Annotated in this window: 34 protein-coding genes; 21 read left to right on the top strand and 13 right to left on the bottom strand. The window is 61.0% G+C overall.

Features of this window, described 5'->3' with window-relative positions; translation table 11 throughout:
- Nucleotides 1-82: 82 nt before the first annotated feature.
- The 3 genes from POM99_RS20150 to POM99_RS20140 are packed head-to-tail and all read right to left on the bottom strand — an operon-like array spanning nt 83 to nt 2,170.
- Nucleotides 83-1,171 carry an exonuclease domain-containing protein gene (locus POM99_RS20150; protein WP_277280486.1) on the bottom strand — a complete coding sequence of 363 codons (1,089 nt, stop codon included), beginning with the start codon at nt 1,169-1,171 and terminating at the stop codon, nt 83-85.
- Between the two features lie 22 nt (nt 1,172-1,193).
- On the bottom strand, nt 1,194-1,736 hold the full coding sequence (locus POM99_RS20145) for an ImmA/IrrE family metallo-endopeptidase (RefSeq protein ID WP_277280485.1): 543 nt from the start codon (nt 1,734-1,736) through the stop codon (nt 1,194-1,196).
- Nucleotides 1,733-2,170, bottom strand: a complete 438-nt coding sequence (locus POM99_RS20140; RefSeq protein WP_277280484.1) for a helix-turn-helix transcriptional regulator — start codon at nt 2,168-2,170, stop codon at nt 1,733-1,735. The genes POM99_RS20145 and POM99_RS20140 overlap by 4 nt, the downstream gene beginning before the upstream one ends.
- 133 nt (nt 2,171-2,303) lie before the next feature.
- On the opposite strand from POM99_RS20140, the gene POM99_RS20135 reads away from it, so the two are divergent.
- Complete coding sequence (locus tag POM99_RS20135; protein ID WP_277280483.1) at nt 2,304-3,254, top strand: hypothetical protein; 951 nt, start codon at nt 2,304-2,306, stop codon at nt 3,252-3,254.
- A gap of 251 nt (nt 3,255-3,505) precedes the next feature.
- Complete coding sequence (locus POM99_RS20130; RefSeq protein WP_277280482.1) at nt 3,506-3,991, top strand: toll/interleukin-1 receptor domain-containing protein; 486 nt, start codon at nt 3,506-3,508, stop codon at nt 3,989-3,991.
- Nucleotides 3,992-4,218: 227 nt separating this feature from the next.
- Here the strand turns inward: POM99_RS20130 and POM99_RS20125 are convergent, their stop codons facing one another.
- Nucleotides 4,219-5,136 (bottom strand): alpha/beta hydrolase, encoded by a 918-nt coding sequence (locus POM99_RS20125; RefSeq protein WP_277280481.1) that lies wholly within the window; start codon nt 5,134-5,136, stop codon nt 4,219-4,221.
- A 103-nt stretch (nt 5,137-5,239) separates the two neighbouring features.
- Nucleotides 5,240-7,429: a TonB-dependent receptor gene (locus POM99_RS20120; protein ID WP_277280480.1), complete on the bottom strand. Its 2,190-nt coding sequence runs from the start codon at nt 7,427-7,429 to the stop codon at nt 5,240-5,242.
- 175 nt (nt 7,430-7,604) lie between these two features.
- Here POM99_RS20120 and POM99_RS20115 point away from each other — a divergent pair, with 175 nt between their 5' ends.
- From POM99_RS20115 to istB, 3 genes are all read left to right on the top strand, one after another.
- The gene (locus tag POM99_RS20115; RefSeq protein WP_277280479.1) at nt 7,605-7,964 is read left to right on the top strand and encodes a TetR/AcrR family transcriptional regulator; all 360 of its coding nucleotides are present in this window, start codon (nt 7,605-7,607) and stop codon (nt 7,962-7,964) included.
- Between the two features lie 87 nt (nt 7,965-8,051).
- Nucleotides 8,052-9,572, top strand: coding sequence for an IS21 family transposase (gene istA / locus POM99_RS20110; RefSeq protein ID WP_277280488.1), 1,521 nt, complete (start codon nt 8,052-8,054; stop codon nt 9,570-9,572).
- A complete protein-coding gene (istB, locus tag POM99_RS20105) occupies nt 9,562-10,329 on the top strand; it encodes an IS21-like element helper ATPase IstB (RefSeq protein WP_277280478.1) in 768 nt (255 codons plus the stop codon). The genes istA and istB overlap by 11 nt, the downstream gene beginning before the upstream one ends.
- A gap of 96 nt (nt 10,330-10,425) precedes the next feature.
- Here the strand turns inward: istB and POM99_RS20100 are convergent, their stop codons facing one another.
- The 8 genes from POM99_RS20100 to POM99_RS20065 are packed head-to-tail and all read right to left on the bottom strand — an operon-like array spanning nt 10,426 to nt 23,558.
- On the bottom strand, nt 10,426-11,010 hold the full coding sequence (locus tag POM99_RS20100; RefSeq protein WP_277280477.1) for a hypothetical protein: 585 nt from the start codon (nt 11,008-11,010) through the stop codon (nt 10,426-10,428).
- Nucleotides 11,007-11,318 carry a UvrD-helicase domain-containing protein gene (locus POM99_RS20095; RefSeq protein WP_277280476.1) on the bottom strand — a complete coding sequence of 104 codons (312 nt, stop codon included), beginning with the start codon at nt 11,316-11,318 and terminating at the stop codon, nt 11,007-11,009. Before POM99_RS20095 ends, POM99_RS20100 begins: the two co-directional genes overlap by 4 nt.
- Entirely contained in the window at nt 11,315-13,162 is a 1,848-nt protein-coding gene (locus POM99_RS20090) for an ATP-dependent nuclease (protein WP_277280475.1), read from the bottom strand. Before POM99_RS20090 ends, POM99_RS20095 begins: the two co-directional genes overlap by 4 nt.
- Before the next feature lie 26 nt (nt 13,163-13,188).
- Nucleotides 13,189-16,227, bottom strand: a complete 3,039-nt coding sequence (locus POM99_RS20085; RefSeq protein WP_277280474.1) for a type III restriction-modification system endonuclease — start codon at nt 16,225-16,227, stop codon at nt 13,189-13,191.
- A 10-nt stretch (nt 16,228-16,237) separates the two neighbouring features.
- On the bottom strand, nt 16,238-18,340 hold the full coding sequence (locus tag POM99_RS20080; protein WP_277280473.1) for a site-specific DNA-methyltransferase: 2,103 nt from the start codon (nt 18,338-18,340) through the stop codon (nt 16,238-16,240).
- Between the two features lie 10 nt (nt 18,341-18,350).
- Complete coding sequence (locus POM99_RS20075; RefSeq protein WP_277280472.1) at nt 18,351-19,058, bottom strand: DUF4391 domain-containing protein; 708 nt, start codon at nt 19,056-19,058, stop codon at nt 18,351-18,353.
- A complete protein-coding gene (locus tag POM99_RS20070) occupies nt 19,055-22,327 on the bottom strand; it encodes a helicase-related protein (protein WP_277280471.1) in 3,273 nt (1,090 codons plus the stop codon). Before POM99_RS20070 ends, POM99_RS20075 begins: the two co-directional genes overlap by 4 nt.
- A 10-nt stretch (nt 22,328-22,337) precedes the next feature.
- Nucleotides 22,338-23,558: an ATP-binding protein gene (locus POM99_RS20065; RefSeq protein WP_277280470.1), complete on the bottom strand. Its 1,221-nt coding sequence runs from the start codon at nt 23,556-23,558 to the stop codon at nt 22,338-22,340.
- A 257-nt stretch (nt 23,559-23,815) separates the two neighbouring features.
- Between POM99_RS20065 and POM99_RS20060 the strand changes: the two genes are divergently transcribed.
- From POM99_RS20060 to POM99_RS19985, 16 genes are all read left to right on the top strand, one after another.
- Nucleotides 23,816-25,009, top strand: coding sequence for a DUF932 domain-containing protein (locus POM99_RS20060; RefSeq protein WP_277280469.1), 1,194 nt, complete (start codon nt 23,816-23,818; stop codon nt 25,007-25,009).
- A gap of 235 nt (nt 25,010-25,244) precedes the next feature.
- Entirely contained in the window at nt 25,245-27,389 is a 2,145-nt protein-coding gene (locus tag POM99_RS20055) for a ParB/RepB/Spo0J family partition protein (protein WP_277280468.1), read from the top strand.
- Nucleotides 27,390-27,493: 104 nt separating this feature from the next.
- Nucleotides 27,494-27,910 (top strand): hypothetical protein, encoded by a 417-nt coding sequence (locus POM99_RS20050; protein ID WP_277280467.1) that lies wholly within the window; start codon nt 27,494-27,496, stop codon nt 27,908-27,910.
- The gene (locus tag POM99_RS20045; protein WP_277280466.1) at nt 27,903-28,547 is read left to right on the top strand and encodes a DUF8835 domain-containing pootine; all 645 of its coding nucleotides are present in this window, start codon (nt 27,903-27,905) and stop codon (nt 28,545-28,547) included. Before POM99_RS20050 ends, POM99_RS20045 begins: the two co-directional genes overlap by 8 nt.
- Before the next feature lie 151 nt (nt 28,548-28,698).
- Nucleotides 28,699-33,015 carry a strawberry notch family protein gene (locus POM99_RS20040; RefSeq protein WP_277280465.1) on the top strand — a complete coding sequence of 1,439 codons (4,317 nt, stop codon included), beginning with the start codon at nt 28,699-28,701 and terminating at the stop codon, nt 33,013-33,015.
- Complete coding sequence (locus tag POM99_RS20035; protein WP_277280464.1) at nt 33,015-34,052, top strand: DUF7146 domain-containing protein; 1,038 nt, start codon at nt 33,015-33,017, stop codon at nt 34,050-34,052. Before POM99_RS20040 ends, POM99_RS20035 begins: the two co-directional genes overlap by 1 nt.
- 320 nt (nt 34,053-34,372) lie before the next feature.
- Nucleotides 34,373-35,299, top strand: coding sequence for a DUF2493 domain-containing protein (locus tag POM99_RS20030; RefSeq protein WP_277280463.1), 927 nt, complete (start codon nt 34,373-34,375; stop codon nt 35,297-35,299).
- Nucleotides 35,300-35,513: 214 nt separating this feature from the next.
- Nucleotides 35,514-35,876, top strand: coding sequence for an ArsR/SmtB family transcription factor (locus POM99_RS20025; protein ID WP_277280462.1), 363 nt, complete (start codon nt 35,514-35,516; stop codon nt 35,874-35,876).
- Between the two features lie 33 nt (nt 35,877-35,909).
- Nucleotides 35,910-36,794: a hypothetical protein gene (locus POM99_RS20020; protein ID WP_277280461.1), complete on the top strand. Its 885-nt coding sequence runs from the start codon at nt 35,910-35,912 to the stop codon at nt 36,792-36,794.
- Between the two features lie 384 nt (nt 36,795-37,178).
- Nucleotides 37,179-37,346 (top strand): hypothetical protein, encoded by a 168-nt coding sequence (locus POM99_RS20015; protein WP_277280460.1) that lies wholly within the window; start codon nt 37,179-37,181, stop codon nt 37,344-37,346.
- Between the two features lie 88 nt (nt 37,347-37,434).
- Nucleotides 37,435-37,929 carry a hypothetical protein gene (locus tag POM99_RS20010; RefSeq protein WP_438823037.1) on the top strand — a complete coding sequence of 165 codons (495 nt, stop codon included), beginning with the start codon at nt 37,435-37,437 and terminating at the stop codon, nt 37,927-37,929.
- Between the two features lie 574 nt (nt 37,930-38,503).
- A complete protein-coding gene (locus POM99_RS20005; RefSeq protein ID WP_277280459.1) occupies nt 38,504-38,830 on the top strand; it encodes a DUF736 domain-containing protein in 327 nt (108 codons plus the stop codon).
- 194 nt (nt 38,831-39,024) lie between these two features.
- A complete protein-coding gene (locus tag POM99_RS20000) occupies nt 39,025-39,279 on the top strand; it encodes a helix-turn-helix domain-containing protein (protein ID WP_277280458.1) in 255 nt (84 codons plus the stop codon).
- Nucleotides 39,280-39,306: 27 nt separating this feature from the next.
- The gene (locus tag POM99_RS19995) at nt 39,307-39,672 is read left to right on the top strand and encodes a DNA -binding domain-containing protein (protein WP_438823038.1); all 366 of its coding nucleotides are present in this window, start codon (nt 39,307-39,309) and stop codon (nt 39,670-39,672) included.
- A 102-nt stretch (nt 39,673-39,774) separates the two neighbouring features.
- Nucleotides 39,775-40,023: a transcriptional regulator domain-containing protein gene (locus tag POM99_RS19990; protein ID WP_277280456.1), complete on the top strand. Its 249-nt coding sequence runs from the start codon at nt 39,775-39,777 to the stop codon at nt 40,021-40,023.
- A gap of 88 nt (nt 40,024-40,111) precedes the next feature.
- On the top strand, nt 40,112-40,447 hold the full coding sequence (locus POM99_RS19985; protein ID WP_277280455.1) for a DUF2285 domain-containing protein: 336 nt from the start codon (nt 40,112-40,114) through the stop codon (nt 40,445-40,447).
- The last annotated feature ends 69 nt before the right edge of the window (nt 40,448-40,516 follow it).

Raw genomic sequence — 40,516 nt, 5'->3', positions numbered from 1 at the left:
CAACATCCCCGCCCTCGCCGTTCGTATGCACAAACGGACAGCCTCAAACATGCCCAAGGGTGGGGTCAATTTTAGACGCCGATTACCCCTCAAACGGGGTCAATTTTGCACGCCGGTCTACACCTCCATAGATTCGTTCCTCAACATGATCAGATTCAGGATACTCCTCTTTGCTAGCTTCGTAAGCCGAGATTAGGCGTGCGATAAACTCGGCGTCGGCTAGAACAAGTTGGGCTCGCGCTTCAATGTCGTCGACGGAGAGACCGCCAAGGCACCAAGCGGGGGCGTCATAGATGTCACGAATTGAGGGTGCCGCGTTGATCTTTGTTTTGCGTAGTGGCTTGGGGCCGTTCTTGATGCACTGAATCAGTGCAGCATGATCGAGCGTCCTGAAATCGCTCGGGTCATGGGAGAGGTCGAAGCATAGGTGCTTGTTTGGCTGCTCCATGTCGGAACCGATGCAAATGACCGGAAAATGTTTCTGACCGCCGAACGAATAATATTCGCTAAGCAGAATGGGATCACCCGCACCAAGGAAATCCGCGCAGGTGGCCTTCTGCGAGAACCGTATGAAATTCGACCATTCCTGCGGCGCTTCCTCGGCTACGATCTTGCACAGATGAATCAGCGCCTCGACATCGGCCATGGCGTCATGAGCGTTCTGGTGATCGAAACCATTGGCCGGAGCCAGAGCGTCCAATTTGAAGTTCGGCCTGCCATTCGATTTGGCGGGGATCACCAGGCAACCGGGCTCAAACTGGGCAACGCCTTTGACCAACAGCATAGCATCCGCGCGCGTGTTGCCCTGCTTGTTGGTTAGGTAGGGATCGTGAAGGGTCTGGTAGAACGCCTGCCGAAGCAATTCCTCGTCGAATGCCATGCTGTTGTAACCAACAAAGATTGCTGGCGACCACTGGGTCAGCTTTTGTCGGATCGCGCGGACCATCTCATAATGCGAAGGATAGTCGGGATGGCTGGCCTGTTCGATCGTAACGCCGGTGACGAGCATCGCACCGGGCGACATGATGATGTGTGGCTGAAGTCGGCAACGTATCTCAAAGCGTTCCAAGACGTTGAGATTTTCGTCAGTATGGACAGCGCCAAACTGAAGAATCTGGTCAAAGGCCGTGCTGATTCCCGTAGTTTCGGTATCGTAGAAAACGAAACTCACATCCACGCCCCTTTTGGTCAGCCTAATTGAATGCCATTAGCCTGTATTGCATTGCTTGAGGGCTTACCTTGAAGCGCTTGGCAAGCGCATTCAACTGATCAACATCTTCCAGCCCGAATGATGACAAGTCTATTAGTTTCTCAATGAGGAAGCTGGGCATCAGCAATTCAGAGGCGAAGGCGTTAGCTTGAATTTCCATAATGTCCGTGCCTTCGGCGGATTTCTCATCGCGCAGCATCGCCCGCTGGCCGCCGATGAATACCGCAAAGCCTTTATCGACATGCACGGTCCCTATCAGATGCTCGCGGTGCAGAATATGATGTCCTAATTCATGAGCCATCGTGAAACGCTGCCGATTGGGGTGATGGAGTGCATTTACCCCAATCACTGCAACGTCGTCCTTGATGACGGCCATGCCAGAGAGCGCCTCATCAAGCGGCGAGAATTGAAGGCGTATACACTTCTTCTTGATGATCCTCTCAACGGGAACGGGGGCCGCTTCCACACCGAACTCAGTGAGAATCTCGCGCGCAGCTTGTCGCGCAGTGTCTTGCCCATAGCTCATTTGGATTGCGATTCAGGTAGTACGGCTTGAAGGAACTGGGCGACGCTTGCCATTTCGTCGTCGGAAAGGTCGCTACGAGAAAGCGCAATCTGAGGTTCACTTTTGCTCGCCGTCTCCGGCAATGGAGCCGATGGGACCAAATCCGTAATGCTCTTCAGGCCAAGGGCTCGCACCAATGCGTAGACCTGATGTAGCAAAACCTTCTGTCGACCGCTCTCGATGTTCGCGACGGATGCTCGGGAGAGGCCGATCTTATCCGCCAAGGTCTGTTGGGTAAGATTAATCTCATCTCGGCGCGCGGCGACAGCCCGCCCCAATAACCCATAAACTGCGGCATTTTCCATGCTGTCGCCTTGCCAGAGTGCACCGGTGATGTCAACGACACAAACATATGTTTGCAATAAGCACGTTGCAATGTTTGTGGTAATTGACATATCCCGCACTCCTCGCCATACGGGTTATGCGCTCAGGCAGTCCTGCCTGAGTCGAAACTGAAGCGGCAAAGATCGATCCGGCCACATCATTGGCCGTCGAGATGCGCCGCCCGTTCGAGCGGGGAATGGCGCTGTGAATCACTCAGTTCAGGAGGCACTGGCGAGCATCGGCAGGCAACTGGACGCCAATGCCTTCCCTCACGTGTTCGACAACGGCGTGGTTATGCCCAGCACGTCCGATGTCGCACCATCAGCACTGGGCAAGGAAACTGACGATGAACAGCAAAGACCGAGAGGACCCGCAGCCGGGTCACGGAAAGGGGCCGCCCAACGGAAAGGGACGCCCCGTCGAACACGGCAGGCCGGTGCCTCCGCACGGATCAGCGGCGGCCTGCTTCGGACCGCCTACGAAGCGCAGGTAGCGAGCCTTGAAAAGGCATATCCTGCGTCCCGCGTGTTCCTTGATGATGACGGAATGTGGCTCCAGACCCAAAGCTCAGTTTTGTCGGGCCTGGACTATGGAGCCACATTTCTTGTCGCCCTGCCGTTTGTGCCCGGAGCCGGACCACGTGCTTGGGGCTTCTGGAATGGCCCCGGCGGCCCGCTTTGGATAGGGCCTCGGCACACAAATTTTTTCGATGGATCGATATGTGCGTTTTCGCCCGGCGATAATGCTTGGGTCGAGGGTGGCGATCTGACGTCGCTGATCGACCTTTATACGGTGTGGGCGCTTCGCCATCTTCACTTGAAGCTCCTGGGTCGATGGCCGGGGAGGCAATATTCTCTGCCCCCGCCCAACGAGATGCTGAATCCCTATTATCGTCTGGTCCAATGCAAAGATGACGAACTCTGCGGCTGCGGATCCCTGTCGGCGCGATATGCGGAATGCTGCAAGCCGAAGGACCTACGATTTGATTTTGGGCGACTGGCGCAAGAATTTGTGCGGCGCATGGGCGGCAGGTTCGGGGACCGCAAGCCGCCGCTGGCGATTGCCGACTTCGCCGCGGGCGAGGGTGCTGCACCAAAGATCAGAGATGTACACAACCTGATGGCCCCGACGGCTCGGACTTCCAAGCAAGCCTAGTAAGGAGAAGAAAATACATGGCTAGATGCACGGCACCAGTAAGAGGCCATACACGTGGCGGTGGAGCAGACTGCCCTGTGTGCGGCCCCCGCTATCGTGGCTTCAGGTCTTACTCATCGTATTCCCCGACCTCTTACTCTTCGTCCTACCCCCCTTCTAGCTCCTCGTCAGGAAGCAGTCGCGGCGGCCAGAGTAGCGTTGGCGGGTCTCGCCGCACCGCGAAGCCTCGCTGGTCGGGAGCAGGTTCGGCAGTGTGGTACACGCCTGAGCAAGTGCAAGCGTTCACGCCAATTCGACAAAACGTCGAAGATCTGGCGGAGTCGCAGCCCGACCTTCGGGACGTGTTTCTCTGTCACGCGTGGGATGACAGGCAGGGCTCTGCCAAGCAACTGCATGATTTGCTCGAAGCGCGCGGTGTCCGCGTGTGGTTCAGCGAAAAAGACCTCGGTCTCGGCGTACCGATGATGCGGGCAATTGACAAAGGCCTGATCAATTCGCGCGTCGGCATCGTTTTGGTGACCCCGGCAATGTTGCGGCGTCTCCCGGCCGAAGGCGTTGCAGACAAAGAGCTTTCGGCGCTCCTCCGGCGTGAACGACTCGTCCCGGTTGTTCATGGAACGACCTATGAAGAGCTTGAGCAGGTCAGCCTCCTGCTAGCTTCCCGAGCCGGGCTGAACACTGCCGAAGAGTCGATGGCGGAAGTCGCGACCAAAATCGCCGAATTGGTCGCTACCTAGGCGCGCTCAGCGAATGTCGCTTTACATGGTCCAGGCGCAGAAAAGCCGACTGACCGAGATTTGGTCGGTCGATCCGTCCTGAGAGTTTGTTGAACGAATGGAAGGTTTCGAGAAGCCGATTTGAACGGCTGAACGGCGGCTTTGTCAGCGGTTTTAGCTGGGCCGCTCAACGGGCATGCGACTCTCGATTTCCCGGTGGCCTTGTCGCGCTCGCGCATTTGTAATGGTCACTTGCCCGAAGTTCCCAATCTCTTTGCAATCCACTGACCTGCCTCAGCGATTGCGGCCTTGCCTTTAGTGGGAAGCTCATTCTGGAAGAGCGGCCAGGCGTGGATCATTTCGGGCCAGACGCGCAATGTTATGTCACATCCCGCCAATGCAGCGCGGTGGGCAAGGCGTGTGGCATCGCCGAGCAGGACTTCGTCAGTTCCAACCTGGATCAGTAGCTGCGGTAGCCCAACCAGATCGCCATTGAGCGGTGAAATCAGCGGATCCTCAGGTGCGTGGCCAGCGCAGTAGATATCTGCCATCGCCTGAAGCGCCTCATGCGACACCATTGGATCGCGGGGCGCGCAGATGTCGAAGGCTTCGCCGCTTTGCGTCAAGTCGAGCCACGGGCTGAGGAGGTAGATCGCACCCGGCAGAGCACAGCCTAGCTCACGAAGCTTCAGAACCAGCGCCAGGGTCAAGTTGCCGCCGGCGGATTCACCGCCAACCACGATGTCGTCCGGTTCGAAACCCTCGCCAAGGACATATTGCCAGGCGTTGACCGCATCATTCAATCCCGCTGGGAAAGGGTTCTCTGGCGCCAGTGAATAGTCCATGTTGTAGGCGACCACTCCAGCCGCGCTTGCCAGCCGCGAGACCAGGTGACGATGGCTGAGCGACGAGCCAAAGGCATGCCCTCCGCCGTGATGATAGAGCAGGGCCTTGCTGGTGTCGGCACCAGTCGGCACGATCCGCTCCCCTCGCACCGTACCGTTGTTGATCGGCTCGATCGTGCAATTATCGGCCGGCGGGACCGCGCCATGCTCGGCATCGAAAGCAGCGCGTTGCTGATCGATAGTTGGTGCTGGACCGCGCGCCAGTGCCGCAGTCCGTTCACTCCAGCGGCGCTTGAAAGAGGCGATCTCGCTTTCGGTCATGTCTGCTTCTCCGTGGGATCAGGCGAGTGCGCTTAAGGCGTCATCAACAAAAAAGAAGGCGCGCCGCGCCCTGGGTTAGGCACGGCGCGCCAGGGGAGAGATCCTAAAAGTTCACTTTCGCTTCGATGCCATACTGGCGGGGTGCTCCCCAAGTGACGAACCGGGCGCCGAAACTGTCAGACGCATCCATCTGCGCGATATACGCCTTGTTCGTCAGGTTCCTGCCATAGACCCGGACGTGTAGACGATCGTTCGGGCTGTCCCAGACAAGCCCCATGTCCAGCAGCGCGTAGCTGCCTTGTGCATCAAGTGGTCCGTTGAATTCGCGGAAGAACACCGTGCTTCGCTGGCTGACATCAGCCCTGATGGTGAACGTGCCGAATGCGCCGGGTGTGGTGCGGTAGCCTAGCCCGATGTTGCTCGAAAATTGAGGAGCCTGGCTGAGACGCTTGCCATCGAGCACCTGCACGCCGAGTGCCGGATTCATCCCATCGACGTTCGAAAAGCTGGCATACTTCGCGTCGAGCAGCGAGACGTTCGCATCGAACATCCAGTGGCGGTCGGGACGCCATGCCGTCTCGATCTCGAGTCCCTTTACTTTCGCGGCGGCCGCATTCGTGATGAAGCGGGCAAGGCCGATCACCTGGCTGATCTGGAGATTGTCGTAATCGTATTTGAAAGCCGAGAGGTTGAGCGTCAGGGTGCGATCAAGAAGGCGCAATTTGACGCCGCCTTCGTACGCCGTCAGCTTTTCCGGATTGAACTGATTATCGCAGGCATAAAGATTGAAGCCACCTGCCTTGAACCCCTTCGAGAACGTTGCGTAGACGTTCGCATCGCTTGAAACTTCGTAACGCGCACCGAACCGCGGGGTGGTCGAGGTAAACTCCACATCGTTGGTTCGCAGCGGACAGGTATAGATTGGCGCCCCCGGCCCCCAGGTGATGTTGTTCTGCTGGGTCTGGGATTGCTTTTCCTTCGAATAACGGACCCCGGCGATGAGGCTCAGGCGGTCCGTCGGGTGCAATGTCACATCGGCAAAGGCCGCCTTAACTTCCGACCTGTAGTCCGGTATCCGGAACAAGAGTTGGCTACCCGGCGGAAGGCCGTTGTCTGGCAGCAAGGTGACGGCGAACCCTTCCTTCAAGTTGTGGTCTAGGGTGTGATCGAGCTTGTCGTTCAGATAGAACACACCGGCGACAGCATCGACCATCTTGTCGCTGTAGGCAGCGTTGAATTCCTGGGTAAAGGTCTTGGAAAAATACGCGCGTCGGACCGGGAACATCGAGACGTTGATGCCGTCATCGTCCGACAGTGAATCGTCGGTCAACTTGTTGTAGCCACTGATCGACTTCAGTGTGACCTTGCCCAGGTCAAGCGTCGTTACCGCAGACAGGCCGAGATACCGCCGCCTGGTGTTGACTGGATCATTGGCCGAGGTTCTCCACGGCTCGAACGAGTAGGTAGCAGTTGCCAACACGGGATTGAGATAGATCGCGAAGGGTGCGGGATAGTTGTGCAGCGTAAAGTACTGCGATGGTCCATCACTGTTGAGGAATTCGCCCTTCAGCTCGATTTTGAGATTGCTGGTCGGCAGCAGATCGACCCGTAGGCGCCCGGACATCGTTTCCGCCTTGTCCAAGTCCTGCCCGCCGGGAATGATGTTCTTGATGAAGCCATCCCCGCGCTTGGTCCAGTCCAGCAGCAGCCGAGCGCGAACGCCTTCAGACACGGGTATGTTGACGACGCCCTGAAGGCGCGCCTCGTCGTAGTTGCCGTAGCTCGCCAGCGCGTAGCCTTCAAACTTGTCGGTCGGCGCCTTGGTGATGAAATTCACCACGCCGCCATTGGCATTGCGGCCATAGAGAGTGCCCTGTGGCCCGCGCAGCACTTCAACGCGCTCGAGGTCGACTTGCAGCAGGTCGCCCATCGATGGGCGCGCCTGGTACACGCCGTCGACGTGGATTGCCACGCCCGGCGCTCCCTGATTCAAGCCGACCCCCCGGATCGTGACGGCTGTCTGGCCGAGCAGATTGCCAATCTGCGTACTCGGCACGATGAACTGCAGACTGTTCGCCGTGCTGGCGCCGCGTTGCGCAAGTGCGTCAGCCGTCAGCGCGGTGATCGCCGCGGGAATGTTCTGTACACTCTCCTGGCGCTTCTGCGCAGTCACAATGATTTCGCCAGCGCCGACGGCGGCATCGCCGCTGGTCGCTGCTTCTTGCGCAGCTGCGGGTGGGGCGAATGCCAGGGCGGCAACCGACATGAACAACGCGGACCGAATCTTCAGCATCGAAATCTCCCTCTCCGAACCCTGTCATCAGCGCTGCAATGCCGCAGCCGCATCATGGTTTTTTACATTTCGGGGCAAAGATAAATCTGAACGTCACATCGCTGTCAAGCGTATTTTACATATGGGTGCAAAGTGACCAGTTGACGTAAAGTGCCGCCTTGTGGTGAAAGGGCCTGTGACCGAACAGAAACTGAAATCGCGCTCGGCGCGGGGTTCCAAGCGGACTCGTGTGCTTGTGGTGGCAGCGCGCATTCTCAACCGGATCGGGGTCTCATCGGTCTCCCTACCGGCGATCGCCGAAGAACTGGGTGTCTCGCGCGCCGCGCTCTATTACTATTTCGCAGACCAGGAAGACCTGGTGTTCCAGAGTTATCGCCGCTCGTGCGAGATTCTGGCGCAGCATCTCGGCGATGCGATCGATGCCGGTGGCGATGCGTTGTCGATCATCGATTCGTTCATTGACCGGGTGCTCGCGCCGGACAGCGCGGAAATCGCATCGATCAGCGATATGGTGTTGAGTAGCGCCGAGAATTGACCCAGGAGAGGCAGAAATTATCACTGAGAATTGACCCATGCTTTCCTCGCCCCCGGCTGACAGTCGGGAGGCATCGGAGTGATCGACATGGACCTACTCAGTGTGATCCGCCGCTGGCACTTTCGCCAAGGCATACCCATTCGCGAGATCAAACGGCGCACCGGCTTATCTCGCAACACAATCCGCAAATATCTTCGTGCCGACGCGGTGGAACCGGTGTTCAAGGTTCCCGACCGGCCGAGCAAATTGGACCCATTTGCCGAGAAACTGACGGGTTGGCTTAGGGCGGAATCGGGCAAGTCGCGCAAACAGAAGCGCACTGCCAAGCAGCTTTATGCCGATCTCGTCGCACTCGGGTATGACGGCTCGTATACTCGCGTGGCGGCCTTTGCCCGCGGTTGGAAGCGCGATCGCCAGTATGAGCAGCAGACCAGCGGGCGCGGAACTTTCGTTCCGCTGGCCTTCCAGCCTGGCGAAGCCTTCCAGTTCGACTGGAGCGAGGATTATGCGGTTTTGGGCGGCAAGCAGGTCAAGCTGCAGGTGGCCCATACCAAGCTGGCGCATAGTCGCGCGTTCATCGTGCGGGCTTATCTGCTGCAGACACATGAGATGTTGTTTGATGCCCTGACGCAGGCATTCCGGGTGCTGGGCGGCGTGCCGCAGCGCGGGATTTTTGATAATATGAAAACGGCGGTCGACAAAATCGGCCGCGGCAAGGCGCGCCAAGTCAATGCGCGGTTTGCGGCTATGGCCAGCCACTATCTGTTCGAGACCGACTTCTGCAATCCAGCTTCAGGCTGGGAGAAGGGACAAGTCGAGAAAAACGTTCAGGATGCACGCCACCGCCTGTGGCAACCTATGCCCAGCTTCCCGGATCTTGCGGCTCTCAACGACTGGTTTGAGGAACGATGCATCGCGCAATGGGCAGACATCCAGCACGGCGCACTCCCCGGCACCATTGCCGATGTGCACGCCGACGAGGTGGCCAATCTGATGCCCATGGGGCGGCCCTTCGACGGCTTCGTCGAGCAGACCAAACGCGTATCGCCCACCTGCCTGATTGCCTTCGAGCGCAACCGCTACAGCGTGCCAGCCTCCTTCGCCAATCGGCCGATCAGTCTGCACGTTTATCCTGAGCGTCTTGTCATCGTCGCGGAAGGGCAAATCCTGTGCGAACATCCCCGGATTATTGATCGATCCCACCAGAAGCCGGGGCGCACGATCTATGATTGGCGGCATTATCTCGCCGTCATTCAGCGCAAACCCGGCGCCTTGCGCAATGGCGCCCCCTTTCTGGAGATGCCCGAAACCTTCCGGCAATTGCAATCCCAACTGCTCAAGCGACTTGGTGGTGACAAGGAGATGGTCGAGATCCTCTCGCTTGTTTTGCACCATGACGAACAGGCCGTCCTGCGCGCTGTCGAACTGGCGCTTGAGGATGGGGTGGCAACCAAAACCCATGTGCTCAACGTGCTGCACCGCCTGATCGACGGAAAGGCACCACCAGCTCCTCCCATCGATGCACCGCAGGCTCTGCGCCTCGGCAAGGAGCCCAAAGCCGATGTTGGTCGCTACGATACGCTGAGGGAGATGCGTCATGCGTCATGATCCCGCCAGCGCCGCCGTCGTCGTCATGCTGCGCGGCCTCAAAATGTACGGCATGGCTCAGGCCGTCGGTGACCTGATCGAGCAGGGCGCGCCTGCCTTCGAAGCCTCCGTCCCCATGCTGTCCCAGTTGCTCAAGGCAGAGATGGCTGAACGTGAGGTTCGCTCGATCGCCTATCAGATCAAGGCTGCTCGCTTCCCGGCCTATAAGGATCTGGCCGGCTTTGACTTTGCCGCCAGCGAGATCAACGAAGCCTTGGTGCGTCAGCTCCACCGTGGCGACTTCATCGACAGTGCCGACAATGTGGTGCTGATCGGCGGGCCCGGTACCGGCAAAAGTCACATTGCCACCGCCCTTGGCGTCCAGGCTGTCGAGCACCACCGAAGGAAGGTGCGCTTCTTCGCCACCGTCGATCTGGTCAATGCGCTGGAACAGGAAAAGGCGGCCAACAAGGCTGGCCAACTGGCCGAGCGGCTGCTTAAGCTCGACCTCATCATCCTGGATGAACTGGGCTATCTGCCCTTCAGCCCGTCAGGTGGGGCGCTGCTGTTCCACCTGCTCAGCAAGCTGTATGAGCGTACCAGCGTCGTGATCACCACCAACCTCAGCTTCAGCGAGTGGGCCAGCATCTTCGGCGATGCCAAGATGACGACCGCCCTGCTGGATCGCCTTACCCATCACTGCCACATCCTAGAAACCGGCAATGACAGCTTCCGATTCAGGGCCAGTTCCGCCACTCCCAAAGCCAGAAAGGGATAAACCCAAACCTTGACCTTGCTCGCCTTGGGCAGCACATATCCCACATCCACCCGGGTCAATTCTCAGTGATAATCCTGGGTCAATTCTCGGCGCTACTCAACAGGCATTGGTTTGCTCTTCGGCATTTTTCAACCTGTAGAAGCCTGCAATCACGCGAAGTGTCCGCGTTAGGCTCTCTTCGGCTGGTCCCGTCGGCCACTCCAGGATCGATGCGACGACGACTGCCGCCGCAGCCGATAGTTCCGCATCCCACACGACATCATGCTCAATAACGGAGAGCGGCTGATTATTGTAGGTATGAGGCTCCGAAAGGATAACTGAAAGGTCCGCGATGAGCGAGTTGCTCCGCGACAGCACCGCGACACTAGGCTTCTCGACACCTTTTTTTCGCAAAGCGCTGAAAGTCCAGATCACCGCCGCGTGAACCGTCGCGGGGAACGCGTTCACCCAATAGCTCACCTGCTTGACGTCAGGTGTTGCCGGCAGCGGACTTTGATTGCGCAATACCGCATCGGCAAACTGAAGGATGCCGGCATTTGGACTCCTGTGGTTGTCACCGCCGAGATCGAATTCGGCAATCGCGACAGCCTCGCGTAGAATGTCCAGACGGCGAGGATCGATGTCGTCCCGATAATCGAATATCCGCTGTTCCGGATCCGCCAGACAGAACACGTCGGTCACTTGGGCGAGCGCCCGCACAATCCGCCACTGATTGTCGTCTCCATACAGAACGCGTGGTAGGTCTGGACCACGACGGCCCTGCGTTGGCTCGGCGTCAGGATTTCTTTGCAGCGTAGGAGGACCTGCCGGATCGCCGCACGAGAGAAGCTCAGGAACAGAACTTCCTGACCGGGCTTAAGCGTCGCGAAGCGGGCTTGTGCCTTGAATAGCGCAATCGTCGTCTTGCCTGAGCCGGGTCCACCGAGCACCAGCAGGTGCCCGGCCTGCCCGATGATCGCCTTTCGCTTCTCGCACAGCTCCAACTTCATTCCAGCAAGTCCCCGAAATCGCCAGGCACAGGTGCGGCAATGTCATCGGGTACAGCACTAAGACACTTATGAATTGCCTCCAGGATCTCGCGGATCGTCGCGGGCAGTTCCGCCGCGGTCTGGCACTGCGCGATCAACATCGCCGCATATCCATAGGCCTCGCCCTTGCGGGCTTTAAGCACTTTGATAGCCAATGCCGCTGCGTCCGCATCACTGGCCGCCGGATCATAGGTCCCGACAGGGGGATAATCGGACCGATCTTTCACTTCGTCGAGAAAGCGCCGCACGACCGGGATCGGCATCTGCTTGACAAGGACGTTCTCGATACCCTTCTCGGGCGACTCCCAGACCTGAGTGTAGCTTTTCAGCTTTTCGAGAGAATCTTGACCAAATGCGGCGTTCGGCTTGTCGTAAAACCCGAAGGCTAGCTTGCCGAGCGCAGAGAAAATCGGGCCATGACGCGGCACTGCATTGTCCGCGCCGGCGTCAAAGACGCTGACGCCGGCAAGATCGAAATGCATGTAAGTGTCCGCAGGCAGCGAGGCCTCCATTATAGACGATGCAACCGGAAACAGCGACGCCTCGGTCGAGCCCTCAACGACCAGCACCGCCCGGCTCAGGATCGCCTCGGCGAACTGGCGACGCTCCGTCCGGTAGGTCTTTGGCTTAACCGCCTGAGCGTCGATCGGCTGGCCCGTCAGCGCCCCACCCTCGTCGCGGCTAAGGATGACGATCTGCGATGGATCGAATTGCTCAATCACATAGGGCGAATGCGAAGTGACGATGGATTGCCCCATCTCGGCCAGCACGAAGCGTGTGACGCGGCGCTGCGTATGCGGTGGCAGCGCAATCTCGGGCTCCTCCATCGCGAAGATCACCGACTGCTTGTCCTTCAGCTCAGCGATGAATGTCAGCAGCGCAAAGACCAATAAATTAATCGAGCCGGTGCCAAGTCGGCCGAACGGTACGAGATGTTGCCCTGGCTGTGCAGCGATGAACAGACGCACGACCTCGCGCAGATGCTCGCGCGTCAGGTCCGACGCGAAGAACGCTGTAGAGTTATCGCCTGGCGCGAGATTCACGAAACGGCCCATACGCGACCTGACTTCGGCGCGAATTTGCTTCAACTGCTCGATCTCGCCGATTCCAGGGTCGAGGCCTTGCAGTCGGCCGAGCGTATCCTGCCACATCTCAACCGCGCCAGCCCCGCCGAGCTTTAGGACCGAATCGAGCAAAGACCCCCGCTGAAGGCTTAGCGCTCGTGACCCGGTCCGCAGGGTCCGTAAAAACACAAAGCCGCAAAGCCGCTTGTGCGCGCGCGTGAACGGAACGCGCCCTTGTCCAAGCTTTATCTCGGACTCCTCATCGAGAGCATCGACTTCCTTGGTTGGATGGTCGAAAAAGGTATTCCCGACGAAATCGTCCTCCTCCCGATCGTAGCGGCCGATAAATAGCAGCGGTAGGGCCCAGACCGCTCCAAGCGCGTCGGCCTCGGCGAGCCCGTTATCCCCTTCGTCGATGAAGGTGCCGGCCTTATCGTCCCACCGGCGTAAATGACCGCCGAACCGGCGTGTTGCCTCTTCGGAGAGATCGACAAGGATTGCCTCAATACGGATTTCGATGGGAATTCCGTCCGCCGCCAAATATCGTCCGCAGTGAAAGTCGTGCTCGTCAACAACGGGTCTTCGAAAAAGCCTTTCCGGTCCCAGGACGAGATCAAGCGCCTCGCACACGGTCGACTTTCCAATATTGTTGCCACCCACAAGAAGCGTATGGCCGGAAAAATCGACGCTGCCCTGAGAGACACCCCGGAAGTTTGTGATCTTGAGGCGTCGAACTCGCATAGCTTCTCCCTCAAAACTTATCGGCGTTAGGCTGTCGCGCGTCCCACGATATCCATCAGTTTCTCGTAACTCGTCACCACGTCATACTTGACCCGATCCTCCGACACACGCTGACCGATCTCATCGAAGAACTTTCGGGCGCAAGCAATCTTGGTGTTCTCGATCTCGCGGAGCTTCATCGTGGACATGGTGCCCTTGGTCTCTGCGACGAAGTAGATGTGCTTTACGCTTCCTTCCTTGAAGGAAATTGCCCAGTCGGGGTTATAGTCGCCCACTGGTGTCGGGATCAGGAAGCCGCGCGGTAGCTTGGCATAAACGACCACCTCGCTGGCAACGTCGAGCCGGTCTGCGAATTTGCGCTCAATTTCGGAGTCGGTGACCACGTAGTCGTAGATGTGCCGCTTGAGCTTGGCCGACGCCTTGGAAAAGTCCTGGCCGGTCTGGTTCGCGGTGAAGATGTCGACGTCGTAGCGTTCGGCCAGCCCGTCATAGGCCAGCCGCTCGATGACCATCGTTGCCTTCTGCTCGGCGATGATCCGCGATGCCTCGGCGATGAAGTGCTCGGGGTTCTCCTTGAACTGTCCGAAAACGCTGGCCTGAATGCCCGTCAGGATCTCGGCTGCAGTTTTGCGCGTGAGTTCCGTGTTTTCGGCGATCTTCCCGAGGAGGTCGTATTTCACGAGCGAATGGACTGATCCTCCGCGCTCGGTCGTTGAGCCTGTAAGGGCAAAACCATCACCCGCCTTGAGCTGCTCATCGGTCAACCCGTCGCCCTGGATGCCGGTCTGGACCGTGTACTGGAGCGGCGTCACGCGAAGGTGGCTATCGAGAGCGCTCACGCATTTGCGAACCAACTCGTCGGAGTCGAATTCGACCCGATAGACGGCCTTCTGGTTGATGCGCCGCCAAAGCTCCTGGAACTCCTTCTTCTCGAAATTCTCATTAAGCGGATTGGTCTTCGGCTTGCGGCCGTCCTCCACCTTCGGCAGCTGCGCGTCGCTGAATACGCTGTCGATGATCTGGAAAATCTGATCGGCGTGCGCCTTCAACTCGTCCGGCAAAGCCGCCAAAGTTCCGGCTTCCTTCGCCTGATGGTAGGCGCTGGTGATCTGGTCCGTGTCGTCGGAATAGTCGTTCTTCACGAGGTAGCGGTATATCTGCTTCGCCATGGCCGGCGTGATCTCGATCGAGCCTGTATCTGTGGTGATCGTTTTCCCGGTGAAATACGCCTCGCTTGCCTTGCGCGGCCGAGAGGTCAGCGTGTCGGCGATTTCCTTCTGGAGGCCGGCGACGAAGTTCTTGTAGCTCTCGCTCGCGACGACGGTCAGCACGTTGATATCGTGGACCACCGCCGGGTTGTCCATGCGATCGCCGTTCTGGTCGACCGACAGGCGCAGCCCCCGGCCCACTTCCTGGCGCCGCGAAACGGTATTGTCACTGTGCTTGAGCATGCACATGACGAAGACGTTGGGATTGTCCCACCCTTCACGCAGCGCTGAGTGTGAGAAGATGAACCTCGTCGGCTCTGCGAAGGACAGCAGCCGTTCCTTGTCCTTCAGAATCAGGTCGTAGGCGTCCACGTCGTCTGAATCGACCGACCGAGCCCCGACGGCGGGATCCTTCAGCCGGTTGGTCTTCTTGTCGATCGCGAAATAGCCGTTGTGCGTCTTGGCCGCATCGATGCCCGACAGGTGCTTGCGGTAGGCGTCGTTATCGATCGCCAACTCAGCCAGATACTCCGCCTTGAGAAGCTCGTACTCCTCCTCGAACACGCGGGCATACTCGCCCTTCTCATCGGGCTGGGCGTAGTCACGGTACTTCACCACCTCGTCGATGAAGAACAGCGACAGCACCTTGATACCCTGGACGAAGAGCTGCTTCTCCTTGTCGAGATGTGCCTTGATCGTCTCGCGGATCTGGATGCGCCGGATGTCGCGCTCGGACACGTCGCCCGTTGCCTCTCCGGCGCGCAGCACCACGCCATTGGTGAACTCGACCGTGTCGTTGCGCGCATCGATCTGGGAAATGGTGAAGCCGTCGCGGTACTGGTCCAGTTCTTCGGACTTTGCGAACAGGTCGTCCCGGAACTCCAATCGCTTAAGCTGACGCTTGATCTCGCCGCTCGCGAGTTTCACCTCGATCTCGATCCGCGCCACCGGCGCCTTCTTCGAGATCTCGATTCCCTCCAGATAGAGGTAGGCGTTTGTGCCAGCGAGCCCGCGCGTCTGGATGCCCCGAACCGCGATCTTTTTCACCAGCTTCTGGTTGTAGGCGTCGAGCGCATCGAGCCGGTGAACGCGGTTATGCTGCGTCTTGTGGGTAGCCGAATAGCGCAGGATCATGAGCGGCTTGAACTTGGGCAGCGCCTCCATCGTGGCCGCGCCCTCCATCTTCTGCGGCTCATCGAGGATCAGGATCGGCCGATTGCTGGCGATCACGTCAATGGGCTTGCGCGACTGGAAGTCGTCCAGCTCCTCATAGATGCGGCGGTTGTCGGCGCCGCGCGCCGCGAACGCCTGGATGTTGATGACCATCACGTTGATGCCGGCGTCCGACGAAAAGCTCTCCAGCTCGTGCAGGCGCTTGGAATTGTAGATGAAGAAGCGCGCCTTCTTGCCGTAGCTTTCGGTGAAGTGGTCGGCGGTGATCTGCAGCGATTTGTAGACGCCCTCACGGATGGCGATCGACGGCACCATGATGATGAACTTCGACCAGCCGTAGCGCTTGTTCATCTCGAAGATCGTCTTGATGTAGCAATAGGTCTTGCCGGTCCCCGTCTCCATCTCGATGTCGAGGTTGATCCGGCAGCCAGCGTTGGCGACCAGCTTGTCGGAAACCGGCAGGTTCTGGCGGCTCTGGACATCCTTGATGTTGGCCAGCACCTGAAGCTCGGTCAGCGCCAGATCGGCGTTCTTGAACCCTTCCTCGAAGGCGCTCGTTTGCGCCTTCCGGCCGGGATCGATCCGGTAGGTGATGCCGTTCGACATCGGCTGCCCGGCGAAGCAGTCGACGACTGCGGTCACCGCCTGCGTCTGGTAGGGCTGGACCTTGAATTTCAGCTTCACGGTCGCCCCCTCAGATCGACTTGACGTCGGTGCCGGGAGAAACCTGGCGGAAGACCTGTTCGACGTTAATCTTCACCGCGTCGGAGACGAAGCCATTGTCGCGGAACACGACGCGCAGCGGCTCGCGGCCGGCAAGCTCCTTCACGAGTTCCTCCGTCACGCCCGTCTCAAAGCAGGCAACCAGCGCATTTCCGTCCACGAAGAACACGGTCTTACCCTGTATGGTCTCGCGTCGGATCGGCAGCGTCAGATCCACGCCCCAATCGACGAGCACCTGGAACAGCAGATCCTCAGGGCCACGGTCGGGCTTGATGTTGTCGATGGCTGTGAGCAGATCCTTCTGATCGACCTGGTCCGGGCGATAATAGACGTCCTGCATGTTGGACGTATCGACCTTCAGGACCCGGAAGCCGACATCGCGATTCCAACCCGGATCGCAAGTTTCCGACAACACCGCTGCCCCTGCCTGTCTCACGCGTTCTTTCGACACTTCAGACAAGACGAGCGATCGACCATTCTTCCTCATGAGCTTGATCGCGGCCTGCACCGTCTTTTTTGCGGTTCCCGTAGTCGAGGCTTCTGCCTCCTGCAAATCCTCGGGGAGCTGCACCATAATGAAACGATGATTAGTTCCATAGGTGGCATTGGCCCTGAAGACAGCTTCGGCGGTACTGGCCGATCCAGCAAAGAAGTCCATCACAAGAGCTGAACGATCATTCGGCGTCATATATTCGATCAGCTTTGCCAACTCATCGTGATCTTTCGGGTTCGTGAAAACCTTCGCACCCATGAGCTTGCGCAGGTATTTTACAGAGACTTGAGATTGTTTGTAGAAATATGAACCGCGAACCTGCGTGGCGAAGTCCGTTTCCTCTTCGCTGTCGTCATCAATATCGTTCGAGTCGACTTGGCTTCCATCCGCCTCTTCGGGGATAGGTCGAATATGCGCCTTCCTGAAAGGCGGTTGCGTGTGGTCGTCGCGGAACTCGACAAGTCCGACCTTGATTTGCCTCTGCATCTCCTGGGACGTCGAATATCTCCAGCCCGCTTCGGGGACTTCGCAAGGAACCCCTGTCACTGGATGAATCACATCATACCTCGGTCCATCACCACCGGGCCAAGAGATATCGCGATCTCGCCACGGACCGTTTTCGTCGACGCGCTTATACCGCGCCCACTTCTTTGCTGGATGGCCCTTCGGCAGGTCGGAGTACCATTGAGAAAGGTCAGCCTCGATGGCCTTGAAGTTATCACCATGAACTCCGCGCAACCTGACGAATTCGGCCCAGATATCGCGCGCACCGGGCTTCTCTTCCCGCCAGATTTCTTGCTTCTCGCGTAACCGAGTCACGTTCTTCGCGAAAACCATCATGTATTCGTGACCAACGGAAAAGAACTTTGCATCGTTCTTTCGGCCCTTCTCCCAGATCAGTTGGGCCACGAAATTGGCCTCGCCAAAGACCTGATCCATTACCTTTCGGAGCGCGGCCTGTTCGTAGTCGTCGATGCTGACGAGGATGATCCCATCATCCTTCAACAGCCGCTTGGCGACCGTCAGTCGAGCGTAGATCATCGACATCCAGTCCGAGTGATATCGACCGCGCGTATCCGGGTTCGACACCAGACGCCCGCCTTCGGCAGTTTTCTCCCCCGCGTCGATTTCGAACTGCTCCTTGTCTGCGGTGAAGTTATCCCTGTAGATGAAGTCCTTCCCAGTATTATAGGGAGGGTCGATGTAGATCAGTTTGACCTGACCGAGATAGGTTTCCTGTAGCAGTTTCAGGGTCTCAAGGTTGTCGCCCTCGATGAAGAGGTTCTTCGTCGTGTCGAAGTCGACACTTTCGTCCTGTGCAGGTCGCAAGGTTTTTGAGACGGGGGAGTTCGCAGTGATCAGCGCCTCGCGTTTTCCGGGCCAATCCAACCGGTACCGCTCTTGTGGCCCTTCGACGATGTCGTCGCTCAGCTCCTGGCGCAGCTGATCGAAGTCTACAGCCAGACGCAGGTGTCCCGTAGCCTCGTCGCGCGCCTCGGTCACGCAGCCGGGGAACAGGTCGCGGATTTTCGCGATGTTCTCCTGGCTCAGGTCAGGGCTGTGCATCTTCAACTTGTCCATCGTCATTCCCTTACTCATTCGTCGTGGCAGCGACGGGAGCGGCGCCCGATAGGCGCTCCAGTTCCTGCCGTGCGGCGCGCAGCTCGGCATTGATCGCCACGCGCTTGTTGAACTGCTTCTCGCGGGTCAGGCGGCCTTTGATCCGCTCCACCTCCCGCGTCTTGGTCCGGATCGCCTCCATCCGCGCCACGCGCGTCTGGATGTCCTCGCTGATGTGATCCGCCTCAGCGGCGACCTCTGGCATCAGTGCCGTGATGAGGGCGTCGTAGAGGCCGCCAAGATTGAGCGCGACCGGCAGCGGCCGACGCGGCGCATCGTCTGGCGCCCAATCGGTGGCGAAATACGCACTGACAACCCACTTGGTGACATCCGCCTCGCTCGGCCGCTTGAAGGCGGCCACCGCCTTGCGCTTCCCGGACCAGCTGAGTTCGAAGATCAAAGGGAACGGAATTGCGCGGTCGATGGCCCGCAACACGTCGTCGTCGAGCTTGCCGGTGCGCAGGCTGATGCCGAACACCTGGATTTCGCTGACGGCCTTCGTCGCCGCGAGGTTCGTCGTTTCCGGCGCGAGCTTGTATTTCCAGACGATCTGATCGACCTGGGTGACGAACAGGTCCCGAAGCGCTGTGCCCGCGCCGGCGTGCTCATAGATCCGGCTTTTGGGGACGACACGGCCGAACGCTGCGGCCTTGGGATAGTCGAAGAAGGCTGTCGTCATGGGGCCGCCTCCTCGATCACGAGGAAAGCGATCAGCTCGAAATCGTCGATGCCCGCAATGGTGTGGACCAGCGCCGTGGTCCGGCCACCACTGAACAGGCTATCGATGTCCTTCTCTTCCTTGACCTCGATCATCGAGCGGATCGCGGCGCTCAGCAGTGCGGAGCATTGCTCCATCTTGCGACCGTCCTGCGTCCGCGCGTTGAACAGCTGGCAAACCGTGCGGATCGGTTCCGCCTGACCCTTGCAGCTCGTGCGGATCAGATCGAGCAGGCGTTTCACCTCGGTATGGTCGATGATGACCCCGCCGTCGTGGCCGACATAGACGAGATAATAGGGGTGCAGCCGGTTCTGCTGATTGATGTTCACGCTGTCGTGGATGTTCTTGAGCGCGAAGATCACGCCTGGCTTCAGTCCCAGCGCCGACTGCGCTGGCACCACCGCATGCATGCCGTTGGGCAAATGCTCAAGGTCGCCGTGCTCCTTGATGTGGTTCAAGAGGTCCATGCGAAAATCGTTGAGGCCGAGGTCGGTGATGGAGACCCCGGTTCGGACATCCTCCAGCTCGATCACCTCCTCCTGGAGGCGCTTGAGCTGTTCTTTCCGGTAAGCAATGTCGCTGCTCTTCGCCGTCAGAACGTTGTCGTCGCCGGTCGCCGTGACGTCGGCGATCATCATGCGGTTTTCGACGCGTTCCTTGAGATTGATGTACTCGTCCAGCGAGATTTCCGGCCAGTAATTGACGAGCTGGATTTGCGCATTGGGCGACCCGATACGGTCGATGCGGCCAAACCGCTGGATGATGCGCACCGGGTTCCAGTGGATGTCGTAGTTGATCAGGTAGTCGCAATCCTGAAGGTTCTGCCCTTCGGAAATGCAGTCCGTCCCGATCAGGATGTCGATCTCGCCCGCCTCGTGCGGCAGGATCAGCCGCTTGTCCTTTGACCTTGGCGAGAAGAGCGTCAGCAGAGACTGAAAATCGTAGCTCTTTTTCAACGTGCTCCTCGGCGCGTCGGAACCGGTCACCATGCCGCTGTGCAGGCCATGCGACTGGAGAAACGCCGCAGCGAGGTTGGCATACAGGTACTTGGCAGTGTCCGCGAAGGCCGTGAAGATGATGACCTTGCGGTTGCCCTGATTGAGCGGGCCATCGACCTTGCGGGTGATGAGAGTCTTCAAGTGCTGAAGCTTCGCGTCATCTTCTGGCCCCACCTTGTCCATCGAGACGATCAGGTCGCGGATCAACGCGAGGTCTGCGCCAAGGTCGTGCTTCCACGACGGCAAGTCCATGTCCGCAAGGCTGATCTGAATCTTCTTGCCGACCGTGAACTCGTCAAGGCCGCCGAGATCCTCGTCATCGGGATCGAAGCCCGGATCTCCGAGATGGTCGGTGACGCTCGCGGCGGCGCCCGTGCGCTCGTAGGTCTCAATCGCCTGAAGCGTCTGCGCGATGTTGCCGCTCAGCGCGCGCAAGGTGAGCCGAAAGGCTTCGACCGAGCTTTCCAGCCGCTTTAGCAGGTTCGTCGTCATCAGAGCCTGAAGGCTCCGCTCGCGGTCAGCCTGACGCAGCTTGCCGCGGCCGCCCTCAACCTGGGTGTCGTAGATTTCTTCGTACTTCCGGAGCCGACTTGGCAGGATGTAGCTGATCGGCGCGTAGACTGCGAGCTTGAGCACCGAGAGGTTGGCGAAAATGTCGTTGAGGCCGAGCACGTCGGAGCGGTGGGTGATCGGGCACTGGTACGACAGTGGCTTTCGGCGCTGCGGGAATTTGCCGATATCCTTGGTGTCGTAGAAGGTTTCGATGTGCTTGCGCGACCGGGCGATGGTCACCGCATCGAGCATTTCGAAGAAATCGAAATCAAGGGCCTTCAGGATCGCGGCCGCTGTTCTTTCCTGTGGCGGCAATTCCGACCAGGCGTTGAACGCTTTCTGGGCTCGCCGGAAAATCTCCTCGATCCCGGTCTTGGTTTTCAGCTTGCGGCTGAGGTTCTCGGAATCCCCCTCATAGGCCAGCGCGAGCTGATTGCGCAGGTCGTTGAACCGGTTGTTGACCGGCGTCGCCGACAGCATCAGAACCTTGGTCTTCACACCGGCGCGGATGACCTTGTTCATCAGCTTCTGGTAGCGGGTCTCCCGGTCCTTGTAGACGTCGTTGTTCCGGAAGTTGTGCGACTCGTCGATGACGACGAGATCGTAATTGCCCCAGTTGACGCGGTTCAGCGGGATGCCAAAGGACTCGCCCGATGTGCGCGAAAGATCGGTGTGGCTCAGGACATCATAGTTGAAGCGGTCCTTCGCGAAGATGTTCGTCGTCAGATTGGTGTTGTAGTTGCGCCAATTGTCCGCGAGCTTCTTCGGGCACAGCACCAAAACCGACCGATTGCGTAGTTCGTAATACTTGATCACCGCAAGCGCCGTGAAGGTCTTACCCAAGCCGACGCTATCCGCCAGAATGCAGCCGTTGTGCATTTCCAGCTTGTTGATGATCCCTGTCGCGGCATCCCGTTGGTAGTTGAACAGCTTGTTCCAGACGAGACTGTCCTTGTAACCCGTCAAGTCGTTAGGCAGGGCATCCTGATCGACCTCTTCGAGAAAATCCTGGAAGAGATTGTAGAGGATGTGGAAGTAAATTCGCTCGGGCGAGTTCTCCTGGTAGACCGACTCGATGTGGTCGCAAATGGCGGCGGTGACATCGCTGACCTTATCCTCGTCGTTCCAGATCTGATTGAACAGTTGCAGGTAGACTTGGGTATGCGCGGCGTCATCGATGCGCGTGACCAGGTTGGAGACGGCATCGCCTTTCTGATAACCAAGGTCGACGGCCGTGAAGCCGCTGATCGGCATATAGGCGACATCGCCCGCTTCGGACCCCGCGTGGACGAACTGTTGCATCGGCGCTTTCGTCGTATTCGACTTGAAGCGTGCCTTCTTGCGAATCCAGTCGGCGCACTCCCGCGCAACCGCACGCTGCGTCAGCTTGTTGCGAAGCTGGATCTCGAATTCGGTTCCGTAGAGACCGCGCTCCCGACTCCCTTTGGGTATGAAAAATTCGCGTCGTTCCTTGCGAAGGCGGTCCGTCACATCCACCGGGACAAACGTGGGCGCAGTAAAAATGAATTGAAGGCTCTCCACCTTGGATAACTCCGCGCGGAGCGCCTCGAACGCATAGATCGAGAAGCACGAAGCAGCGATCTTGAGGCGAGCGCCACGCCCGAGCGTCGCCTTGAGGTCATCGCCGAGAAGCAAAGACGTGTTGTCGATGATTTTCATCAGCGCGTCCTCACGCCCACAAGCTCGAAAGCGGCGCCGCCGCCAGGCGATCGCCGAAGGAGACGACATCAGTGCTATCGTAAAGCACCACGCCGAACGCGAAGCGTTCGCCGCAGGCATCCGCCAAGGCTCGTAGGCCTGAAAAGTCGCCGGCCTTGACTGTTGCGCTAGCCTTCACCTCGATGGCTGCGACCATGCCATCATCGCGCTCCAACACGATGTCGACTTCGCGCGTGTCCCGGTCACGATAGTGATGTGGCGTCAGACGCAAATCTGATGCTGTCATCAGCTTCAGAACCTCCGCGAACACGAAACTTTCCAGCAGAGCGCCAAACGTGCCGCGATCCGCCTTGATGCGATCGAAGGTCAGTCCACGCGCAGCCGCCAGCAGCCCCGAGTCCAGAAAATGCAGTTTGGGCGTCTTAACGATTCGTTTGAGCGTATTGGTGAACCACGGCTGCAAAGTTGCGATCAGGAACACCTGTTCGAGCAGACCGACATAACGTTGCGCAGTCCTCTGATTGACGTTTATGCCGCCAGCAAGCTGAGAGTAGTTCACGAGCTGCCCCGAATGCTCGGCAAGCAGCCGCACGAATTTCGGGAGTTCGGTCAGTTTCTCGATTTCGGCGATGTCGCGCAGGTCCCGGGTCAGGATTGAGGTGAGATAGGAACGCGCCCAATCCTGCCGACGCCGCTCGCTTTCGCGGCCAATTGCCTCGGGAAAGCCACCCCGCAAAACGGTTTGGATCAGTTCGTCGCCTACGACGCTTTCCTTCTGGCTCTGCAATCGCCCCTCGAACAAACGCTCCAGGAAGGTCGGCGCCCGATTTGCGATTTCCGCCTGCGCCAATGGCAACATCCGGATCGTTTCCATCCGTCCCGCGAGACTGTCGGCGACGCGCGGCAAGGTCAGCACATTGGCGGAGCCCGTCAGCAGGAAACGGCCGGGACGATAATCTTCATCGACTGTCTTCTTGATCGCCAGCAGGAGATCGGGCGCGCGCTGGATCTCGTCGATAATCGCGCGGTCCAGCCCTCGGATAAAGCCAGCTGGGTCAGATTGTGCGGCCGCAAGGACAGTCTGGTCATCGAGCGTGCTGTAGGTCCGATCATCGTCACCCATTTTCCGGACTAGCGTAGTCTTGCCTGCCCGACGCGGCCCCACGATCAAGACGACCGGAGTGTCCCCGAGGGCCTCCTCCGCCCGCCTTTCAACGAATCGCTCGTACATGCCCGCTCCGGTTCCGGCAGATTTGCAATATCTGTCTCGGCAAATTTGTAGTCAAGGAGCCGCTGATTTGTATCGCAAGTTTTCCGGAAGTGAGTTGGGGAAAGTCTTCCCCTCCGTCCGAGCCGTGGTCTCGGCCGACCCCGTCTGCGGGGGGAGACCCCGCAACGCCCCCGTTAGAGTGAGAGTGCGGAACAGATTTCCGTGACGGGTGGAGCGCCGAGAGAGAGGCTTTCGGCGCCCGTCATGGAGATTTTCCCATGAACATGCAGGTTCTCGACGCCCGGCGCGATCTCAGCGGCGGCTACAAGGTGGATGTCACGCGCGGCGAGCGAGTCGGTCGGGTGTCGTCGGAGTGGTTTTCCAGGCCGGATGACGAGCGGTTTCTGTCGCTGGACGAGTTGGCCCGCTCGGTGCGCGATAGGTCCGAGCGTAGCCGGACCCGCGTCGTGGAAACCGCGCTGATCCATGTCGAGGCGAGCCGAAGCGATCCCGAGCGACTGTCGCTGGTCCTGCCCGGCGCCGAGGCGCCAGTGGCGCCGACGCACTGGAGCTTCGGTCAGCTCGCCGCCCAGGTCGGCGCCCCGGCGGCCTATTTGCGCCAGCTTCCCGCCGCCCTTGCTGGCATCAATTTGCAATATGGCCTGACCTCGAACCGCGCCGAGCAGATCAAGACGCTGGAGACCGACACCGGCCGCGTTGAACTGCGCGCCGTTACCGGCCCGGACTATGGGCGCATCTATGACCACGAACTGGTCGAGGCGGTCCAGCGCATCGCCGGCAACGGCACGGGCGATACGCGCTGGAAGGTGCCGGGCGTGCTCGACTGGTCGACGGGCATCTACAATCCTCGCGTCGACATCTCGAAGGACACGACGACGCTCTACGCCAGCGACCGCGACGTTTTCGTGTTCCTCGTCGACGACCTGAACCCTATCGAGGCGGGGCGCCTGCCGGATGGCTCGCCCGACCTGTTCTTCCGCGGCTTCTACGCCTGGAACTCCGAGGTCGGCGCGAAGACGCTTGGCATGGCGAGCTTCTATTTGCGCGCCGTGTGCCAGAATCGAAACCTCTGGGGCGTCGAGGATTTCGAGGAAATCAGCATCCGCCACAGCAAATACGCCGCCTCGCGCTTCGCCCATGAGGCGGCCCCGGCGCTCCTCAACTTCGCCAATTCATCGCCCATGCCTTTCGTCAACGGCATCAAGGCGGCGCGTGAGCGGATCGTGGCGCGGACCGATGAGGACCGCAGCGACTTCCTTCGCCGGCGCGGCTTCTCGAAGGGCGAGACGGCCAAGATCATCGACGCGGTGCTGGTCGAGGAAGGTCGGCCGCCCGAGAGCATCTTCGACTTCGTGCAGGGCATCACGGCGGTCGCACGTGACAAGGCGCACCAGGACGCCCGCCTCGACATGGAGGGCAAGGCGAAGAAGCTGCTCGATCGCGCGGCCTGAAATCCGTGAAGCCGGAGATGCGGATTTCCGCATCTCCGGCTTTGATTCTGTCTGATCGCGGATCGGCAGATTTGTAGTCAGGCTGGCGCGGATTTGTAGTCAGCGTGCCGTTTCTATGCACCGATCATGGCCTTCCGCTGCGCGGCCCCCTTCAGAGGAAGAGGGCTGCGCTTCGCTTCGTGACGGATTTCAGGTCGAGAGAGAGGCTCTCGGCGTCCGTCGCGGAGTAAGGATCATGGCGTCTGCCGTTCAGAAGATCACCCTGTCGTCGTCGCGCGACATCCCGTTCAACAAGCTGGTGCTCGCCCAGGCCAATGTCCGGCGCGTCAAGGCCGGCGTGTCGGTCGAAGAGCTCGCCGAATCCATCGCCCGGCGCGGCCTCATCCAGTCGCTGCACGTCCGCCCCGTCCTCGACGCCGATGGCAACGAGACCGGCATGTTCGAGGTGCCTGCGGGCGGGCGCCGCTATCGCGCGCTCGAACTACTGACGAAGCAAAAGCGCCTTGCGAAAACCGCGCCCGTGCCCTGTGTCGTCGGCGACGCCGCCAGCGGTATCCTGATCGACGAGGTGTCGCTCGCCGAAAACATCGACCGCGCGCCGCTGCACCCGCTCGACCAGTTCCGGGCGTTTCAGGCCATGCGCGACAAGGGCATGACCGAGGAAGCGATCGCCGCGGCCTTCTTTGTCGGCGTCAATGTTGTGAAGCAGCGGCTGCGCCTCGCGGCGGTCTCGCCGAAGCTGCTCGATGTCTATGCCGACGACGGCATGACGCTCGAAATGCTGATGGCCTTCACCGTCTCGGCCGATCACGCCCGCCAGGAACAGGTCTGGGATGCGATCAAGGACAGTTGGCAGAAGGAGCCTTGGCAGATCCGGCGCATGCTGACCGAGACTAGCGTCCGCGCCTCCGACAAGCGCGCCGCATTCGTCGGCATCGACGCCTACGAGGCGGCCGGCGGGGAAGTTTTGCGCGATCTCTTCCAGTCCGACGACGGCGGATGGCTCCAGGACGTCGGCCTGCTCGACCGCTTGGTCGCCGAGAAGCTCAAGGCCGCCGCCGACGCCATCGCTGCCGAGGGCTGGAAATGGGTCGAAGCCGCGCTCAGCCTGCCCTACGGCGTGACCCACGGTTTGCGGGCGATTTCCGGGACGGCGCTCGACATGAGCGATGCGGAACAGGCGACCCGCGACGCGCTCCAGGCCGAATACAACCGACTGTCCGAGGAATACGAGGACGCAGACGAACTGCCGGACGCCATCGATCAGCGTTTGGGGGAGATCGAGGCGGCGCTGGAGGAACTCGACAACCGACCCGTGCGCTACGATCCCGCCGAGATCGCCATCGCCGGCGTTTTCGTCACGCTCGACGCCAACGGCAAACTCAAGGTCGACCGCGGCTACGTACGCCCCGAGGATGAGCTGCCCGTCGCATCGGCCAGCGCTGAAATCGAAGACCACGCCAGCTTAGAGACCCGCGAGCCGACGACGCCTGCGATTCAGCGCACCGTCGTCACCATCGGCGGCCAAGCCGCGCCCACGGCAGAGGACGATGAGGAGGATGGCGCGAAGCCGTTGCCCGAGCGCCTTGTCACCGAGCTGACGGCGCATCGCACGCTCGCGCTGCGAGACGCGGTCGCCAACCACCCGCACGTCGCCCTGACCGCGTTGTTGCACAAGCTGGTGTCGGACACATTCCTGCATCGGCCGGCGACAGGTGCGCTCGAAGCCAATGTCCGGCAGGTCCACTTCGCCGCCCAGGCCGAGGATCTGAAGGACAGCGCGTCGGCAAAATCCGTCAGCGACCGGCACGAGCGCTGGGGCGATCACGTGCCCGCGGACGACCAGGCCCTATGGGACTGGCTGATCGCGCTCGACGACGCGACCCGCATGGATTTGCTCGCCCACTGCGTCAGCTTCGGCGTCAACGCGCTTTATGAGCGGCCCAATCCCTACGGCGGTTCCGGCGTCAGCGAGCATGGTTTGAAGATCCGGCTCGCGCAGGCCGATCGACTGGCGCGGGCGACGGGCCTCGACATGGCGCAGGTCGGATGGCGGCCGACGGTCGGCAATTATCTCGGCCGCGTCACCAAGACGCGCATCCTCGAAGCCGTCCGTGAGGGCGCAGGCGACCGGGCAGCGCACCTCATTGACCACATGAAGAAGGGCGACATGGCCAAGGAAGCCGAGCGGCTGCTCGCCGACACCGGCTGGTTGCCTGAGCCGCTCCGACTCGCGGGCGCTGATGACGGCGCGGCAGCCGAACCCATCGACCATAGCGGTGACGACGGAGCCCTCCCGGCTTTCCTCACCGACGACGGCGAGGAGGACGAAGCGGCCGACACCGACGAGGACGAGCCCTCGATGGTCGCTGCCGAGTGATCGCGCCAGGCGGGGAGCAGCACGAGCCGCTCTCCGCTCCCTTCGCAAACCCATCGCTCACTCGCCCGGCCTTGCGCCGGGCATTTTCGTTTCAGGAGCCTGACATGGCCGACTACTTCACCCACTTTTCGTGCCTGCTCAACGTCGGCACGCCCGAAAACGCCGCGCGTGCGCTTGAACTCTACAACACGCTGTCAGCCGAAGGCGCTACCGAAGACCCGCCATCCGAGGGCTTCCTCCTCTCGATCGAGCCACAATACGGCGGCAAAGAACTCTGGATGCGCGACGACGTCACCGGCGATCCCGAACGCCTTATCCAGTTCGTGAAGCGTTGCGCCGCCGAGTTCGGGCTTACAGGCCGATGGGGCTTCCAATACGCCAACACCTGCTCGCGGCCGCGCCTCGACGGGTTTGGCGGCAGCGCCCATGTCATCGACCTCGCCACTGGCGAGACTGTGGCCTGGGTCTACACCGATGGCTGGCTCGCTTCGGTCCTCGACGGAGGAAACGGCGATGCCTGAGATCATCGAAACGACCGTTTATCAGCTCCACGAGCTATCGAACGCAGCCAAGGACAAAGCCCGAGACTGGTATCGCCGCGTCGGCTTCGACTTCGACTGGTACGACGCCGTCTATGACGATTTCGAGCGCATCTGCGCGATCCTCGGGGTCAGCTTGGCGACGCGCACGGTCAGGCTCTTTGGCGGCGGCGTCCGTCCAAAGCCGTGCATCTGGTTCTCGGGGTTCTGGAGCCAAGGCGATGGGGCCTGCTTTGAAGGCCATTACCGTCATGCAAAGGGCGCAGCGCCGCATATTCGCGCCTATGCGCCGCAGGATACCGAACTTCATAGGATTGCCGACAGCCTTCAGGCCGCACAGCGCCGCAACTTCTACCAGCTCCAGGCAACCGTCACCCATCGCGGGCGCTACTATCACGAGCAATGCATGGCCATCTCGGTCGAGCGCGACAGCCCGACCGGGCAGGACACGAGCCGCGATGCGGAAGACATCGTGATCGAGGCGATGCGGGATCTGGCCCGTTGGCTGTATCGGCAACTCGAACGCGAATACGACGACCAGACGTCGGACGCGTCCATCGACGACGCGATTTGCGCAAGCGCCTACACCTTCACGGAGGAAGGTCGGCGCTTCGGCTGATCATCAAAAGCGCCCCACCTCGCGGTCGGGCGCTTTTTTCATGTTCGGTCTTCGAGAGGGAGAGGCCTGCCGGGACGGGGTGAGTCCGGGCGGTCGAGAGAGAGCGCCGTGCGGGCTTGCTCTGTCGCGCTCTCCTTGAGGCTTCGCTCCCATGAATGTCCATATTTCCGCTGCCCCAGCGCTGCCCGCGCCGCTTTCCCTCACCGCGTCATCCGCGATCCTTGCCGCCGCACAATCGCTGCTCCCGCATCTCGAACGCGGCGAGCGGATCGACGCTGCGCTCCTGCGCCGTACCATGGAAGGCGCGTTCCAAGCGTCCGACGCCTCTGGCGTTTGGGACTGGAAGGCCGCCTATGAGGCGTGCGAAGTCGCGACGGTCCTGTTCCTGCGCAAATACGGAAAGGCGCTGTTCCGCAAAGCCGACTCTCCGGCGGCACGGCTTTCCGTATTGTCCCGCATAGTTGGCTTGCTGCCCACGCACACGCGCCGATCCGAGGAAAGCCAGGCGCTCCAGCAATTCTCGACGCCGCTGCCTCTGGGCCTCGCTGCGGGGACGGCGGCGGCGATCACGCCGACCGACCGCGTGCTGGAGCCATCCGCCGGCACGGGTCTGCTCGCCATTCTGGCCGCGACCGCTGGCGGCGCGCTGATCCTCAACGAACTCGCCGAGACGCGCGCCGATCTGCTGACTTCCCTCTTTCCGGCCATTCCCGTCACGCGGTTCGACGCGGCGCAGATCGACGATCACCTCGATCCCACTGCTGTGCCATCCGTCGTGCTGATGAACCCGCCCTTTTCGGCGCTGGCGCATGTCGCGGGGCGCTCGGCCGACGCCGGTTTCCGGCACATCGCGTCCGCGCTGAACCGTCTCGCGCCCGGCGGCAGGCTGGTCACGATCACCGGCGCCAATGTCGGCCCCGATATGCCAGACTGGCGCGACGCCTTTGCGCGGCTGCAAGAACGCGGCCGCGTCGTGTTCACCGCCGCCATCGCCGGCGCGGTCTATGCCAGGCACGGGACTACGTTCCCGACGCGACTGACCGTCATCGACAAGCTGCCCGCTAACGATCCGGCGGTGTTTCCGGCGTCGCCGGGCATGGCGCCCGATGTCGCGACGCTGCTCGACTGGATCGCCGCCCACGTGCCGCCGCGCCTGCCCGTCTCGCTGCCCGCCGCCGTCGCGCCGACTGCGCCCACGGCGCCGAAGACCGTGCGCGGCTATCTCGCACGATCGACGGCCTCGCGCGCATCGGCCTCTGTCGCCGCCGATCCCAAAGGCGTTCAACTCGCCTACGATATCATCGATTGGTCGCCGCCCGAGGGCGCGCATCTGTCCGAGGCGATCTATGAGGAATACGGATTGCAGTCGATCCGCATTCCCGGCTCTCAGGCCCACCCGACCAAGCTCGTGCAATCGGCCGCGATGGCGAGTGTCGCGCCGCCCAAACCGAGCTATCGGCCACTGCTGCCGGCGAACATCCACGCACTGCTTTCCGACGCCCAGCTGGAAACCGTGATCTATGCCGGCGAAGCTCATGGCGATCATCTCGCCGGATCTTGGACCGTCGATGCGACCTGGGACAATGTCAGCGCCGCGCCCGCCGACGCCGAGAACGCCATCCGCTTCCGGCGCGGATTTATGCTCGGCGACGGGACGGGCGCCGGCAAGGGCCGCCAGTCCGCCGGCATCATCCTCGACAATTGGCTTCAGGGTCGCCGAAAGGCGGTGTGGATTTCGAAGTCCGACAAGCTCATCGAAGACGCACAACGCGACTGGTCGGCGCTCGGTATGGAGCGCCTGCTGGTCACGCCGCTTTCGCGTTTTCCGCAAGGCAAGCCGATCACGCTGACCGAAGGCGTCCTATTTGCAACCTACGCCACGCTGCGGTCCGACGAGAAAGCGGAGAAGGTTTCGCGCGTCCGGCAGATCGTCGATTGGTTGGGCTCCGATTTCGACGGGGTGATCATCTTCGACGAAAGCCATGCCATGCAGAACGCCGGTGGCGGCAAGAGTGAACGCGGCGACGTCGCTCCCTCGCAGCAGGGGCGCGCGGGGCTGCGCCTGCAACATGCGCTGCCCGACGCCCGCGTCGTCTATGTCTCGGCAACGGGGGCCACGGCGGTTCACAATCTCGCCTACGCCCAGCGGCTCGGACTCTGGGGCGGCGAGGATTTCCCCTTCGCCACCCGCGCCGAGTTCGTCGAGGCCATCGAGGACGGGGGTGTCGCGGCAATGGAGGTGCTGGCCCGCGATCTGCGTTCGCTCGGCATCTACACCTCACGCTCGCTTTCTTACGACGGCGTCGAATACGAACTGGTCGAGCACCAGCTCACCGACGAGCAACGCCGCATCTACGACGCTTATGCCGGGGCGTTCTCGATCATTCACAACCACCTCGACGCGGCGATGGAGGCCGCCAACATCACCGGCTCCGACGGTACGCTGAACCGACAGGCCAAGTCCGCCGCCCGCTCGGCGTTCGAATCCACCAAGCAGCGCTTCTTCGGCCATCTGCTGACGTCCATGAAGACGCCGACGCTGATCCGCTCCATTGAGCGCGATCTCGGCGATGGCCATGCGGCCGTCGTGCAGATCGTTTCGACGGGCGAAGCACTGATGGAGCGTCGCCTTGCCGAGATTCCGACTGAGGAATGGAACGACATCAGCGTCGACATCACGCCGCGCGAGTACGTTCTCGACTACCTCGCCCATTCGTTCCCGGTGCAGCTCTACGAGTCCTTCTCCGACGCCGAGGGCTACCTGTCGTCGCGGCCAGTTTTCCGCGACGACCAGCCCGTCGAATGCCGCGAGGCTGTCGCCCGCCGCCAGGAATTGATCGAACGGCTCGCCTCGCTGCCGCCCGTGCCCGGCGCGCTCGACCAGATCGTTCAGCGTTTCGGCACGGAAGCGGTGGCGGAGGTCACGGGCCGCTCGCGCCGCATCGTCCAAAAGGGCGACCGCCTCGCCGTCGAGAACCGCGCGCCTTCCGCCAATCTCGCCGAGACCGCCGCCTTCATGGATGACGCCAAGCGCATCCTTGTCTTTTCCGACGCCGGCGGCACCGGGCGCAGCTATCACGCCGATCTTTCCGCCCGAAACCAGCGCCTGCGCGTCCATTATCTGCTCGAACCCGGCTGGAAGGCCGACGCCGCCATTCAGGGGCTGGGGCGCACCAACCGAACGAACCAGGCGCAGCCGCCACTGTTCCGCCCCATCGCGACTGACGTGAAGGCCGAGAAGCGGTTCCTTTCGACCATCGCTCGGCGGCTCGACACGCTCGGCGCCATCACGCGCGGGCAGCGGCAAACAGGCGGGCAAGGTCTGTTCCGCCCAGAGGACAATCTCGAAAGCCCCTATGCCCGCGACGCGCTGCGCCAGCTCTACTTGCTGATCGTGCGCGGCAAGATCCAGGGCTGCTCGCTCGAACGCTTCGAGACCGCCACCGGCCTGAAGCTGATGGACGCGAACGGTATCAAGGACGAGTTGCCGCCGATTACCACCTTTCTCAACCGCCTCCTGGCGCTGACGATCGAGCTTCAGGGCATCCTCTTCACCGCCTTCGAGCAATTGCTCGACGCCAAGGTGCAAGGTGCGATCGCCAGCGGCGTCTACGACATCGGGTTGGAAACGCTGACCGCCGAGAGCTTCGCCGTCACGGATCGCAAGACGATCTACACGCATCCGGCGACCGGCGCGGAGACGCGGCTGCTGACCATCGCCGAGAAGCGCCGCAATCGACCGATGCTGCTAGAAGATGCGCTGGTCCATCTCGGCGATGGCCAGGGCAAACTTCTGGTGAACGCGAGATCTGGCCGCGCGGCAGTTCAGGTTCCCGCGCCTTCGATCATGCTCGACGACGGCGAAATCGAACGCCGCGTCCGGCTCATCCGACCGATGGAGCATCATCACGGCGCCTTCAAATCGATGGCCGACAGCCATTGGGAAGAAGCCGACCGGACGACGTTCGCGCTCGCCTGGACGCGCGAATTGGATGACGTTCCACAATTCACGGAAAGCACATTGCAAATCGTCAGCGGGTTGTTGCTGCCGGTGTGGAAGCGGCTGCCGAACGAATCGACGCGCGTCTATCGGCTCCAGACCGACGACGGCGAGCGCATCATCGGGCGGCGGGTGTCGCCCACATGGGCCGCGAATGCCGCCGCTGCCGGAGTTCCCGATCTCTCGGCCAGCGATGCCTATTCGGCGCTCGTTGACGGACGAACGATCATCGACCTCGCTGAAGGCCTTCAACTGCGCCGCGTCCGCATCATGGGCGCCAACCGCATCGAACTCTCCGGCTTCACCGAAGCGATGCGCGAGCGGCTGCGCGCCTATGGTCTCTTCACCGAGATCATCTCGTGGAAGCTGCGCTTCTTCGTCCCCATCGACGCCAATGGCCCGACCGTCCTCGGCAAGCTGCTCGAAACCTATCCGGTACTGCGCATCTCGGATCGGGAGGCGGCGTGATGGCGAGGTTCGACGCTCCCGATCTGGCGCACCGTCTTGGCCGACAGGCTGAGGCGGTGTGCCGCCATTATCTCGACGCAGGCTGCCGCCAGGGCAATTACTGGCTGGTCGGCGATGTCCGCAATACGCCGGGCCGCTCGATGTTCGTGCGGCTGAAGGATTCCGCCAAAGGCCAGGCCGGCAAATGGCAGGACGCCGCGACGCTGGAACATGGCGACTTGCTTGATGTCATCCGCGAATCGCTCGGCCTCACCGATTTTGCCGATGTCGCCGAGGAAGCCCGGCGCTTTCTCAGTTTGCAGCATCACGAGCGCGCGCAATCGAAGAAGCCAGCGAGCATGCCAACCCAACCAGGCTCATCCGAAGCGGCGCGGCGGCTGTTCGCCATGTCGCAGCCGATCGGCGGCACGATTGCAAAAACGTACTTGCGCAAACGCGGCATCACGACTTTGCACGGAACCGGACAGCTCCGCTTCCATCCCCGCTGCTTTTATCGACCCGATGAGCATGAGCCCACCGAGACGTGGCCGGCGCTGATCGCCGCCGTCACCGATCTTTCCGGCCACATCACCGGCGTCCATCGCACCTGGCTCGCCCCCGACGGCTCCGACAAGGCGCCCATCGAAACGCCGCGCAAGGCGATGGGCGAGCTTCTCGGGCACGCGGTCCGCTTCGGTTTGCCCGGCGATGTCATGGCGGCCGGCGAAGGCATCGAAAACGTGCTGTCGGTGCGCGAAGTGGCGCCCGGCATGGCGACGGCGGCGGCATTGTCCGCAGGCCATCTCGCCGCCATCCTGTTTCCCGACACGCTACGACGGCTCTATATCGTGCGCGACCACGATCCAGCGGGGGACGCGGCGACGGCGACTTTGACCGAACGAGCGAACGCGGTCGGGATCGAGGCGATCACGCTGTCGCCGAGATCCGGGGACTTCAACGAAGATATCAGGCGCTTTGGCATCGACGCGCTTCGGGCCAATGTCCGGGTGCAACTCGCCCCGCAGGATGTCGCCCGCTTCATGGAACGGGCAGCATAGGTCGGAAGCGGGGAGCGGCGTTAAATCCGTGCGTCGATCGCGCCCGCATCGATGCTTTGACCCGTCGAAGAGAGGACCGCGCCTCGGCCTTTGAGAGGGCGAGCGGCCCACAAGCGGCCTGTCCCGGCAATGGCTGCGGCCGACTATTTTCCGACGCGTCTCTGGCGAGCCGCTTTCCATCGCGAAACAAAATAGCCGTCCTCCGCCATCCTCCGCTGCGCTCCGGCCCGGCGCTTTGCGCCGGGTGCAGGGCCATACCGCCCGTGGGCTTTCGTCGCCACAAGGCCGCGACGGTCGCGGTCCCATCGACGGAGCATCCCATGAGCGAGCACGAAGACTTCGAACCGCACCACGCCTCTTCGCCGACCGACCACGTGCTGACCGAACTTCAGCTCTATGGCTACCGCCCCTTCGAGGACGAACCAGACCCCCGTCCACTGCCCGACGGCAATCGCGTCGCCGGCGCCATCGCCGACATCTTCGACGCCCTGATCTCGACCATGGAGGACACGCGCCTCGAACCCGACCTCGACGATCTCCTCTGGTCGACCGTCAACCTCTTCCACCGCGCCACGGACAGGATCGAGCGCGAACTCGACGTCAACGAGCAGTCGCAGCGCCGCCTCCAAAGCGAACAGGACGGCAGCGAGGTGAAATCGGTCGAACTCGAACGCCTCATCGCCCAGGGCCAGACGCTCCTCGAACGCCGCGACGCCTTCGAACTGATGCGCGACCAGGCCGCCGATCACTTCGAGCGGCAAACCGGATCGAGCTGGAAACCGCGCACCGGCTCCAAGGTCAACCATCGCAACCTGACTTCGGCCATGATCGACAGCCGCGACTTCCTCGCCGCCAAACGCCGCGCCGAGAACGAGGTGCTCATTCCCGCAGGGCCAAAGATCGCCTTCTCCGGCGGCGACAGCGTCGATCACAAGTTGATCTGGGCCAAGCTCGATCAAATCCGCGCCAAGCACCCCGATATGGTGCTGATGCACGGCGGTTCGCCCAAAGGCGCCGAGAAGATCGCCGCGCGTTGGGCCGACATTCGCAAAGTTCCGCAGATAGCCTTCAAGCCCGACTGGACCAAGCACGCCAAGGCCGCGCCATTCAAGCGCAACGATCAAATGCTGGCCGTCCTGCCGATCGGCGTCATCATCTTCCCCGGCACCGGCATCCAGGACAATCTCGCCGACAAGGCCCGCAAGATGGGAATCCCGGTGTATCGGTTCGACAAAGGAGGTGCGTGAACGCCGCAAAGCCGCGTGCAGCCTATCTAACCCATGAGGTTCAGCGCGCCGGGTATAAATGACAGATTCCGCTGAAACATGGCATTCACCCACATTTGCACCTCGCAAAGCGGCGCATTAGCAGGGTCGGAAAAATTCTTTCGCATTGAAACTCGTCGCATTGACGTAATAGAATTCTGTGTATACTGCGTATTTGATGATAACGGAGATTTCAATGGGCAAGAAGGATTCCGCTTCAAGGTCAGTCACCCGCACCCCAAAAATGTCATCGGTGCCGGAAGCTCTCAACTCGATTGGGATAACCGGACCAGTATCCACCAAGGACACATTCAGCATCGAGTATTCCGACGGCCTACTGGTCGCGACCGTCCGCAAAAGCAACGGGGTTGTCCAAACCTCGCGCCGCAGCGTGGATGGTAGCTTTCACGAAAGTACGTTGTTCGATCCTGAAAGCGTTTCTAAGGACACGAGAAACGCACTCATAAAGCGCTTGGCCGCTGGCAGGATGACTCAATCCGAAATCGCGAGGCGGACAGGGGTGAGCCAGGCAACGGTGAGCAACGTGCTTCGCAAATGATCTCCTCGACTGTGAAAGATCTGAACGAGGCCTATGATGATTGCTGAAGCGAAAGACTCTCCGGCCCAAAGCGCATCCGGCGCGGCAGCACCCCCAGCCGACAACGCGCCCGTCAAAGCGCCAAAGAAGAAACCGAAAACTGCGCCAAACCCCAAGCGGCAGAAGGAAGCGCGCCAGCGCCTCGAAAATTTGTTCTCCGATCGTTCAAATGTATGGGTAATCCACTATTCATGCGAAAGCTTCTACGACCGACCAAACGGAGCTTCGCCGCGCATCACCTCGCTCGCCGTTCGCAGCCTAGACAGTGCGCAGACCCATTCCTTTTCGATCCATCAGGTAGCCGAACGCCTTCAGGTGCCGTTCGCCGAAATTGAGGCGCGGTACGACGAACTCGAGCGACACATGCTAGACGCCTACTATCAACATCTCGGCGCCCATCGCGGTATGAAGTATCTCCATTGGAATATGCGCGATATTAACTATGGGTTCGCCGCAATAGATCACCGTTATCAGGTCCTAGGCGGCACCCCGGTAATGGTTGAAGACGCCAAAAAATTCGACCTCTCCCGCATTCTTATCGACATTTATGGCGTGGCCTACATCGGCCATTCACGGCTTGAAAAACTGATTGAGAAAAACCAGATTCAGCCGCGAGACATGATGACCGGCGCGGAGGAGGCGCAAGCCTTTATCGACGGCAATTATGTTGGATTGCATCAGTCTACGCTTCGCAAGGTGGACGTGCTCGCTAACATTGCGGAGCGAGCCCACAATAAGCAATTGCTCACGAATACGACTTGGTGGCAGATGCACGGAGGCAGCCTGCGAACGGGACTGGAGTGGATCGCCGACAACAAATTGATTTCATTTGTTATTGCGCTTACTGGCCTTATTCTGGCAATTTTTGCTATAAAGTAGCTGCTTGAGTGACCGCGTGTATTCCACTCGCAGAAAATTATATGCCTGTTTTCCGGTAGCCGGCTCGTCAGCGCTTCTGTTCCAAGTACGAGGTACGCATCTACGTCGACTATCGGCAGCAGAGTCCAAAATTCATCCGATCACGCGGTCGCTGCTGGTAGGTTACAACGCCTCAATGGTCCTTTTTTCCGAAGCACCCCCGCTTCATCAGCGCAATTCCTTGGTTCAGCCGATGGCCTGACGCCATCAACCCATAAAGGGTCGGACTACGCGAAGCGTGCCGCCGCTTTGGCTTCGCCTGCGCGGTGATTGCGGCCACCGGCCGAACACATCGGGCGCCTGTCAGCGGGGGATGGTCCTCCGCTCGAAACAGGAGCCGGATCGATGTCCCTCAACGACGCTCACGCCTTCGCTTTCAGCCTCGCGACCACGCTGATGTCCGTCATCGTCATCTTCCGCGCCGGTGACGGCACGCTGTCGGTCGCACCCGCCAGCGAATACGATGGCGAACTTTCCGCGATCGTCCGCGAAATCGATCCCTTCGCACCATGAGGCGCGAAGGTCATTGCGCGGCGAGTGGGAACCTCGCCGGTTTCCACTCCCGCAGCGTTTCGTCTTTTGCTATGATTGGAGCTGCGCCATGGTGGTGGTGGAAGGCGCAACCGTCAGAGCATTTCTTTCGGGAGCCCCCACCATGATCATTTTCGGCATACTCCTATCCGTCGCAGCAATCGGCTTTTTCTGCTGGCTGCTGTTCACCCTCGCCGTGTTCGCGCTGCCGTTCTTCGCCGGCGTCACTGCGGCCCTGTGGGCGTATCATACAGGCGCCGGCTTGCCCGGCGCGGTCATCGTCGGCCTCGGCGGCGCGGCGCTCACGCTCGGTCTCGGCCAATTCCTGCTAAACGTCATTCAGCCGGTTTGGGCTCGGCTGCTGATCGCGCTCGCGTTCGTCGCGCCGGCGGCGCTCGCGGGCTATCACGCCACCCACGGCATCGTGAAACACACCATGCCTTCCGAGGTCTGGCAGGTCGTTTTCTCGATCATCGGCGCTGTTGCTGTCGGCGCGACTGCATTCATGCGCGTAACGGCAATGGCGGCCGCCACCCCTCCGGCTTCGAGACTTGCCCGGGCCTGACGGCCTTCGTTGCCGTTGTTGGGTCCAGGCATGACCATAGCGGCGCCAGCCCCGTCGGCAGAAGTTGGCGAAACGGCAGTTTGCGCAGATCGGCGCAAGCCGGGATGTGACGGCCTCAGCCGATCACGCACGGATTTGCGGCGTTGTCCGATCTCGACGACCGGCGCGCGGTAGCGGGCGTTGCCGGGAAGGAGCACTGCGACGGGTAAGGCGCTCGCCTGCCTGACGGCGGATAGACGATGCCGGAGATTCAACGCTTCAGAGCGTCTTTCGAGTTGCGCGGGACCGCCATTGCCTCCGTTCAAACTCCGTCCCCGAGCGCTCCAAGCGACCTCTCCAATGGGCTGATCTGGCCGAAGGACGGCTGACGCCTCGACCGCCTATGCCGCAACGGCGGCGTCCGACTTTCTTCCCCTTCCGGCTTCGCCGTCATTCCTCGCGAGGCAACAAAGTCCGCCCCCGCCGTCCTCCGCTTCGCTTCGGTCGCAAGCGATGCGTCGTCGGTCGCCTCCGGCCGGTCGATCGCCATCGAGGCCGCATGGTGCGGGCTCGAAACGGAAAACGGAGACTTACCATGGCGACCATCGGCACCTTCAAGAAGTCCGGCTCGAACGAGTTCACCGGCGAAATCGTCACCCTCAGCGTCCAGGCCAAGGGCGTGCGCATCGTCCCCGACCTGCGCGCCACCGGCGAAAACGCCCCCAGCCACCGCGTGCTGGTCGGCCGCGCCGAAATCGGCGCCGCCTGGTCCAAGCGCTCCAACGAGGGCCGCGACTACCTGGGTCTCAAGCTCGACGATCCGAGCTTCAACGCCCCGATCTACGCCAACCTCTTCGACGACGAGGACGGCGAGGGCTACTCGCTCATCTGGTCCCGCCCCAACGGGCGCCGGGGCGACTGAGCCCCGGAGCAAGGCCCCGGCCGGAAGGCCGGGGCCGCCCTTCGCCGCCGACCGAATCAGTTCGGCGCGAACGGCCGCGAAAATCGAGAATACGAACGCCACTGCCGCCGAATTCAGGTGGCGTTGAAAGCAAGAGCGACTAAAATAGCCGTAGTTCTGGCAAGTGCGTTTTGCCCGGTGGGAGGTGATCATGCATGATCACCGCCCGACAATCGCGGGCCGCACGCGCGTTGCTGGGTTGGACACAGGAGACGCTCGCTGACAAGGCCCAGGTATCGCTGACCGCGCTCAAGCGCCTCGAATCCGAAAGCGGGCTCGATGTGTACGAGACGACGCGGGATCAGGTGCGCCGGGCTCTTGAACGCGCTGGAATACTCCTCCTGTCCACGGACAAAGGCGAGGGTGTTCTGCGGCTCCATGAAACAGGAAGTTCATCTCCCCGGCGTTAGCGGCCAAGAAAATTGGCCCTGCGACCTGTGTGGTACGGGGAAGACCTGTCCTCGATCAAAGACAGAGGTGCATTTTGCGGCCATAGAAACCATCAGGCAGTATGGTCTTCGCTGATGGAGCGCTCGACACCGACTTTCTTGGATGAACCGCCGCCAGGCCCTCAGCTCACGTCCTACGACCGTGAGCATATGGTCCTGTACTTGCGTCTGCTCGACGCCGAGCGCGACGGCGCGGATTGGCGCGAGGTTGTCCAGGTCCTGTTCGGTCTCGACGCCAATGACGATCCGCAAAGGTGCCAGAAAATTCACGCCGCTCACCTGGCGCGCGCCAAGTGGATGTCCGAGAGCGGCTATCGAGAATTGCTGGGCAAGGTCAATCCCACTGAGCCGTGATGCCATTTCGGCATCACCCGGTGCCGAGATTCCAACTTCCGCAAGTCAACCCATCCGGGAATCCTGATCTTCCCGCAATCGATTGATAAGGGGAGAAGGATCATGCTGCCCGACGCGTCGAATTGGCGTTCCGCAGCCCATTACGACCACGTCGAGAAGCTGACCGCATCGGGCCTCGCATGGGAGTGGCTGCGCAGAAACGAAGCCTATAACAGCGACTTTGAGGCCCTGTCGGCGAAGGGCGCCGACGGCGACGCGCTCGCGAAAAGCATCCGCGAGCGATGGAGGTTGCGATTTCGCGGTCGATCCATTTCCCGATCAGTCGGCGGCGTCGATCTTCTGGCTGCCTGAGGACGACACCAGCGTCGTCATCCTCGCGTCGGCGCCATCCTGCCTCGCTCGGCACGGTGACGGAAAACAGCTTCCGCCCGCAGCCGTCATGCAAATCGACCTGGAAGGCGTTCACTCGCTGCTCGATCTCGGCAACGGCGAACGGTTGCAAGTGCTGGCGGCGGTTGCTGCGCCCGCCGCCGCCGTCATTCCGCTCGACCGCGACGGCTTCGGCAGGCTCGAAGCGCTGCACCGCCTGCTTTCCGCAATTCATCGCCGAGCTATCCCGCCCGACACGCGGCTAACGCCGCAGCAGCGCGCCCGCGCGAAGCGAATGCTGCGCGCCGTCGATGGTTTTCGCGATGGTGCGACCCAGCAAGAGATCGCGCAAATTGTAGCGCGACGATTACGGTGTCCGGTCGGCGTCAATTTTGATGGCCGATAGGTGGCCGCGCCGGTTGGTGAATTCTGGCTACCATTTGCTGTTGCGAGGAGCAACCGTCGAGCGACAATT

The organism is Novosphingobium cyanobacteriorum (genome assembly GCF_029436685.1).
Taxonomy (GTDB): domain Bacteria; phylum Pseudomonadota; class Alphaproteobacteria; order Sphingomonadales; family Sphingomonadaceae; genus Novosphingobium; species Novosphingobium cyanobacteriorum.
The sequence above is the reverse complement of the archived record's forward strand: the minus strand, read 5'-3'. Positions and strand labels throughout refer to the sequence as shown.

Bases quoted from the DNA above. Each gene is read 5' to 3' on its own strand.
- POM99_RS19985 (WP_277280455.1), top strand. From the start codon at position 40,112: ATGCAAATCGACCTGGAAGGCGTTCACTCGCTGCTCGATCTCGGCAAC.
- POM99_RS20145 (WP_277280485.1), bottom strand. From the start codon at position 1,736: ATGAGCTATGGGCAAGACACTGCGCGACAAGCTGCGCGCGAGATTCTC.
- istB (WP_277280478.1), top strand. From the start codon at position 9,562: ATGCGTCATGATCCCGCCAGCGCCGCCGTCGTCGTCATGCTGCGCGGC.
- POM99_RS20045 (WP_277280466.1), top strand. From the start codon at position 27,903: ATGCCTGAGATCATCGAAACGACCGTTTATCAGCTCCACGAGCTATCG.
- POM99_RS20015 (WP_277280460.1), top strand. From the start codon at position 37,179: ATGTCCCTCAACGACGCTCACGCCTTCGCTTTCAGCCTCGCGACCACG.
- POM99_RS20060 (WP_277280469.1), top strand. From the start codon at position 23,816: ATGAACATGCAGGTTCTCGACGCCCGGCGCGATCTCAGCGGCGGCTAC.
- POM99_RS20075 (WP_277280472.1), bottom strand. From the start codon at position 19,058: ATGACGACAGCCTTCTTCGACTATCCCAAGGCCGCAGCGTTCGGCCGT.
- POM99_RS19990 (WP_277280456.1), top strand. From the start codon at position 39,775: ATGCTGCCCGACGCGTCGAATTGGCGTTCCGCAGCCCATTACGACCAC.
- POM99_RS20040 (WP_277280465.1), top strand. From the start codon at position 28,699: ATGAATGTCCATATTTCCGCTGCCCCAGCGCTGCCCGCGCCGCTTTCC.
- POM99_RS20000 (WP_277280458.1), top strand. From the start codon at position 39,025: ATGATCACCGCCCGACAATCGCGGGCCGCACGCGCGTTGCTGGGTTGG.
- POM99_RS20125 (WP_277280481.1), bottom strand. From the start codon at position 5,136: ATGACCGAAAGCGAGATCGCCTCTTTCAAGCGCCGCTGGAGTGAACGG.
- POM99_RS20005 (WP_277280459.1), top strand. From the start codon at position 38,504: ATGGCGACCATCGGCACCTTCAAGAAGTCCGGCTCGAACGAGTTCACC.
- istA (WP_277280488.1), top strand. From the start codon at position 8,052: ATGGACCTACTCAGTGTGATCCGCCGCTGGCACTTTCGCCAAGGCATA.
- POM99_RS20055 (WP_277280468.1), top strand. From the start codon at position 25,245: ATGGCGTCTGCCGTTCAGAAGATCACCCTGTCGTCGTCGCGCGACATC.
- POM99_RS20140 (WP_277280484.1), bottom strand. From the start codon at position 2,170: ATGTCAATTACCACAAACATTGCAACGTGCTTATTGCAAACATATGTT.
- POM99_RS20025 (WP_277280462.1), top strand. From the start codon at position 35,514: ATGGGCAAGAAGGATTCCGCTTCAAGGTCAGTCACCCGCACCCCAAAA.
- POM99_RS20050 (WP_277280467.1), top strand. From the start codon at position 27,494: ATGGCCGACTACTTCACCCACTTTTCGTGCCTGCTCAACGTCGGCACG.
- POM99_RS20095 (WP_277280476.1), bottom strand. From the start codon at position 11,318: ATGAAGTTGGAGCTGTGCGAGAAGCGAAAGGCGATCATCGGGCAGGCC.
- POM99_RS20120 (WP_277280480.1), bottom strand. From the start codon at position 7,429: ATGCTGAAGATTCGGTCCGCGTTGTTCATGTCGGTTGCCGCCCTGGCA.
- POM99_RS20010 (WP_438823037.1), top strand. From the start codon at position 37,435: ATGGTGGTGGTGGAAGGCGCAACCGTCAGAGCATTTCTTTCGGGAGCC.
- POM99_RS20070 (WP_277280471.1), bottom strand. From the start codon at position 22,327: ATGAAAATCATCGACAACACGTCTTTGCTTCTCGGCGATGACCTCAAG.
- POM99_RS20035 (WP_277280464.1), top strand. From the start codon at position 33,015: ATGGCGAGGTTCGACGCTCCCGATCTGGCGCACCGTCTTGGCCGACAG.
- POM99_RS20080 (WP_277280473.1), bottom strand. From the start codon at position 18,340: ATGGACAAGTTGAAGATGCACAGCCCTGACCTGAGCCAGGAGAACATC.
- POM99_RS20030 (WP_277280463.1), top strand. From the start codon at position 34,373: ATGAGCGAGCACGAAGACTTCGAACCGCACCACGCCTCTTCGCCGACC.
- POM99_RS20020 (WP_277280461.1), top strand. From the start codon at position 35,910: ATGATGATTGCTGAAGCGAAAGACTCTCCGGCCCAAAGCGCATCCGGC.
- POM99_RS20090 (WP_277280475.1), bottom strand. From the start codon at position 13,162: ATGCGAGTTCGACGCCTCAAGATCACAAACTTCCGGGGTGTCTCTCAG.
- POM99_RS20065 (WP_277280470.1), bottom strand. From the start codon at position 23,558: ATGTACGAGCGATTCGTTGAAAGGCGGGCGGAGGAGGCCCTCGGGGAC.